Origin of the sequence: Endozoicomonas sp. Mp262, from assembly GCF_025643335.1 — a bacterium.
Classification (GTDB): Bacteria; Pseudomonadota; Gammaproteobacteria; order Pseudomonadales; family Endozoicomonadaceae; genus Endonucleibacter.
In genome coordinates, this window is the sequence record NZ_CP092489.1 from 1,875,226 (window position 1) to 1,932,896 (window position 57,671).

At 47.5% G+C, this 57,671-nt stretch carries 39 protein-coding genes and 1 pseudogene (2 of these 40 only partly in view); 14 read left to right on the forward strand and 26 right to left on the reverse strand.

Going from position 1 to position 57,671, the window contains the following annotated elements; translation table 11 throughout:
* From MJ595_RS08280 to MJ595_RS08300, 5 genes are all read right to left on the reverse strand, one after another.
* Window positions 1-36: the 5' end (the start) of a type II toxin-antitoxin system HicB family antitoxin gene (locus MJ595_RS08280; RefSeq protein ID WP_263081978.1), read on the reverse strand. The gene continues 204 nt to the left of window position 1, outside the view; 36 of the gene's 240 nt are visible here — the first part of the coding sequence; its start codon is at window positions 34-36; the stop codon falls past the left edge of the window.
* A gap of 563 nt (window positions 37-599) precedes the next feature.
* A complete protein-coding gene (locus tag MJ595_RS08285; RefSeq protein WP_263081979.1) occupies window positions 600-2,210 on the reverse strand; it encodes a hypothetical protein in 1,611 nt (536 codons plus the stop codon).
* Window positions 2,211-2,810: 600 nt separating this feature from the next.
* Window positions 2,811-4,484, reverse strand: coding sequence for a wax ester/triacylglycerol synthase family O-acyltransferase (locus tag MJ595_RS08290; RefSeq protein WP_263081980.1), 1,674 nt, complete (start codon window positions 4,482-4,484; stop codon window positions 2,811-2,813).
* Window positions 4,485-4,753: 269 nt separating this feature from the next.
* On the reverse strand, window positions 4,754-5,497 hold the full coding sequence (locus MJ595_RS08295) for an alpha/beta hydrolase (RefSeq protein WP_263081981.1): 744 nt from the start codon (window positions 5,495-5,497) through the stop codon (window positions 4,754-4,756).
* Between the two features lie 385 nt (window positions 5,498-5,882).
* Window positions 5,883-6,383: a DUF2505 domain-containing protein gene (locus MJ595_RS08300; RefSeq protein WP_263081982.1), complete on the reverse strand. Its 501-nt coding sequence runs from the start codon at window positions 6,381-6,383 to the stop codon at window positions 5,883-5,885.
* Between the two features lie 250 nt (window positions 6,384-6,633).
* Between MJ595_RS08300 and MJ595_RS08305 the strand changes: the two genes are divergently transcribed.
* Both MJ595_RS08305 and MJ595_RS08310 read left to right on the forward strand, forming a co-directional pair.
* Entirely contained in the window at window positions 6,634-6,966 is a 333-nt protein-coding gene (locus MJ595_RS08305) for a phasin family protein (RefSeq protein ID WP_263081983.1), read from the forward strand.
* 136 nt (window positions 6,967-7,102) lie between these two features.
* Window positions 7,103-7,894 (forward strand): ParA family protein, encoded by a 792-nt coding sequence (locus MJ595_RS08310; protein WP_263081984.1) that lies wholly within the window; start codon window positions 7,103-7,105, stop codon window positions 7,892-7,894.
* Window positions 7,895-7,978: 84 nt separating this feature from the next.
* On the opposite strand, the gene rpoD is transcribed toward MJ595_RS08310, so the two are convergent.
* The 4 genes from rpoD to rpsU form a co-directional block, all read right to left on the reverse strand.
* Window positions 7,979-9,796 carry an RNA polymerase sigma factor RpoD gene (gene rpoD / locus MJ595_RS08315; RefSeq protein ID WP_263081985.1) on the reverse strand — a complete coding sequence of 606 codons (1,818 nt, stop codon included), beginning with the start codon at window positions 9,794-9,796 and terminating at the stop codon, window positions 7,979-7,981.
* 261 nt (window positions 9,797-10,057) lie between these two features.
* Window positions 10,058-11,977 (reverse strand): DNA primase, encoded by a 1,920-nt coding sequence (dnaG, locus tag MJ595_RS08320; protein ID WP_263081986.1) that lies wholly within the window; start codon window positions 11,975-11,977, stop codon window positions 10,058-10,060.
* A gap of 141 nt (window positions 11,978-12,118) precedes the next feature.
* A complete protein-coding gene (locus MJ595_RS08325; RefSeq protein WP_263081987.1) occupies window positions 12,119-12,574 on the reverse strand; it encodes a GatB/YqeY domain-containing protein in 456 nt (151 codons plus the stop codon).
* Window positions 12,575-12,668: 94 nt separating this feature from the next.
* Entirely contained in the window at window positions 12,669-12,884 is a 216-nt protein-coding gene (rpsU, locus tag MJ595_RS08330) for a 30S ribosomal protein S21 (protein WP_263081988.1), read from the reverse strand.
* Window positions 12,885-13,192: 308 nt separating this feature from the next.
* On the opposite strand from rpsU, the gene tsaD reads away from it, so the two are divergent.
* From tsaD to MJ595_RS08345, 3 genes are all read left to right on the forward strand, one after another.
* Window positions 13,193-14,218 (forward strand): tRNA (adenosine(37)-N6)-threonylcarbamoyltransferase complex transferase subunit TsaD, encoded by a 1,026-nt coding sequence (gene tsaD, locus MJ595_RS08335; RefSeq protein ID WP_263081989.1) that lies wholly within the window; start codon window positions 13,193-13,195, stop codon window positions 14,216-14,218.
* 75 nt (window positions 14,219-14,293) lie between these two features.
* Complete coding sequence (gene folB, locus MJ595_RS08340) at window positions 14,294-14,650, forward strand: dihydroneopterin aldolase (RefSeq protein WP_263081990.1); 357 nt, start codon at window positions 14,294-14,296, stop codon at window positions 14,648-14,650.
* A complete protein-coding gene (locus MJ595_RS08345; protein WP_263081991.1) occupies window positions 14,647-15,045 on the forward strand; it encodes a 2-amino-4-hydroxy-6-hydroxymethyldihydropteridine diphosphokinase in 399 nt (132 codons plus the stop codon). Before folB ends, MJ595_RS08345 begins: the two co-directional genes overlap by 4 nt.
* Before the next feature lie 501 nt (window positions 15,046-15,546).
* Here MJ595_RS08345 and MJ595_RS08350 read toward each other — a convergent pair.
* Complete coding sequence (locus MJ595_RS08350; protein ID WP_263081992.1) at window positions 15,547-16,695, reverse strand: hypothetical protein; 1,149 nt, start codon at window positions 16,693-16,695, stop codon at window positions 15,547-15,549.
* An 81-nt stretch (window positions 16,696-16,776) separates the two neighbouring features.
* Here MJ595_RS08350 and MJ595_RS08355 point away from each other — a divergent pair, with 81 nt between their 5' ends.
* Window positions 16,777-17,832, forward strand: coding sequence for a PLP-dependent cysteine synthase family protein (locus MJ595_RS08355; protein ID WP_263081994.1), 1,056 nt, complete (start codon window positions 16,777-16,779; stop codon window positions 17,830-17,832).
* Between the two features lie 45 nt (window positions 17,833-17,877).
* On the opposite strand, the gene MJ595_RS08360 is transcribed toward MJ595_RS08355, so the two are convergent.
* Window positions 17,878-18,294 carry a hypothetical protein gene (locus MJ595_RS08360; RefSeq protein ID WP_263081995.1) on the reverse strand — a complete coding sequence of 139 codons (417 nt, stop codon included), beginning with the start codon at window positions 18,292-18,294 and terminating at the stop codon, window positions 17,878-17,880.
* 605 nt (window positions 18,295-18,899) lie between these two features.
* Between MJ595_RS08360 and putA the strand changes: the two genes are divergently transcribed.
* The 3 genes from putA to MJ595_RS08375 all read left to right on the forward strand — a co-directional run bounded on the left by putA (window position 18,900) and on the right by MJ595_RS08375 (window position 24,867).
* A complete protein-coding gene (gene putA / locus MJ595_RS08365; RefSeq protein WP_263081996.1) occupies window positions 18,900-22,067 on the forward strand; it encodes a bifunctional proline dehydrogenase/L-glutamate gamma-semialdehyde dehydrogenase PutA in 3,168 nt (1,055 codons plus the stop codon).
* A gap of 463 nt (window positions 22,068-22,530) precedes the next feature.
* Entirely contained in the window at window positions 22,531-24,279 is a 1,749-nt protein-coding gene (gene dauA, locus MJ595_RS08370) for a C4-dicarboxylic acid transporter DauA (protein WP_263081997.1), read from the forward strand.
* Window positions 24,280-24,426: 147 nt separating this feature from the next.
* A complete protein-coding gene (locus tag MJ595_RS08375; protein ID WP_263081998.1) occupies window positions 24,427-24,867 on the forward strand; it encodes a hypothetical protein in 441 nt (146 codons plus the stop codon).
* A gap of 41 nt (window positions 24,868-24,908) precedes the next feature.
* On the opposite strand, the gene MJ595_RS08380 is transcribed toward MJ595_RS08375, so the two are convergent.
* Window positions 24,909-25,586, reverse strand: a complete 678-nt coding sequence (locus MJ595_RS08380; RefSeq protein WP_263082000.1) for a class I SAM-dependent methyltransferase — start codon at window positions 25,584-25,586, stop codon at window positions 24,909-24,911.
* A gap of 261 nt (window positions 25,587-25,847) precedes the next feature.
* Here MJ595_RS08380 and MJ595_RS08385 point away from each other — a divergent pair, with 261 nt between their 5' ends.
* The gene (locus MJ595_RS08385) at window positions 25,848-27,212 is read left to right on the forward strand and encodes a hypothetical protein (protein WP_263082001.1); all 1,365 of its coding nucleotides are present in this window, start codon (window positions 25,848-25,850) and stop codon (window positions 27,210-27,212) included.
* A 276-nt stretch (window positions 27,213-27,488) separates the two neighbouring features.
* On the opposite strand, the gene pilB is transcribed toward MJ595_RS08385, so the two are convergent.
* A complete protein-coding gene (gene pilB / locus MJ595_RS08390; protein ID WP_263082002.1) occupies window positions 27,489-29,180 on the reverse strand; it encodes a type IV-A pilus assembly ATPase PilB in 1,692 nt (563 codons plus the stop codon).
* 231 nt (window positions 29,181-29,411) lie between these two features.
* On the opposite strand from pilB, the pseudogene MJ595_RS08395 reads away from it, so the two are divergent.
* Window positions 29,412-29,549: pseudogene (locus MJ595_RS08395) on the forward strand (prepilin-type N-terminal cleavage/methylation domain-containing protein); the annotation flags it as partial.
* A gap of 420 nt (window positions 29,550-29,969) precedes the next feature.
* On the opposite strand, the gene MJ595_RS08400 reads toward MJ595_RS08395, so the two are convergent.
* Together MJ595_RS08400 and MJ595_RS08405 are read right to left on the reverse strand one after the other, a co-directional pair.
* Window positions 29,970-31,649 carry a hypothetical protein gene (locus MJ595_RS08400; protein ID WP_263082003.1) on the reverse strand — a complete coding sequence of 560 codons (1,680 nt, stop codon included), beginning with the start codon at window positions 31,647-31,649 and terminating at the stop codon, window positions 29,970-29,972.
* Between the two features lie 232 nt (window positions 31,650-31,881).
* Window positions 31,882-33,126: a BamA/TamA family outer membrane protein gene (locus MJ595_RS08405; RefSeq protein ID WP_263082004.1), complete on the reverse strand. Its 1,245-nt coding sequence runs from the start codon at window positions 33,124-33,126 to the stop codon at window positions 31,882-31,884.
* A 258-nt stretch (window positions 33,127-33,384) separates the two neighbouring features.
* Between MJ595_RS08405 and MJ595_RS08410 the strand changes: the two genes are divergently transcribed.
* Window positions 33,385-35,133, forward strand: a complete 1,749-nt coding sequence (locus MJ595_RS08410) for a SufS family cysteine desulfurase (RefSeq protein WP_263082005.1) — start codon at window positions 33,385-33,387, stop codon at window positions 35,131-35,133.
* Window positions 35,134-35,411: 278 nt separating this feature from the next.
* Here the strand turns inward: MJ595_RS08410 and tcdA are convergent, their stop codons facing one another.
* Both tcdA and lamB read right to left on the reverse strand, forming a co-directional pair.
* Complete coding sequence (gene tcdA / locus MJ595_RS08415; protein ID WP_263082006.1) at window positions 35,412-36,191, reverse strand: tRNA cyclic N6-threonylcarbamoyladenosine(37) synthase TcdA; 780 nt, start codon at window positions 36,189-36,191, stop codon at window positions 35,412-35,414.
* A 285-nt stretch (window positions 36,192-36,476) separates the two neighbouring features.
* Window positions 36,477-37,979 (reverse strand): maltoporin LamB, encoded by a 1,503-nt coding sequence (gene lamB / locus MJ595_RS08420; RefSeq protein ID WP_263082007.1) that lies wholly within the window; start codon window positions 37,977-37,979, stop codon window positions 36,477-36,479.
* A 437-nt stretch (window positions 37,980-38,416) separates the two neighbouring features.
* On the opposite strand from lamB, the gene MJ595_RS08425 reads away from it, so the two are divergent.
* Window positions 38,417-39,424 carry a MalM family protein gene (locus tag MJ595_RS08425; protein WP_263082008.1) on the forward strand — a complete coding sequence of 336 codons (1,008 nt, stop codon included), beginning with the start codon at window positions 38,417-38,419 and terminating at the stop codon, window positions 39,422-39,424.
* Between the two features lie 80 nt (window positions 39,425-39,504).
* On the opposite strand, the gene malQ is transcribed toward MJ595_RS08425, so the two are convergent.
* The 8 genes from malQ to MJ595_RS08465 form a co-directional block, all read right to left on the reverse strand.
* Window positions 39,505-41,706 (reverse strand): 4-alpha-glucanotransferase, encoded by a 2,202-nt coding sequence (malQ, locus tag MJ595_RS08430; protein WP_263082009.1) that lies wholly within the window; start codon window positions 41,704-41,706, stop codon window positions 39,505-39,507.
* A gap of 13 nt (window positions 41,707-41,719) precedes the next feature.
* A complete protein-coding gene (ugpC, locus tag MJ595_RS08435) occupies window positions 41,720-42,856 on the reverse strand; it encodes a sn-glycerol-3-phosphate ABC transporter ATP-binding protein UgpC (RefSeq protein ID WP_263082011.1) in 1,137 nt (378 codons plus the stop codon).
* Between the two features lie 139 nt (window positions 42,857-42,995).
* Window positions 42,996-43,886: a maltose ABC transporter permease MalG gene (gene malG / locus MJ595_RS08440; RefSeq protein WP_263082012.1), complete on the reverse strand. Its 891-nt coding sequence runs from the start codon at window positions 43,884-43,886 to the stop codon at window positions 42,996-42,998.
* 12 nt (window positions 43,887-43,898) lie between these two features.
* A complete protein-coding gene (malF, locus tag MJ595_RS08445; protein ID WP_263082013.1) occupies window positions 43,899-45,476 on the reverse strand; it encodes a maltose ABC transporter permease MalF in 1,578 nt (525 codons plus the stop codon).
* Between the two features lie 137 nt (window positions 45,477-45,613).
* Complete coding sequence (malE, locus tag MJ595_RS08450) at window positions 45,614-46,825, reverse strand: maltose/maltodextrin ABC transporter substrate-binding protein MalE (RefSeq protein ID WP_263082014.1); 1,212 nt, start codon at window positions 46,823-46,825, stop codon at window positions 45,614-45,616.
* Window positions 46,826-47,281: 456 nt separating this feature from the next.
* Window positions 47,282-50,179 (reverse strand): S8 family serine peptidase, encoded by a 2,898-nt coding sequence (locus MJ595_RS08455; RefSeq protein WP_263082016.1) that lies wholly within the window; start codon window positions 50,177-50,179, stop codon window positions 47,282-47,284.
* 67 nt (window positions 50,180-50,246) lie between these two features.
* On the reverse strand, window positions 50,247-53,051 hold the full coding sequence (locus MJ595_RS08460) for a S8 family serine peptidase (protein WP_263082017.1): 2,805 nt from the start codon (window positions 53,049-53,051) through the stop codon (window positions 50,247-50,249).
* 103 nt (window positions 53,052-53,154) lie between these two features.
* The gene (locus tag MJ595_RS08465) at window positions 53,155-54,135 is read right to left on the reverse strand and encodes a LacI family transcriptional regulator (protein ID WP_263082020.1); all 981 of its coding nucleotides are present in this window, start codon (window positions 54,133-54,135) and stop codon (window positions 53,155-53,157) included.
* A 240-nt stretch (window positions 54,136-54,375) separates the two neighbouring features.
* Between MJ595_RS08465 and MJ595_RS08470 the strand changes: the two genes are divergently transcribed.
* Window positions 54,376-56,832, forward strand: coding sequence for a glycogen/starch/alpha-glucan phosphorylase (locus MJ595_RS08470; protein ID WP_263082021.1), 2,457 nt, complete (start codon window positions 54,376-54,378; stop codon window positions 56,830-56,832).
* Between the two features lie 276 nt (window positions 56,833-57,108).
* On the opposite strand, the gene MJ595_RS08475 is transcribed toward MJ595_RS08470, so the two are convergent.
* Window positions 57,109-57,671 carry the 3' portion of a Fic family protein gene (locus tag MJ595_RS08475; protein ID WP_263082022.1) on the reverse strand. Its footprint extends 520 nt past the window's final position, so only the last 563 of its 1,083 coding nucleotides appear in the window; its start codon lies off the right edge, out of view; it ends in the stop codon at window positions 57,109-57,111.

Below are 57,671 nucleotides of genomic sequence, written 5' to 3' on the forward strand. Positions count from 1 at the left end.
TGTGGCTATATAACCTCTATATCTCATCATATTCATGGTGTAATCTCCGCTTGCTCCAGAAAACGTCGAGCATCTTTAATGCGATACCTCAGCGATGCCTTATCCGGATGTGGCCTATGGAAATCTGCTCGGATGCCATTGAGCACGAAACTAACCGATGATCCACTTCCTGTGGTACGTTTAGCCCCTAATAACAGAAACAATGCCTCCACCTTGCACCACTCGATATTGCCATTTATTGGGCTTTGATTTAAACAGGAAATTCATGGGTGTCCTATGCCTTGTTTACTCTATATTGGCTCATCTGAAGCCGTTTTGGGAGCGGGGCGGACTATTCCATTAGGTCTTTCCTCTTGATAGAGGTTGATTCAAGAATCAAGACCCGACCCCGGTTTCCTACGACCCCGGTTTCCTAGGAAATTTATGGATGTCCCTATATTTCGCTCCAAAATTATTGCTCTCGACTGATCATGGCGTCCTTTCCATTGCTTCAACACAACGGAAATCGGCCGGGTTGGTTGAGAGGACATCTCAAACTGGTGTTTTTGGGACTTTAAGGTCTGGTGGTAACAGAGGGGTAGAGACCCTCGGCTACCCGATTAGGTTTCTCTTACACGATGCCTTCTGTTTTCAACAAACTTTTTGCCAATATTAAGAGATTTAGCCACACCAGGGTGAACCATATAGTGGCTATCCAATTTAACTTTTGGCATAACCTTGGCTATAGATCTTTCTCGATAAGACCAGCGGTAGAAACCATCATTTTCATTTTCAATATTCTCTTTGTAACCGATAACATTTACATCATACCAAAACTGAAGAAATGCTTCTGGAGATGATGTGAATTGTGAGCTTAAAATAGTTTTTGATTTTGTATCACCAATAAAGTTCTCATGAGCAGAAATGAATTGATGGTAGTCGAATTTAGCACCACCATTTAAGCACTGAAAGAATCCGGTGTGTTTCTCAAACTCTTCATTGGTCATATAAAAATTGGCATAATTTTTTACTTCGCCAAGCAAATATTCATAATATTCATCTGTGAACTCAGAATAGTGGAACACACCTGGCTCAAATTTATTATTTTTTCCCTTTCCATTCCTTTTAAATATTTCAATCAATATGCTGATTGAAGAGAAGATATCTCTTGGCCTATGGAATGACTTATTTAATATTTCAACAAATGGTCTATTTGAGCTTGTGTGAGGGTATGGAAAGTAATGTTCCCACCCAGAATCCTTGAGACCTCTATTTTGAGAGGAGAAATACTTATCTGACATTTTGAACAGGTCAGAGTTTTTATGCCTTTCCTTTGATGTTGACCAATTCAGAATGACAGAATTATCTTTTAGCTTACAATTTGAATTATGAATATTTAAAGAGTTAAATACATCAGGGCGTAATAACAAGTTAATCCTGAGCCTTCCTTTCGTATCCTTAATATTTGGAAAGAATTCTGAATTAAGATGCCATGCAGCTTCAGATAACCCAATCAGGCAGTTTTTATATTCATCAAATGTTATTCCATTTGGCTTCGCATCTATGCCATCAATAAAAAGAATTATGTCATTATCTAATTTTATATCTTGAATTCCTGTTTTAAGCTTCTTCTCGCAGTCTAATAGAGCGGTTTTTATTTCTGTAACAGTCGTTTTTGTTGAATTAGTACCACTTTCCTGCAAAGATGCTTTCAAAACAGTTGGTACACTTGCGTTTAGATCAGCTTTGCTCGTCAATGATGTTGCAAATTCAATTACATATTCAAGCTCAGGAACTTGTGAATTTGTATCATAATCTTTAATGGCTTTTTCTACAGGCGAGAAACGCTTAGTTAATTTATGGTGCCATTTTTTCTTCTTTTCTATAACCGTTTTTGAAATAAGATAAAGTAACGTAGCCCTCCATATTATTGAATAGTCTGTATAGGACAGTTTTCCATCTTCCTTTAGCTTTATAAATCTCTTATATTGAGTTTCATTAATTGAAACAAGATTTGCAGCAACTCCATTAGGGGCTGTATTTTGAAAGTGAAATGCAAGTGCGGTTTTTCCTGATCCTTTTTCACCTATTGTGTAATAACAATTACTTTTCAAAGCTTTATCTAGAAAACTCGTTTTCAAGTAGGAGCTGATAAAAAACTCTTTATTTTCCTTTGTGTTATAGTTGATTGCATCAATTGAAGGATCAAACAGTTCCCTGATTCTTTTCATCTAACTCTATCTTTTTCCATTTGTTAAAAATGTATGAATTTGATTGAGAAACCTAACAGTTATTAGACCTCAACCGAGTAATAACGGATATTACCCACAACGCCCAAATATTACCCAAAAACGTTTCTTATACCCGCACAGTGCGGCATATCACCCTTTTATTGCCCAACATAACTACCTGATAATGATAAAAAAACAGCTATCAGATATTGATACGATATCCGACTTTATGGAAACCGTACGTAATACCTTACGGGCTAAACGCTATAGCTATCCAACAGAGCAGCCGTACTGCTACGGGTTCAATTCTTAACCTATCTGACTGTAAAACGGTATGCTTCCGCGCTAACCCAAAACCATCCACGCTACCGCCCTGCTTAGCCATTTTGGGCATATTCAGGCGTCAGGGTCTGTATTGGTCGGTACTTAAGTCTCATAAAAAGCAGCCTATCCTATCATGGATAATAAGAGGGGTTATATTATCTGAAGGCAGGTCATAAATCCGGGAAAGGTGCATGTCAGAAGTAGCGCTATATATCTGACCAGGCACGTTTATAACAAGAATGCAGAAAGGGGCAGTAAAAAATACTGCCCCTTTTTTTAGGCCTTTTGAGTCCCTTTCTGTTTAGCAGTAATGGTTTTCACCACCTTTGTTGGCACTTTATCCTGCTCACTGTCAGGAACCGTTTTGCTGGCTTCAGTCAGGAGATTGTCTTCTTCCTTATCTGAAACGCTTGGCTCTGCATCTACAGGTTGGTCTTCAGAGGTTTCTGCTGTCTGAGCTGTTTCAACGGCTTTTTCCTGCTCGCTTTTTTTAGACTCCTTCTGGCTGACAGCGGCTTCATGCTGTTGCACTGCCGCTTTTTCAATGGCTTTTAAAATATCCTTGAAGGAGTTTTGTATGCACTGAGAATAAAAGGCGGGGTCAGGCATCATATCCCGGCAGCAAGTGGCGCTGATGGTCAGGTTGCCGTTGTAGCTAAAAATAATATGGAACAGACCTGCGCTGTCCCAGCAAAGTCCGGTGCCATAAAAACGAACTAACTTGGAACCTGCCTGGTACAGGGGAATCTGTGGCCCGGCCACATTGGTGATAACGGTATTGAAGAACGGATTGATATGGCGCAGCAGGTTGTATTTGCTAATGGTCCTTGCTGCCAGATTGGAAACCGTATTGGGCAGTAGCTGAGTCGCATCCATCAGCTCTGTGGTACCCATGGTTTCATGGTTGGTTTTTGCCCTGGCGTTGGCCGTGTGAATGGCATGCAGGCGCTCGAGAGGATCTTCGATATCCGTGTAAATCTTTGGAAACAGGAAGGAGATTTGGTTGAAGCTATTGAGGTTCTCTTTTTTGCCGCGCACCGATACAGGAACCATGGCATTCATGGAGGTTTCGGGCAGCTCTCCCTTATGGGTCAAGTAGCGCCGCAAGGCACCGGAAACAATGGCAACCACCACATCATTGACTTTAAGGCCATTGATGCACTTGGCGACCCGCTTAATTTCATTCAAGTCAAAATCAACCGCCTCAAAGACTCTGTGAGGCGATACTTTTTTGTTGAACCGGGTTTTTGGGGCATTGCCCAGTGAACAGCTCTTGCCGGTAATCGCGCGCTTCAACGTGCCCTTAATAAGAGGGAGGCTGTATTTCGCAACGACTTTACTGCGTTTCCAGGCATTGTTGTAGCTGTTAATGGAGGCCCGGGCCAGCAGCTCTACAGCCGTTGGCACCCTGTCAACAATCCAGGGCTGGGGGGTCTCGGCCATTTTCGCGCCGGGGCTTAGATCGTGCATTGCTGCCAGCAGCATGGCGCCACCTTGACCGTCAATCAGGGCGTGGTGGATTTTTACTGCCATGGCATAACAACCTTTGGGCAACCCGGAAATATTGTCCAGCCCTTCGATAATGTATATCTCCCAGGGAGGGCGGTTCATATCCAATGGGCGAGAGTGGATGCGAGCTGTTTGTATACACAGCTGTCGCCAGTCCCCCGGAGAGGGCAGGGCGATGTGCCGTACATGGAGTTCTATATCAAAGTCAGGGTCTGCAATCCAGTAGGGATAGTCTAATCCTACTGGCACCTGGACGTAGCGATTTCTTAATGAAGGCGTTTTATGTAGCCGGTTTTTGAAGTAATTGAGTATTTGCTTGAAGCGAATGGGTTGTTCGCCAGATGTGGATGGATCATAAATGGCCATGCAGCCAATATGCATGGGGGTAGTGCCTGTCTCCAGGTTGATAAATGCTGTGTCCAGCGCTGAGAGTTGCTCCATGGCTTGTACAACCTAACTTGATTTGGAATGTTTTGATTTTGTTAGCAAATGATGTCTTTTATATGTCTACTGTCGTTATTTTTATTTCGGGTTCGTTGGGCGAGCTAAAATGCCTGGTTTTTATACTTAATAGAACGTGAATTTTGGCAGATATTATGAGGATTCTTGTAAATAAGTAAAGACTATCCTTCCTTCGTGCGGACTTGCCACGGATGAGGGTAAAGAGTGTGCAAACTTTATTGAAAAAATAAAGCAAATGTTTTCTAAGTTCAGGTGCTTGCTGGCTGGAAAGGTTTCCAGTCACCATCAGGCTGTGCCAGCCTGTCACCAACGATTTTTAACACCTCAGCGCTGAAGGGCAGGCCCAGGTGGCTGGCATCCACTTTGATGTTTTCTGTGAGGGGCGTTTCTTGCTCACGGGCAATGCTGGGAGGAATAACTCCATCGTTGTCTGAGTAAATGGAGATACAGTGGACTCCTTCAACGGGTTGTACAATCTGCTCCATGAGTTCATCAATGTTTTCCTGCCGCCCTGTAATCCGGGCGATGACTTCGTACAACTTCCAAATTGAGGAGTGGCGGGGGGAGCCTCCAATGGGGCTGCCCATTGAGATGACATTGCGAATCTGTTCTGGATGGGTGCGAGCGGCTTCCCTTGCCATTAGACCGCCCAGGCTCCAGCCAATCAGGCTTACTTTTCGGGATGACGCTATATAGGTATGCTTCAACAGGTCAGTGATTTTGTGAAGCATATCACCTTCACGGGTTTGCCCGAGGTTAATGCCTTGATCCCAGGGGCGTGCATCATATCCCATGGCCACCAGGCGCTTTCTTAAAATTGCTGTAGCCCGGTCACTGGTCATAAAACCGGGAAATACCAATACGGGATGCCCATCACCATGCTGAATATTTTCCAACTCCTTTTTCCACTCATTGCCGGAACGAATATCTGACACTGCTCTGACAATATCTGCCGCAACGTGGATAACCCCGGGTTTTTTATTATTGTTCATGGCTTGTTCCGAGTAGTGATTATATCCATATTCATCAAAACGGATGATTTATACGAAGATGGCATATTTTAAATGGGTTTTTACTGTTTTTTAGTATGGCATTCTATGGTGGCCTGGCGCTACTGCGAAAAGTGTTTTTTATCCTGGTATTTTATGCTTGTTTTCAGGTGTCGATGGAGAGGGGAAGACGATATTGTATTCACCATAGAGGCACAAAGGCGCGGATATTGATAGTTTAAGAGTATAAAAACTCTTTGTTCCCTGCGCCTCTGTGGTGAAAAAAGAGTATAAAATCGGATTTTATACCCTGCTTAGTGAGCGAATTTACTCCTAAGGTGTACCTGACTCAGACTTATCAAGCTAGGTTTTTTTGACCTGGTGTGGTTCAGGCGGTCACAGACTCAAGGTGCTTGAGAATAACCTTGTACTCTTTTTGTGCCAGATCATCAATGTTTTCACCGATGAAACGGCTGAGGGTTTCACCGATCAGGGGAATGGAACTGCTGACATTGATTGATACTTCATTTTCGCAACCGTTTTCTGTAGGGCGAAGATGCATGGTGCCCTGAATTCGGGCGGGAACGCCGGAAATGTCCACTTTGAACTGGCAATGCCAGCCATCATTTTGCTTTTGCCATTGTTCTTTCTGTCTTGTGCGGTTCCACTCACCGACGAAGCGTTTGATAACTGATGGAGTGTCCTCGCTCACTGGAACTTCACGACGGGTGTCGACCAGAAGTTCAGTGTTTTCCAGCTTGACAGATTTGGCTTTAAAATTTCTGGCGCCTAAGGCGCTGTATTTTTGCTCCATAAACCCGGGGTTGGCAAAAAGGGCAAAAACCTCTTCAAGATTATGGTTGTAGCTGTGGGTTTGATTGATGTTCATTGAGAAATCCTGGCGGGTTTAATAATGATTGTTGTATACAGTGTTGTTGGTAAAACTGCTTGCTGGTGCTGCCAACAAGTTCTGGCAGAGATGCATGCTTCGTGAAAACTACGTATTTATAGGGTGGATGTAAACTATACCACTGCCGATTTGCGAATAATGACTTAAATCAATTTTTGGTGGATATCGGTTTGATAGACTGCAATTGTTAAAAAATAGACTGGCTATTGGTAGCCAATGGGGGAATTCTATGTACGATAAAATCTGGTTGGCTGGCCTGGGCGCCTATGGTCGTTCTGAAAAGCTCGGCAAAGAAGGTGTAAAGCTCTTCGATGAGCTGGTGGATGAAGGTTCTGAAGTTCGTGATCGTGCCTCTGAAAAACTGGAAGACATCAAGCATAAAGCTAAGGAAAAAATACAGAGCAATATTGGAAAGATCAAGGAAATGCTGGCCATTGCCCCTGATGACTCCGATATTAAGGCACTGTCTTTACAGGTAGAAGAGCTGAGTGCGGCAGTGAATGCCCTGGCAATGAAGCCAGCCGCTCCAACCACTAAAAAAGTGGCGGGAACCCGCAAATAGCCAAAGAAGCAAAGCTTAGAAATCTTTGTTACTAGAAGCCCGGCTTGTTGCCGGGCTCTGTCATTTATAGCAGCTGCATCGTAAACTATCTTCTTCGAAAAATAATGTTATGGAATGCTTTAATTGACGCAGGGGGATGGCGATGAGGCGAGTGATTTTTAATTTAAAGGGTGGCGTGGGTAAGACCAGTATTACCTGCAATCTGGCAGCAATGAGTGCCAGTCAGGGATTAAGGACGCTCGTTGTTGATCTTGATCCTCAAGGTAATAGCAGTGAGTACTTGCTGGGTAAACCTGCCGCTGATTATCAGGATAATCTGGCGGTTTTCTTTGAGCAGATGCTCAGCTTTTCAGTATTTTCCCGTCGGGCGGAGGAGTTTATTCATTCCACTCCCTTTGAGAACCTGGATGTCATGCCTTCCAGTCCGGAGTTGATGTATCTTGAGCATAAGCTTGAAGCCAAGCATAAAATTTACAAGCTTAAGTCCACCTTGAGTCGTCTGGAAGATCAGTATGATCGCATTTATATAGATACAGCCCCCGCATTGAATTTTTATACCCATTCTGCATTGATAGCAGCAGAGCGCTGTCTTATACCTTTTGACTGTGATGCTTTTTCACGTCAAGCGTTGTATACAGTGTTAGGGGAGATTCAGGAGATTCAGGAAGACCATAATGCAGGGTTGCGGGTAGAGGGTATAGTGGTTAACCAGTTTGATGCCCGTGCCAGATTGCCGGGTGCGCTTGTTGATGCTCTGGTGGATGAGGGGTTGCCGGTGATAAAAACAGCGCTTTCCTCTTCAATTATTATGAAAGAATCCCATGAAGAGAAAACACCACTGGTTTATCTGGCTCCGAATCATGCCCTGACAAACAGATATAAAAAGCTACACGATTCGCTGGAAGGAGTTGGGGAAGCGGTAGTGTAGTTCTATTTTAATGGAAGCGACTGCTGTCAGATAGAAAAGGGAGAATGAGTGAGATGACAGAGGTCATCTCACTGGGGGAGGGGGTTACTCGTCAAGGAAGCTGCGCAGGTGATCCGAGCGTGTCGGGTGGCGAAGCTTGCGTAATGCCTTGGCTTCGATCTGTCGTATACGCTCACGGGTAACATCAAACTGTTTGCCAACCTCTTCAAGGGTGTGGTCAGTGTTCATGTCAATACCAAAGCGCATACGCAGCACTTTTGCTTCCCGAGCGGTGAGCCCGGACAATACCTGGCGGGTTGACTCCTTGAGTCCGGAACCCGTTGCCCTGTCAACAGGAGACTGCATGGTGGCATCCTCAATAAAGTCACCCAGGTGAGAATCTTCATCATCACCAATCGGTGTTTCCATAGAGATAGGCTCTTTGGAGATTTTGAGAACTTTACGGATTTTGTCTTCTGGCATTTCCATGCGTTGTGCCAGCTCTTCAGGGGTGGCTTCCCGGCCCATCTCCTGAAGCATTTGCCGTGATACCCGGTTCAGTTTATTGATGGTCTCAATCATATGAACCGGAATACGGATAGTTCGGGCCTGGTCTGCAATGGAGCGGGTAATGGCCTGTCTGATCCACCAGGTAGCATAAGTGGAGAACTTGTAGCCACGGCGGTATTCAAACTTGTCCACGGCTTTCATCAGGCCGATGTTGCCTTCCTGAATCAAGTCGAGGAATTGCAGACCCCGGTTGGTATACTTTTTGGCAATGGAAATAACCAGACGAAGGTTGGCCTCAACCATCTCTTTTTTAGCACGGCGGGCACGGGCCTCACCCAAAGACATCTTGCGGTTGATATCCTTGATTTGAGAAAGGGTAAGAAAACACTCCTTCTCCATGTTAGCCAGTTTCTTTTGCGCCCGAATGATCTCTACCCGGTAGGTTTCAATATTGTTGGCGTAATTGGCGCTGCCAGAGGCAATGGTGTCGATCCATTCCAGATTGGTTTCATTGCCGGGAAAGCTTTTCAGGAAAACCTTTCGTGGCATTTTGGCTCGACGGACGCACAGCTGCATGATGGCGCGTTCGTTTTTACGGATGTTCTCCAGGGCGTTGCGGATGCGGAAGACCAGCAGGTCAAATACCCTTGGTATCAGTTTGAATGATACAAAAACTTCGGCCAGTTCGGTATTGGCTGCCTTGGCTTCCGGGCTGCCAAAACCATGCTTGCTGATGATGGCAGAGCTTTTCTCAAGCTGGACTCTTAAGGCGTCAAAGCGCTCACGGGCTTCTTCCGGATCAAGCCCGCCCACCTCTTCATCGTCTTCATCATCATCAGAGTCATCAAAGTCTTCCGGGTTTAACTCGGGCGTCGCAGCTGGCGCGATGTGGCCATCGTCATCAGGGTCGATATAGCCGCTGATAAGGTCGTTAAGACGTCCTTCTTCTTCGATAATCCGGTCGTATTCATCGATGACAATTTGAACAGATCCGGGGAACTGGGCCAGGGAGGACATGATCTCTCTCCAGCCTTCTTCAATGCGCTTGGCGATCTGGATTTCGCCTTCACGGGTCAGCAGTTCAACTGTACCCATTTCCCGCATATACATCCGCACAGGATCGGTTGTACGACCTGCTTCCTGCTCAACAGCGGCGAGTGCTGCGGCAGCTTCTTCAGCGGCAGCCTCATCGGTGTCGGCTTCAGACATGAGCAGGGTATCGGCATCTGGCGCGGTCTCATAGACGCTGATGCCCATATCATTGATCATGCGGATAATATCTTCCACCTGATCAGGATCGGAAATATCTTCCGGCAGATGGTCATTAACCTCCGCGTAAGTCAGGTATCCCTGTTCCTTACCACGGGTGATAAGTTCTTTCAATCGGGATTGTTGTTGCGAATTTGCTGACATATCAACCCTTTAACAACAGCGAAGTGAGGTGCCGGACGAAAAAAACGTAAGCAGGCAATTATAGCTCATAAGCCGAACCGAGCGCCAGAAAGCAGGTGTTGCTCGATCATTAGCGGAGCGAGGTAGCGGAATGCACTCCATGACGCGGGTTCCCCTTCCTTGGTATTTTCAGACCGGGATTTTAGTGTGCAAGTTAAGCCAGTTTGACTTTCCACCGGGCATGGTGAAGTTCAAGTATACCTAATAATTTCTTTTGTGCAGTCATTTTTTTTCCCTATTTTCCTTGTTTTTGCCCAATAATTTCTGTTTTTTTGCGAACCATTCAAGTAATTCTTTGCGTTGTTCCGCACTCATTTGCGAGGGCTTGGTATTGGAGAGCTGACTTTGAAATGAAAACAGCTGGTCTTTATGCTGGTTTTTATGTGTTTGTGTTTTGATATGGGCCAGGGTTTCATGAAACTCCTTCTCGTTAGCCTTGCTGCCCAGGTCAAATGTGGCCAGTTCCTGGAGACGCTTTCCTGTCTCCGTATTGTACTCCCGGGCTATGAGCGCAATGGCTGACAGGCTTGGTGTCTGTTTCAGTGTATTTATCAGTTTGACCAACAGCAGGCTATCAGGTGAGTGATGTTCTTTGAGATTGTCTACGTTGTCAATGCTTTCTGCAAGCTGGGTATTGCACAATAATTGTCGTATGGCGTAGCCGGGGCTACTGATTTTGCTGGCAGGCTTTTCCTGACGTGGCCTGTTGGCGTGGCCAAAGTATTGGTCTCTGGTCAAATACCGGTTTTGCTGGTCAGGGCCAGGTGAATAGGTTCGTGTTTCACTGGTGAACTGGGGTGAGGGTGCTGCTATTTCTTCTTGTGGTGACTGGGGCCGACTGTTTTCAGACAGGTGAGAAGAAAGTTTGTCAGTCTCCAGTCCTGTAAGCCCGGATAGCTTTTTCAGTATAAGCTGTTTGAATATGCCCTCTGGCAGCTGGTTAATGTAGGGTTGGGCAAGCTTGGCCAGCCTTGCGGCACCATCCATCGTGTTCAGGTTAAGCCCTTCCTCAAGCTCTTTAAACAGGAAGGTGTCCAGGCTGAGTGCCTGGGAGCGGATGCGATTCTGGAAGTTTTCAGGGCCTTCCTGTCTGATTATGCTATCAGGATCTTCACCCTGTGGCAGGAACAGGAAGCGCGCCTGTCGCCCGTCCTCCATTTGCGGCAGTGTAGACTCAAGGGCTCGCCAGGCAGCCCGTCGTCCTGCGTCATCGCCATCAAAGCAGAAAATAACTTCGGGTACCACTTTGAATAGCCGCTGCATGTGCTCGGGGGTTGTTGCGGTTCCCAGGGTAGCCACACTGTTGGAGATGCCCTGTTGGGCCAGTGCCACCACATCCATATAACCTTCTACCACGAGAATATTGCTTAATGACCGGTTGGCCTGCCGGGCTTCATACAGGCCATAGAGCTCTTTGCCCTTTTGGAAGATGGGGGATTCGGGAGAGTTCAGGTATTTAGGTTTTTCATTACCCAGTACCCGGCCACCAAAGGCGATATAACGACCGCGGCTGTCACGAATGGGGAAGATAATGCGATCCCGGAAACGGTCATAAATTCGGCGGGTATCCTCATTTTCAACTAACAGACCTACCTGGATAAGCTGTTTTTCCCGTTCTGGCGTGCTGCCCAGGTGCTTTTGCAGGTTATCCCAGCCCGGAGGTGCGAAGCCTATCTTGAACTGCTCAATACACTGGCTGTTGAGGCCCCTTCGCTCCAGATAGCTGTCGGCCTTTGCTGACTGGCCATGGTGCCGTAACTGATCCTGGAAAAAGCTAACCGCTTGCTCTGTCAGTTGATACAGGTTCGAGTAATCAGGCTGTGTGGATTGGCTTCTGCTTTGCTCCCTGGGTACTTCAAGCCCAAGTTGGCCGGCAAGGTCATCAACGGCGGCCGGGAAGTCCAGGTGATCATATTCCATAACAAAGCCAAGGGCGTTGCCACTGGCACCGCAACCAAAGCAGTAATAAAACTGTTTGTCCGGGCTAACGGTAAATGAAGGTGTTTTTTCTTTGTGGAAAGGGCAGCAGGCAGAGTAATTCCGGCCGGTTTTTTTGAGTTTAATCCGGCTATCAATAATGTCGACAATATCCAGTCGAGCAAGAAGGTCATCAATAAAGTGCTGTGGAATGCGTCCAGCCATAGTTCAGGCGAAGCGGTCAGGTTCTTGTGGTTGATTAATCCCGCATAATATCACTGACTTACCGTTGAGTCAGTAAAATATGCTGGGTATGTGCGGCTTTATCATTGTGGGTGCTGCGTTGAGGAGAGTAACGCTGTCACATCAGCTGCCAGAGAGTGTTGATTTTACAATCTTGCTGATAAGGGACATATCTGCTCGACCCTGGGCCTGAGGCTTGACTATGGCCATAACCTTTCCCATATCACGCATGCTTTGCGCACCGCTGTCTGAAATGGCGTTTTTAACCATTTCGGTCAGAGCCTGCTCGGAGAGCTGTTCGGGCAGGAATTCCGCCAGAATCTCAAGTTCCAGCTTTTCCTGATCTGCGAGATCAGTGCGCCCTGCGGATTCGAACTGTGCCATGGCATCGCGTCGTTGCTTTGCCATTTTATCCAGTACGGCCAGGGCGCGCTTGTCGTCGAGTGCTTTCTCGTCAACTTCAACGCGTTTTAGTTCTGCCAGTGCCAGCCTCACAGTACCTAGTCGAGCCTTGTCGCGATTACGCATGGATTCCTTCATGGCATCCGTCAGTTGGTCTTTGACCTTGCACTCGCTCATGCTCATTTCCTTATTTGGACTGTGATTACACGAATAAGGCTGAATGAAACAGTCAGCCTGGCATTATCTGTACAGTACTACGCGCTGCTGCTGATTAATACAGGCGTTCGCGACGACGCTGTTCGCGCTGCAGTTTTTTAAGATGGCGCTTGACGGCAGCGGCAGCTTTACGCTTGCGAACAGAAGTAGGCTTTTCGTAGTGCTCACGGCGACGCACTTCGGCCAGTACTCCAGCTTTCTCGCAGGAGCGCTTAAAGCGACGCAGCGCTATGTCAAACGGTTCATTCTCTTTAACTTTAACAGCAGGCATGCAGAGCTCACCTTCCTATAATAAATATGGTTAATTCAGTTGATATCGAACTTCGCAAGCCGAACTTGTCAAAAGCCTTGCTGTCTTTAAGCTGGCATGTAGGCTTTTTAACGACCTGCAAAAGACAAGATTAGCCGCGTATTTTCAAGGGCGCGAATTTTAAAGCTTATTGGCAGTAAATGCAAAATATCAACCCTTTCTGTATGATTATTTGCTTTTTATTCTAGCTCCCTCCTCGCCTGCCTGGTTTTTTCGGTGCACACGATAATCAGGCAGGGCTTCAGGTCGCTTACAATAGGTCGTTTGATATGATTGTTCTCGGGATAGAAACATCCTGTGATGAAACTGGAATTGCTCTTTATGACAGCAACCACGGGCTATTGTCCGATGCGCTTTACAGTCAGATAAAGATGCATACGGATTATGGTGGTGTTGTCCCCGAGCTAGCATCACGAGATCATATCCGTCGGGTTATTCCCTTGATAAACCAGGCGCTGGAAAAAGCGGGTATTACCAAAAAAGAGATCGGTGCCGTGGCCTTCACCAAGGGGCCGGGCCTGATTGGTGCATTGATGGTAGGAGCCTGTACTGGCCGTGCCATGGCCTGGGCCTGGGGGGTGCCAGCGATTGGTGTTCATCATATGGAAGGTCATTTGCTGGCACCGATGCTGGAGGATCAGCCGCCTTCCTTCCCTTTTCTGGCGTTACTGGTTTCTGGTGGACATACCCAGCTGGTTCGGGTTGATGGTATCGGCCAGTATCACTTGCTGGGGGAGTCTGTTGATGATGCCGCTGGTGAGGCCTTTGACAAGGCTGCCGCCATGTTGGGACTGGACTATCCGGGTGGGCCTGCCATTGCCCAGCTGGCGGCAGAGGGAACCTCGGGACGTTTTCGTTTTCCCCGGCCCATGACCGATCGCCCGGGACTGGATTTCAGCTTTAGCGGTTTAAAAACCTTCACCTTAAATACGGTAGCTCAGTGCCAGAAAGAAGGCTGCTTTGAAGATCAGGATCGTGCTGATATTGCCCGGGCATTTGAAGAGGCGGTGGTGGATACACTGACCTTGAAATGTCGCAGGGCGCTTCGGCAAACAGGTCTCAAGCAACTGGTGATTGCCGGGGGGGTCAGTGCCAACCGCTCTCTCAGGGCAGCACTGGAAAAAATGGTGCAGGGGGAAGGTGCCTGTCTGCGTTATGCCCGCCCTGAATTCTGCACGGATAATGGCGCCATGATTGCCTATGCCGGTTGCCAGCGATTGATGGCCGGGCAGCAGGAATCTCTGGAAGTGGCGCCGGTTCCCCGCTGGCCCATGGAAAATTTGGAACCGGTGTAATCCTGTATCTAACGCCTGCCGCAAAGGCTGGCAGGCACCAACGTGATTGAAATAAAGATAGGGCTTGGACTGATCATGGATAAAGTACGCGTTGAAAACCTTGAAACTGAGGCAGTCATTGGGGTTTATGAGTTTGAACATGAAGCGCCTCAGCCGCTGATTATCGACTTTGAGATGGAAACAGACTTTACCAGGGCCTTCCTCAGTGATGATCTGAAAGACGCCCTGGATTACGATACCATTAGCCAGGGTGTCCGTGCCTTTTGTCAGCAGTCGCGCTATGCACTGCTGGAAGCGCTGGCAGGCGGCATTGTCAGGCTGCTATTTGAGAATAAAGCTATCAGCAAGGTATCTGTTCGTATCCGCAAGCCTCAGGCGCTCAAGGGCGCAATGGCCAGTGTCTGGTGTGAACGGTCCAGGGAGCAAATGTGACCTTCTGTTTTATTGGAATCGGATCAAACGAGAACCCTGAGTATCACTGCCAGAAGATGGTTGAGGCGCTCAGGCAGCGCTTTGGCCGGATCTGGGTCAGTAGTCTGAAGAAAACGGCCGCCCATGGCGTTAAGGCAGCGGACTATGTTAATGGTGTTGTTTGTTTTGAGGCCAATGTAGACCCTTATGCCTTAAAAGTCTGGTGTCGTGAGCTGGAAAGTCAGCTGGGGCGTGTTAGGGGTGGAACAGAGTGCACGGCAGATCTGGATATCCTTTTCCTGGTTGACACCCTTCCCTTTGAAACAGCATTGCCCACAGTGGATTGTTATTATCAGGGTTTATTTCAGCAAGTTGTTAGAATGGTCTGGCAGAGCCAGGTTGAGCATTCGGGCTAAACCGCGCCTGGTTAGAGGGTTATAGTTTGACAGGCTCGTGACGGGCGCGCTTTAGTCATTGCTTTACTCAATAAACCAGCCGAGGGCATCCTGTGCCCACACTGGTTTTGGTTTAGAGCCTGTTGGATACCAGACACAAAGCTGAAGATATTGCGGCTATTAATCTTTGTCTTAATATCAGCTTGAGCTTGAATCTGAATCGCTTTGAAATAAACGGCGTGCCATAATGCCTGCTACAATGCCTGATCCAACTGCTAAGAGACCAGTCAAAACTAAATCTGGGCTTTCAGCACGGTTTCCCCTTGCTGGTTCTTGATTTGGCCTCCGGTAGGGAGTAAAGGCTGCACGATGATGTCTCTCTCTTATTGGTCCTGGACGTCCAGGTACCGCTTCATCCCTATTATGTTCGTTTGATGGCGGATAGCAGCATATTTTGTATCGCTATTCTATAAGGGTTCCGCCTATCTGTTTATTTCAGTACTGGAAAATTGACGTAACGGCTTAATTTTTTTGATTTATCAAACAGTTAACTTTTTTGATACGCAGAGAGCGTAGTTGTTTGCCAATCTCTTTCCCTTGATAGCCTTGTGCCACTATAGGCTTTGCATCAATAGAACAGCACTGTTTTAATAACTGTGCCACTATTTTTTTATTAGTAGCATCCAACTCTTTTCCTTTAGTTTTAGCCAGGTAATAGCTGCCGCTAAGGGCGTCGATAAACCTTTCGGGTCGACGGAAAGCATCGGTTTTTTCAAAGAGTGCTATCAGTTGCTCTGAATTGATACGGGTTTGTATATCAATGAACTCGGAAAGATGGGTATTCACTAATAGGGCGCGTTCAGTGAATTGTAGTGGAAAGCGCATGGTTTTGAAAAATGCTTGCAGCCGTTCACAGGAGTGGGCGCTATTTGACGGAGGGAAAAGACAGCTAAAACGCACACGTTCACTTTCATTAGCTGTTGTGGCCATCTGAAGAGCAGAAAAGGCAGAAGCGTTTTCTTCAAGAATATTATGCCACTCTGGCATTACTGCTTTGAGAGCACCACAAGCCATCAGTGTAGTAAAATAAACGGCTGGAGACTTCTCTTTTAGTGCGCGTACAGTTTCTTGCCAGACTCTTTCCGGGACAAGGTAGTTGGCTTCGCCACTGGCCACCATTTTTTTCATTAACTGCATGGTTTCCGGAGCGATAGAAAACCCCTGGGCATGGAACCTTGCAGCAAAACGGGCCACTCGCAGAATCCTCAGGGGGTCTTCTTCGAAGGCGGTTGAAACATGCCGGAGTATGCGGTTATTAAGATCACTCTGTCCATTATAGGGATCAATGATAGAACCCTGCTCGTCTTCTGCCATGGCGTTAATGGTGAGATCCCTGCGAATTAAATCATCTTCCAGGGTTACATCAGGGCTGGTATGAAAGACAAAACCGGTATAGCCGTGCCCTGATTTTCTCTCTGTTCTGGCTAAGGCATATTCTTCCTGGGTTTCCGGGTGTAAAAAAACAGGAAAATCTTTGCCCACTGGCCGATAGCCTTTAGCGGTTAACTCTTCAGGGGTGGCACCTACCACAACCCAGTCCCTGTCTTTGACTGTTAATCCCAGCAGTTTATCTCTTACTGCACCACCAACCAGATAAATTTTCATATTCATTCAAAGAGTTTCATTGATATTCTATTAGCCATCTTAACCCGGATAACGCATAAACTGTGCCGAATCTTATGGAGAAGAATAATGAAGGACTGTCGTCAATGGGTCAACGAAGCAATCAGTAAGATTGAAGCGGATTTTCAGCGCAGTGCTGATACGCACTTGATAAAAATGGATATTGCTGCGTTGGACGGCGTGGATATTTACCTGAAGGACGAAAGCACGCACCCTACAGGTAGCCTGAAACACCGGCTGGCACGCTCTTTGTTTCTTTATGCCCTGTGTAATGGCTGGATTAAGGAAGGTACTCCCATTATCGAATCATCCTCTGGCAGCACCGCTATTTCAGAGGCGTATTTTGCCAGACTGCTGGGGCTGCCTTTTATTGCGGTGATTCCAGACAGTACCGCCAGTAAAAAAATTCGCCAGATTGAATTTTACGGAGGCCGCTGTCACAGGGTAAGTAACGCCTGTGAAATCTATGCAGAATCCCATCGTCTGGCCAAAGAGCTGGGTGGTCATTATATGGATCAGTTTACCTACGCAGAAAGAGCCACTGACTGGCGAGGCAATAACAATATTGCCAAGTCCATTTTCGACCAGTTACGGTATGAACCCCATCCCGTTCCTGATTGGGTTGTGATGAGCTCGGGGACGGGGGGCACCTCTGCCACCATTGGTCGTTATATTCGTTATAGGCAGCTGCCAACAAAGTTGTGTGTGGTTGATCCGGATAATTCCGTTTTTTATGACTATTTCAAAACAGGAGACCCGGGGCTTACCTTAAAAAAAGGGTCACGAATAGAAGGTATTGGCCGCCCCAGGGTTGAGCCTTCGTTTGTTCCCGGGGTTGTGGATGAAATGCGTCGCATTCCTGATGCCGCAGCCATTGCAACCATTCACTGGTTGGAAGGTGTCATTGGGCGTAAAGTGGGTCCCAGTACCGGAACCAATCTGTACGGTGCACTTCAAATTGCTGTAGAAATGAAAAAAGCGGGGCGGAAGGGAGCTGTGGTAACTCTGCTTTGTGATAGTGGTCAGCGCTATCTGGATACTTGTTACGATGCTGACTGGATTCAGTGTGAAATAGGGGAGCTTGAGCCGTGGCTGAGGAAACTCAATACCTTTGTGTTTGACTGATGATCAATGGGTGGATTAGGTTCTGTAGAAATAGGCCTCAGTAGTTCATGAGCTGCATTCCTGCTTGATATAGCCTTGCTTTTTTCCTATGACTTGAGTCCACATGGAGGTGTCCATGTCCAGAGTCATTCCCCCTACTTTTTGTTTGTGATGGGTAGTGGCCTTACGCAGCAAATGGCAAATTTTATCAATTTTTTTATTGCTGATAGGCTGACCATCATGGATGACCTTAAAAATTTCGCCAATTGATTTTGATCTTAGGGTTGATTCACCATGCCTCTTGTTCAAATCAAGGGCGTTACCCGGGTCGTTGACTCGTTTATCGGAAAGAGGTCCCAATACAAGGTTAGGACGCCAGCAAAGTATAGACTCATCGCTGTTAAGTCCCATGGCCGACTTTATTTTTTTATAACTTTCTTCTGTTAAGTCCCACTCGAGAATGGCTTTTTCAAATTCAATCATGGCAGCCCTGGGCCATTTATGGTGGACGGCCCGGGCTTTGTTAAGAACCCCTCCTGACAAGTTTTTTTTCAGGCTGTTATGCTCCTGTATCAGTTTTTCGTCTTTCCAGGTTGGCGCAACAGTTTTGATTCGTTTACCAAAGGCCAGTGGTGCCTGAAGTGGCCGTTTTTTTTGAGGGTTTACTGGATGCAGAGATATTTTCTTTATTATTACTATAAAAGCCAGTTTGTGGCTGTATACCTGTAAGATTCATAAATTATCTCCCCCTTTTCCAGTTTGAGCCTCGCTTTTTAGTATCTTTCACCTGTTTCGACTACGGATCATAATAAAGTCAGCGGGATAAAAGAATTGGACATTAGTCTAAAAAAAGAGTGGGTAGCTGGGTACATGCGCTCTGCCTAGCACTGGAAAGGTAGTAGAGGACTATTAACTGGCAGTGTTTAAGGTTTTCCCGGTAATGTTGGTGGATACGACTTGCCCATATGGAAAAGTCGTTATAGCCTTCCCCTCGTAATAACAAAACTCAACCACTGTTATCAATAAATCGCATAATTTCCCGGTGGCCGCATATACGCTGCAAGATGCCGGGATAACAGGGATACCCTATGTTCAAGGCCGTAAATGCATTTGAGCCGACATTTATACAACAGGCTCCGGAAACCCTGTGGGAACTGATCTCACCCCATTATAGTGTGGAAGAGTCCCGGTGGTTACAGGAGTTGTTGGAGCAGGCTGACCCCTCTTCCCAAGAGAAAGTTTCCATTACTCGAAGGGCAACCCGGCTGGTAGAGCAGGTAAGGACCCGTAGTGAGGCGGTACACGTGATTGATGCCCTGCTACAGCAATACAGCCTTAATACCCGCGAAGGCATATTGCTCATGTGCCTGGCTGAGGCATTGATGCGTATTCCGGATGCAGAAACTGCGGATGCCCTGATTCGTGACAAAATCAGTGTGGCCGACTGGGAATCTCATCTCAGCAAGAGTGATTCCCTATTGGTGAATGCATCAACCTGGGGGTTGTTGTTAACGGGCAAGGTAGTGAGACTTGATAGCAAGGAAGATGGCTCACCTTCAGGCGTGATTCACCGGTTAGTGAATAAAATGGGCGAACCAGTGATTCGTCAGGCTGTTCACCAGGCCATGAAAATAATGGGCAAACATTTTGTCCTGGGGAGAACCATTAAGGAAGCCTTGAAAAATGGCCGTAAACCCCGGGAGAAAGGCTATAGCTATTCTTTTGATATGCTGGGGGAAGCGGCGCTAACCAAAGAGGATGCCATTAAGTACCATGATGCGTACCGGGCCGCTATTGAATCCGTGGGTTCCGGGCAGGCAGGCACAGCAAATAGGTCTGCGGCAACCATTTCCATTAAATTGTCTGCACTACACCCCCGTTATGAAGTGGCCCAGGAGCAGCGGGTATTAACCGAGCTGTGTGACTCCGTACTGAAATTGATCCGTCTTTCCAGAACACTGGGTGTTGGCATTACCATTGATGCGGAAGAGCAGGATCGCCTTGAGCTATCACTAAAGTTATTTGAGAAACTCTACAACCATCCTGACTGCCAGGGCTGGGGAGGTCTGGGGCTAGTGGTTCAGGCCTATGGAAAAAGGGCCTTGCCGGTACTGTGCTGGCTGGTGGCTTTGTCCGCACAACAGGGGGACAGTATTCCTGTGCGCCTGGTTAAAGGCGCCTATTGGGATAGTGAAATTAAACTATGCCAGCAAGGCGGCTTAGATGGCTACCCGGTTTATACCCGCAAAGAATCCACTGATGTTGCTTACCTGGTCTGTGCACGCTTTTTGCTCAGTGCGCCAGTGAAGGGCAAGCTTTTGCCCCAGTTTGCCAGTCATAACGCTCAAACTGTTGCCAGTATTCTGACCATGTCCGGGCATGGGGATTATGAATTCCAGCGTTTGCACGGGATGGGAGACGCTTTGTATAACACGGTGCTGGAACAGGAAAATATATCTGTCCGTATCTACGCACCGGTAGGAAGTCATAAAGACCTGCTGCCTTACCTGGTGCGGCGGCTTTTGGAAAATGGAGCTAACTCATCGTTTGTTCACAGGCTGGTGGATGCCAGGACACCCATAGCTGATCTTGTGCAACACCCGGCGGATATCTTGAGGCGTCATGTTGTTTTGGCCAATGACCGGATTCCTCTGCCTGAATTTATTTATGGTGATGATAGAAGTAATTCAAGGGGGATTAATATTGATATCAGTTCCCAGTGGTGTGCTTTTAAAGAGAGTGTTCAACCGTTTTTAAGCCGCCAGTGGCGAAAAGGCCCGGTTATCAATGGCAAGCTGATGGAGACCAGTGAGCGCATTGATGTAAGTTGTCCCTATCTTAATCATGAAGTGGTTGGACAGGTTTACTGGGCTACTGAGCAGGTGGGTGAAGAGGCTCTCACGGCTGCCTTTAATGCGTTTCCTGAATGGAATGGCTTGCCTGTTGATCAGCGTGCAGAATGCCTGGAAAAACTGGCAGAGCTATTGGAAGAGAATAAAGCCGAACTGGTGGCGCTATGCCACCGGGAAGCGGGTAAAACCATTCAGGACAGCATTGACGAAATTCGGGAGGCCGTTGATTTTTGTCGTTATTATGCCTGTGAGGCGAGAAAAAACTTTGGATCATTATCTGTTTTGCCAGGGCCGACAGGGGAATCCAATGAATTGTATTTAACGGGGCGGGGAGTCTTTCTCTGTATCAGTCCCTGGAATTTTCCATTGGCTATTTTTCTGGGGCAGGTTGTTGCAGCCCTGGCCGCTGGTAATACAGTGCTTGCCAAGCCCGCTGAACAAACCAGCCTTATTGCCGGAAAAACCGTTGAATACATGCTGGCCGCCGGATTCCCTGGAAATGTTATTCAGCTATTACCGGGCAGTGGCGCAGCAATAGGTGAGCAGTTGTTGCGGGATAACAGAATTGCAGGTGTTGCATTTACCGGTTCTACGGAAACAGCGCGCACCATTAATATGGCTCTGGCCAAGCGTCAGGGGGCTATAGTGCCCTTAGTGGCGGAGACCGGCGGGCAAAATGCCATGATTGTGGATTCTTCAGCCCTTCCGGAACAGGTGGTTCAGGATGTTGTGCATTCTGCCTTTGGCAGTGCAGGGCAGCGCTGTTCTGCATTAAGGGTTCTCTATATTCAGGAGGATGTGGCAGATAGGGTGATTGCTTTATTGAGTGGGGCAATGGCAGAGCTTTGTGTGGGTGATCCCACGCTTCATGAGACAGACCTGGGGCCGGTTATTGATGATAATGCCCGAACCATGCTTAATCGCCATATCACCCGGATGAAAGCGGAAGCAAAGGTTTTGGCTGAGGTTGAGTTGCCTGCCTCTGCATCCGTTGGCCACTTTGTTGCCCCTATCGCTTTTGAAATCAAGCATCTCAATCAGCTTGAAAAAGAGCATTTTGGCCCTGTACTGCATGTTATCCGTTATAAAGCATCCGAACTGGATGATGTGATCAAACAAATTAATGGTTCCGGCTTTGGCCTGACCCTGGGTATCCACTCTCGAAATGAAGTGACAGCGACTTATATCGAACGGCAGGTGCGCACCGGCAATACCTACATTAATCGTAACCAGATCGGTGCTGTTGTGGGTGTTCAGCCTTTTGGCGGAATGGGATTATCTGGTACCGGTCCCAAGGCGGGGGGGCCTCATTACCTGTTACGCTTTGCCACAGAGAGAACGCGAACCATTAATACCACTGCTGTCGGTGGGAACGCCACTTTGCTTTCACTGGGTGCTGGATAACCCTAGCTGTATCCAGCCAGTCCGGAGACAAGTCTGATGCCTTTTTGGAGGCTCGGGGCCGGGCTGGCCGTTTGTAGAGAATACAGGAAAAGAATTTTCTGGTTAAATTAACTGCTTTTATCTTATTGGTCTATCTTTAGATTGGGTTTTATTTTTTATTGCAGTGTTTTTGGCTGCTTTTTGTCGGTTTTATGCAATATAAAACTTATTTGTAATTCGTTACTATTCAGCACTCCCGATGCACTCCAAATAAGTCAGGAATCTTGGCATAGGAGTCATGGTTGGTGGCTGTATGAATAGCTATATAGCACCTTTCTTTTATCAATAAACGTCAATTGACGTTATTTTTTTGTGGGAGGGATTATGTGATCTTTTACCCGGCTCCCTCAGGCTGATGTCGATACATGCAGCTTTTCCGGGAAGAAGTCTATCAACAGGCCTTCTTATCTGATCAAATTACTTTTTGGCAAGTTTAATGTTTTCTGCTTTTCATACCATTGTTAAAACCAACAAGTCGCTGGCCAGTATTCAGGGTGACTTATTAGCCGGATTGACTGTTGGCGTTATAGCCCTGCCACTTTCTATGGCACTGGCTATCGCTGTTGGTGTACCTCCGCAGCATGGTCTTTATACGGCAATTGTTGCTGGTATCCTCATCGCTTTGGCGGGTGGCTCCCGGGTTAATATTTCAGGCCCTACTGCAGCATTTGTTGTGGTACTGCTACCTATTGTCCAGCAATATGGCCTTGGCGGGCTTTTGGTTAGCGGCTTTATGGCAGGTGTTATTCTGGTGTTAATGGGACTCGCCCGTTTTGGACGCTTCATTGAAGTGGTTCCCTATCCTGTGGTTGTGGGGTTTACTTCGGGGATTGGTGTGGTCATTGCCACATTACAGATAAAGGATTTTCTGGGGCTGGATATCCAAAGCCTGGATGGACATTATTTGAATAAACTGTTTCAGATTTTCCAGTCACTGCCAACCTTTGACTGGCAAGAGGCTCTGATTGGTTTTATGACGCTGGGTATTTTGGCGATCTGGCCAAAATTACGTTACCGAATTCCAGGCCACCTGGTTGCTCTTTTAGTGGGTTCTTTCTCTGCATGGCTGTTGGGATATGCCAACAGTGATTTTTCTGTAGCAACCATTGGTAGTCGTTTCCATTATGAAATTGATGGCATTTCAGGGCTGGGGGTTCCTCCTGTATTACCTGGCCTTGACTGGCCCTGGAATTTACCCGGTGCAGATGGGCAGCCCATTGGATTCAGTTTTGAACTCATCAATACCCTGTTTGCCTCAGCCATTGTGATTGCGGTACTGGGGGCGCTGGAATCCTTGTTATGCGCTGTTGTTGCTGATGGTATGTCCGGGTTTAAACACGATCCCAATGATGAATTAATTGGCCAGGGTATTGGCAATATGATAGCTCCCCTGTTCGGTGGGATTCCTGCTACAGCCGCTATTGCCAGAACGGCAGCGAATATCAGGGCGGGTGGTATTTCTCCGTTGTCTTCTATCATACATGGCTTGTTTATTCTGGCATCCATTCTCTGCCTTTCACCTTTATTATCCTATATTCCCATGGCATCAATGGCCGCATTATTATTGATGGTGGCCTGGAATATGAGTGAAGCCCGGCACTTTATTAGAACAATAAAGGTGGCTCCAAAAGACGATGTGATAACACTATTAGCCTGTTTCCTGCTCACGGTTATTTTTGATATGACAGTGGCCGTTGCCGTGGGAATGGGGTTGGCAGGGATCTTTTTTATTAGAAAGAGCATCACTCGTACGGAAAATTTAAAGGTTGAGACAGGTCACAGTCCTGATACTCCAGCAGAAATGGCTATCTATGATATCAATGGCCCCCTGTTTTTTGGTTCCACCCAGAAAGCGATGAAAAATATTACCTCCGTAACACCTGAGGTACGGGTTGTTATTCTGGATATGTCAGAAGTTACCATGATGGATATGAGTGCTATTGTTTCTATGGAGTCTATTGTTGAAAACCTGTCCACCAATAAGGTGGGACTGGTTATCAGTAATCTTCAGCCTCCGATGATTTCAAAGCTACGCCGGGCTGGTATTGATGCTGAGGCAGGGGCGATTTATTTTTCCAGCACGATGGATGATGCGCTGGCCATGGCAAATAACCACTTGTTGGATACTGATAGTTTGAAAATAGCGGATAAGGCTTTCTTGCTATCCCTCTAGGTTGAACATAGTTGTGGCGTAGTCCGCATACCAGGTGGGCTTTTTTCTGGGGGCTGGCATTTTTTCCAAAGACTCGCAAAAGTTGGAATGACTTATTGGTATTATTACCATAATGTTACATTTGGTATCTAACTGGGGGGAGGGGAAATGGCTCAGGAAGTATTGAATAAAAGCAGTGATAGCCGCTCAGAGGTCGGTGCCATTGTCCAGGAATTAAACAGTAATGACCAGGAACTGGAGGGGAGTGACTATGAAGGCTGGCGAAAGGGCATCAATGGTTTGTCCTTAAACCTGAAGCAATTAAGAAAGCTGAATGATATACAGCTGGCAAAGACAGGAGCTTCGCTGACTATCGACCAGGTGGCAATGCTTGTGGCGGTATACACGGGACAGGCCAATACCACTAAAGCTTTAAAAAAACTCTGTTCAACATCACTGGAAAACAGCAAAAAGAAATATCTTGTGAGGGCTCTGGTGCTTTCCGGCTTGCTGGATAAGTCCGGCATGTTGGGAGAGTATAGCCTTGGGCTGGTTGCTGATGGTTTAATGAAAACTGCCCTGAAAAAACAGCTGGAGTCTACGGATTAAATTTTAGAGGAGGGCTGGTGGGAAACCTGCCCTTCCAGTTTTCAGTGATTTGCTTTCGGACTGCTATCAACCCTTCCCGAAAAAAGTGCTACACAGCCTTCTACCCGTAAGTGATATTTATCAAAATTATCCTCAAGCACTTGCGATAGAGATTCCAGGCTGTCCTCTTGGTTACAAAAGATACCTTTCCTGTTATAGAAAGCCATCAATTTTCTGGCAAGAACGTTTTTTTCTATGCCTTCCGATAAAATAGTGGAGCCCATAATCCAGCAGCCTGGTTTTGCAAGTCTCTTCAGGTGCTTGAATACCACAGCCTTGGTTTCTATGGTGCCGGGAAGGCAGTGCAGGAGGTAGTTCATTGTGATCAAGTCAAAAGGCACTATGTCCTTGGTTATGGGCTCCAATATATTCTGTTGGTATACCTCAATGTCCTGACGACCTAATCGTTTTCTGGCGTACTCCAGTGTGTTTGGGTTTAAGTCCATCAGAGCTAGCCGTTCAGGTTTTTCCCGTGAGTGCTTTAACAAAAAACCTGTACCCACGCCCACATCAAGCTGATTATCAGAGGATATCCTGTGTTCGATTAAATTTTTGCTGGGGCATTTCCAGATCAGGGTGTTCGAAATATGGTGAACAATAAGATCATAAAAGTGTAAGACTTCTTTGGTGTAAACAGCTTGGCCTGCTTTTACCTGTTCTGCCGTAATATTATTATTCATTATCTACTCCTAAAGTACGCTTTGCCCAGACCTATTAACTAACTGGGTGATATTTAGAAGGATTGCAAACCATAATGATTCAGGTCAATTAAGTTGTAACTTAAAAAAAAATTTTTTTGCCGGTGATTCCCAATATATAAAGGTTTACTGATAGCAAGCACAATTTTTACACTTTCTTGGCAAAAGTCACCCTATTGTCCAGTTTTATCGAAAGGTTTATATTTTTTCGCAATTTATTGTGTTAGCGGATAACGTGCAAATATGAAGTTGAAAAAAAGAACCCTTGCGGCTGCAGTGATGATAGCTGTAAGTGGTTTGGCCAATGCCAGTGCCGTCAAGCTGGATCAACTTAAAGTTCGTGATAGTCTTTACCCTGAAAATTTTAAAGAAGAGCTGCAGGCAAACCTGAACTTCTACATTGATGGAGTGGGGGTCGATAAGGATGCCGTCGTACCCTATGACCCTATCTGGTTGAATCATGGAAAATTCCAGCATGGCAATTATACCAATACCACCGAGATTGGCCTTTATCTGAATATTCTGGTTGAAGTGGAAAAAGCGGGTAACCCCAAAGCGCTGGTCCGCATTGCTGAAGTGCTTAAACAGCTTGAACAGGCACCAAAATTCAAAGGGATGTTTTACTGGCCGTATAATATTTCTCATGGTCGGCTATCTCCTAATAAAGACAAAATTGTTCCTTCAGTTGACAATAGCAACCTGGATTTGGCGTTAACTGGTGTTGCTGGAGCTTATATCGACTCCAAAGACCCCAAAAAACAGGATATAGTCAAGCGCATTGATGCATTATTAGCAGGGCAAAAAAAAGGTTGGTCAGAGTTGTATGATCCCCATAAAGGCTGGCTGAAGGCTGGCTGGCAGAAAGGAAAGCTTATGGCTCACTACGTTGGCCGAAAATCCAACGAAACCCGTCTTGGCCCCCTCTGGGCATCGCTGATTACCCGAGATATGGGCAAGGATGCAGTCCCTGCTTCCGCCTTTGAAACTCTGGAACTCTATACCACTTCTTATTCTGTAAAAGGAACAACCTATAAACCTATTTTAAGTTGGGATGGTGCCTATTTTCAGGCAATGCTTCCAGCCATCTGGTTGAATGAAAAGAGCCTGGTTCCTGATTACCGTATGTTTGAGGATCTGACCAAGCTGCAGATGATCTATGCAAAGAAATATAATATACCTATGGTATCGTCTTCTTCGACAGTGACAAATAGTTACACACCCTTCGGTATTCCTTTCCTTTCTGAAAGCAATGCCAGATTTAAGAATAATGTCCACAGTGGAACTACGGGGACTCCCCATGCCACAGCTTTGTCTTATATGGTCAATAAAGAAGCTTCACTTACAGCTTTAAAGGATTTGAAGAAAGCGTATCCGAAAATTGAGAGTACTGCTGGCTGGTTCGATGCAGTGGACTCCAAGGGAAGGATGGCAACAAAATTGTTGTCCCTGGATCAGGGTATGTTTGTGGGTTCTTTCCTGGCAGAAAGTATTAATAAGGATGTCCAGAGATACATGGAAGCAAAACATTACTGGAAAGAGGTGCAGGTTATGTATCAGTCCTTTATTCCGACTGAGGAAATAAAGTCGAAGTCAAAGGTTAAGCTTTAAAACGCTATAGTTCCTCAAATCGAAATTAGCTCAAGCTGGTCTTTTATCCTCTGGCGAAGCTGTTTCTAAAGCGCGCCCTGTGCTGGTTTTCGAACAGGGCGCGACTTAGGTTAGTTAATACGCCCTTTAATATCTTCGGCAAAGTCCTCGTACCTGCGCAGGGCTGAGACCTTTACGTCAACATGCTGTCCATAGCAAACCTTAGTCTTATTGTGATGCTTTGTGGCCAGTACCGATAGTTCATCATCTTCAAATGACTGTCAAACGGTTTATCCCCTATTCTGCTGTCACCCTGTTAACCTCAGCCAGGCTGGTGACCCCTTGCATGACTTTTAAAAGACCAGACTCCCGCAGGTTGTTAAATCCTGCTTTTTTCGCGATCCCGGCAATTTCCAGGGAGTTGCCCTCTTCCATCACGACCTTTTGAAGTTCCGGGGTCATTTTCACCACTTCGTAAATGCCAACCCGGCCTTTATAGCCCTGGTTACAGTGATCACACCCAGCAGGACCATAGACTTTTAGTCCCCGGAGTTGCTCATCTGTAAAACCCTCTTTTTTTAATGCCTCTTTGGGGATGTCCTGCCACTCTTTGCAATGGTTGCAGAGTCTTCGAGCCAGACGCTGGGCGATGATCAGGCTCACTGAGGTAGCGATATTAAAGGAGGGGACACCCATATTCTGGAGGCGGGTCAGTGTTTCCGGTGCGCTGTTGGTGTGCAGGGTGGACATGACCATATGGCCGGTTTGTGCAGCCTTGATGGCGATATTGGCGGTTTCCAGGTCACGTATTTCCCCAACCATAATAATATCCGGGTCCTGACGAAGGAAAGCGCGAAGGGCCTGGGCGAAATCCATACCCTGCTTGGGATTTACATTGACCTGATTGATGCCTTCCAGGTTGATTTCAACGGGATCTTCGGCGGTAGAGATATTGCGCTCGGGAGTGTTAAGGATATTCAGGCCGGTATAAAGAGAGACGGTTTTACCGGAGCCGGTTGGGCCTGTCACCAGGATCATGCCCTGGGGTTGCTCCAGTGCTTCGATATACATGGCTTTTTGGTCTTCTTCATAACCCAGCATATCAATACCCATCTTGGCACTGGAGGGGTCCAGTATCCGTAACACAATTTTTTCACCCCACAGGGTTGGGCAGGTATTGACCCGAAAATCAATGGCTCTGTTTTTTGAAAGCTTCAGTTTTATCCGGCCGTCTTGAGGAACCCGTCGTTCAGAGATGTCCATTTGTGACATGATTTTCAGGCGGGAGGATATTTTTTGCGAGAGCTCTATGGGAGGACGAGTCACTTCATGGAGGACACCATCGGTGCGGAACCTGACCCGATATGCCTTTTCATAAGGCTCAAAATGCAGGTCCGATGAGCCCCCTTTTATGGCAGATAACAGCATTTTATTAACAAACTTGACAATAGGGGCATCAGCTTCGTCTTCGTCCTCGACTTCCTCGTTTGTCTCACCGTCAAGGTTTTCCAGACTGGTACAGCCATCGTCTTCATTGGAAAGGGCGTTATCCGGGTTATCCAGTATTTTATCGATAAAGATTTCAAGTTTGCCCTCTTCGGCAATTACCGGCTGTATCACAAGTCCGGTATTAAACCTGAATTCATCCAGGGCTTTTTCTTCAGTGGGATCTGTGACGGCTACAAATAAGCGGTTTCCCCGATTCATTAGCGGGATTATCTGGTTCCTTCGTACAAGTTTTAGTGGAACGGTATCTATGGGCATGTTATCCACATCCATTGAGTTGATATCGATAACGGGCAGGCCAAATTCCCTTCCTGTTGCTTCAGCAAGCTCCCGGGCAGGAATCAGGTTTTCCGAGAACAGGTAATAGGGTAACGAGGTTTTATTAGAGTGTGTTGCGGTGATGGCTGAACGCATTTTCTTTTCTGTGATCAGCTTTTCTGCAACAAGTCTGGCGGCAAGTCCTGTTAGAGGTTTATCTGACATAGAGGTTGAAAGGTTTTGTTATTGTTGGTATTAGATTACTATAAGTGTCTTTACTTATGGAATCTTAATATTTTGATGTAAAGGTGCGCCCCATAGGAAGTGGGGGGTGTTTGCAGTAATGGTAGATTCCGGATTGCAGGAACGAAATATTTGTTGCTATCCAGATGTAGTAGAGGGGGAAGAGGCTCAATAGTAGCAGCTAAACGGATTTCACTGGACGAGGACGATAAAATGGATTTGCACAGGGCAAATAACCTTGAGTGTAAAGCTGAAAAGAGCAAGGGTTTCACTCTGATTGAACTGATGATCGTGGTGGCGATTATTGGTATTTTGGCGGCTGTGGCCATTCCCCAGTACCAAAGCTATACCCGGGAAGCACTGGCCGCTTCGGCAATCAGTGAGGCCAAAGCTTTTCAGTCTCAGATAGGTGTGTGTGCCCAGATGAAGAAAATGGGTGACTGCAAACCTGGCGGTGGTAATGTGCCGGATTTTCCTGCTAATAGTAAGGTCTCAGCTCCCGCTTCCTGGAATGATACATCAGTGGTAGCTACTTTGGAAGTGACACCTGGTGGGCCCTTTGGTACACAGAAGTTAACCATTACATCGAAAGATGCCACGGGTACTACCTGGACCATTGCCTGCACTGATGATAACACCCGGGGAGACAAGAATAACCTCTGTGAGACCAATGCTGTGAAGGATCATCCTCACTACTCATAATGGTTTGATACCGGTATAAAAAAAGGAGAGGCAGCTCTCCTTTTTTATTGCTTCTTCCCTCCCTGTTCCTCACCTTGATAGATGCCCTATCAACCGGTTAATTTCCGGGTGCTTCATAAAGGTCAGCATTGCTTGGGCAATCTTTTCCGGGCAATTGATTGTCTGGCTAAGTTCTATGCTTGATACTACCGCCAGCTCAGAAAAGCTTGAGTAGTTTTTTAGTAATAGCTTCAACCGTTGATCGCCAATATGTGGCAATCCAATGGCTTTCAGCTGTTCACTGAAAGGCCTCCGGTTAGCTGTTTCCAGGGCTTTTAGCAGATGGCTGGCTTCAATAGTTCCCAGTCCTGAAAATAGCAGTTTTTGGTGATTCAGGGTGAAAAGGTCTGGCAGTGACACCAGTGCATTATTCTCGATCATCTTTCTAAGAATCGGTTCTGTAAGCCTGGGAAGCCGGAGCCCGTTTTTACCGGTTAACCATTGCAGTCTGGCAAGGAATTGCTGTTGGCAATGAGGTCCAGCGCTCAGGCAGGTAAAGGGCGTGTACTTTTTTTCATGGGGTGGGTGGGGTATATGGCGGTCCTGGGGTCTGATCAGAACCTGATTAAAAGTGGGGGTTGCCTGTCCTTGAAGTTGAATGCTTATCTGATCACCAATGGCTATATCCCTTTTATAAAGGGTTTGAAGGCTGCCCAGTGAAACGGAATCTACCGTCCTACCCTCGATGATCCTGGGTTTAACTCTGGCTATTGGCGTTATCCGCCCGGTTCGGCCAATAGTAAACTCAATATGAGTCACTTCGGTAACTATGCTTTTTGCTGGAAATTTCCAGGCCAGGGCCCAGTGGGGATATTCACTGGTTTCTCCCCATTTATTTCTTGCCTTGATGCTATCCAGCTTAAGCACAATGCCGTCCATTAAAAATGGTGATGAAGAGGCTTTTGCTAGCTGCTCCCTTTGAGTAATAACATCTTTCAGGGATTTGATTTCCAAGGTGTAGAGTGCGGGCCACTTAAAACCAAGAGAGGCCAACACCTTGATATTTTCGAGGTCGGTGGGGTAAGGGGAATTGACCCAGCGCCAGGGAAAGAAGTCCAGTTTGGCAAGGGCTGCCGGGGACCATTCAGAACGGCTCATATGACCAGCCACATAATGACGGGCTGATACATAACCATCCAGAAGGCTATTTAAACGATCCAGCCTGGCAAATAACTCACCGTGGAGAATCATGGATGCCTGCGTTTTTATAGTGTCAGGAATAGCAGGAACCCTTTTGATTTGGCGGGTAATGTCCAGGCCGCATTTGCCATTTCCCCGGGTTGTTGCCGAGATCAGCTGACCCTGATCATAGGCCAGCTCAATGGCGATGCCGTCCACTTTTGGTTGCAAGAGTATTTTTGACTGACCAGCTTTATCAAGAAACTCACTGACTTCCTGTTGCCCCCGGCCTTTATTTAAACTGCCCATGGGGAATTGATGGCAGCTTGTCTTTCCATTGATGGATGGCTGAAATGGTCTGGTTTTAGCCAGGGATGGAAAGCAAAACTGCAGATGGCTTAGATCATGCCGAAGCTGGTCGTACTCTGCGTCAGAAATCTCGGCATGATGCTGGTTAAAGTAAAGGTTATCGTGATACTTGATCTGTGCTTCCAGCAACGATAGCCGGTTTTTCGCCTTATTTATCGACCAGTCGGGGCAGCCAGCAGCATTGGCTACCAGGGGTAGAAGCCATAGGGCAAGAATTCTCATAGGTACCTTCGTTTGAGGGGTCACCGATAAGAAAACAGACTCCTGCGGCACGCTATGGTTCCCTGGCGTGAATACCCATACAGCTATGGAATAAGTTGAAAAATCCGTATGCATTCCCGGCGGAGAGAGGGAGTCGCGAAACTTAGTTCAGCGTGAAAAACCGGGTGCTGTGGTGAATCAAAACATCTTTTGCGACAACCTCGGGACGCCGGGAATGATATATAGCTGCCAATTAGAACGGTTGATTAACAAACACCCTGAACTGGGTGTTCTCTTTGCTGGAGGCTATTTCAGTCCTGACGGTGACGCCTTCCACTTTAAAGCGAATCCCTCCACCAATACTGTATTTCATATCATTATGAAGTTCTTCCAGGCTGAAGGTATTGGCAACCCGTCCGGCATCAATGAATAAGGTCCACTGCCACCAGGGGATATCATAGAGTCCTTCTATCACAGGCAAGTCATCTAGGGGTTGCCAGTGAGGCATCACCCGATACTCCAGACTGTAAGATACTGCGGAACGGCCATAAAAGCGGTCGGTGGTGTACCCCCTGAGCTTGTTCCATCCCCCCAGGGACACGCCTGCAAAGGAAGGAGGCCTGCGGTATGTGTCTGAACCATCAATGGTGGTTGCATCATTCCAGCTGGGGGTATCTGCCAGCCAGGCATTAAAAGCAATCACCTGTTGTCGCATATAGTCATTGCCCCCCAGGTTGAAGAACTTGCTAAACTCCGCTTCCCAGGTTGTCCATTCAGCCCGGTGGCTGTCTCCCCAGTCATGGGACAGGGTGAAAGACAGCTGGCTGCCCCGGGTGGGAAGCTGGCTGGAATTCCTGTTATCGTAGTCAAGGATTAGCCGCATACCCATGGTTTTTTCATCCCCTTGAGGCGTCGCCTCCCTGCCCAATGCCTGGCGTTCATAGAAGGGTTGAAACTCCAGGGAGGTAATTCCGGACTGGAATGGATTCCAGACCCGCCCGGTTTGATGGTCGCCGGTATCGGATCGTCTTAAACTGCCAATGGCGCCTTCCCGACCCTGGCCGATGGGCAGGATATATTTTACATGGGCATAATACCGGCTTTCCCGGCCACTGGTTCTCACGTGATTATCACCACTGGAACTATTGGTACCAGGCTGGTGGTCTGCAAAGGCAGGATTGCCCGGGACATAGTAGCTGGTTTCCGAGAAAGAGCTTTCCATGGCACTGATATCTATCAGCCACTGGTCCAGACCGGGCAACATCATGTTATTCAGGCTTAAATAGCTAAGCCATGAGCCGTTGCTGGAATAAATACCGGTGCCGAAGAGCGACATTTGCGGTTGGCCAACATGACGAATAAGGCCAGCGCCGCCAATGGCTGTACCCCAGTCATCAGAACTGAAAAGAATGGGGACGCCGGCATATTTTTCCTGGAGCTGTGTGGATTTCCCGGCATAGGCAGTGCCGTTAAGAGCAACGATTCCTAAAACGAGCATTATTATTGAGCGCATAGTCCCTTGTTAATTTCCTGTTGAGGGTGGGTTAGGGGCTGTTGACGTTTGATCGTGAGCACACGAGCAAACGTCAACAGCCCCTAAATGCTTCCATTATCAGGCTGAATATTTATATAGAAATACGGTGTTGTCGTAATTTACCGTTGTAATAGGGAGGTCTGTAAATTTAATGGGGAGGTTTTCAATTCTTTTTTCCATTTGAGCGCTAAAATGGCACTATTTTTTAACCGTTGAATAGATATGACCAGTATGGATTCAAGAGAGTTTGGCAGCCAAACGCTGGAATTACAGCGTCCTGAATTTGAATCTCTGCGTGAACTATTTCCAGCCCTTGACCAGGAAGCCCACGGCAGGTCTTTGATATACCTTGATAATGCGGCAACGACCCAAAAGCCACGCTCTGTTATTGAAGTGATTGATAGCTATTATCGAAAGAAAAATGCCAATGTTCACCGGGCGGCACACTTTCTCAGTGCCCAGGCCACCCATGCTTTTGAGGGAGCCAGGGATCGGGTTCGGGCATTTATCAATGCCGGTTATTCTGAAGAAATTATCTGGACCCGGGGAGCCACAGAGGCCATTAATCTCGTAGCCCAGAGCTGGGGGCGACAGTTCCTTAGGGAAGGCGATGAGATATTACTGAGTGTTATGGAGCACCATGCCAACATTGTGCCCTGGCAACTGGTGGCAAAAGAGACCGGTGCCTGCATCAAGGTTATTGGCTTGACGCCAGCCGGTGAGCTGGATCTGGCCAGCTTCCGAAAGCAGTTATCGGCTAAAACGCGTCTGGTGTCCATTGCTCATATATCAAATGCTATAGGCACAGTGAATCCGGTGGCACTGATTACCAGGGAGGCTCATGCAGCGGGTGTCTTGGTAATGCTTGATGGCTCCCAGGCCATTGCCCACCAGACCATTGACGTGCAAAAGATAGGTTGCGATTTTTATGTGTTTTCCGGGCATAAGGCCTTTGGGCCAACAGGAACCGGGGTATTGTATGGCCGTAAAGAATTACTGGAGTCAATGCCTCCCTGGCAGGCGGGTGGTGAGATGATCCGGCATGTGAGCTTTCAGGAGACCACCTTTAATCAGCTACCATTTAAATTTGAGGCGGGTACTCCGCATATTGCTGGGGCTGTAGGGTTGGGTGCTGCGATGTCCTTTTTGCAAGGCCTTGATAATAAGTCTGTAGTCGTTTATGAACGGCAGCTTAGAAACCGGCTTGAGGCTGGCCTGTCAGAAATAAAAGGGGTCAAAATCATAGGTCAGGCCGTGGAGAAAGCACCGGTTACGTCCTTTATTTCTGACAAAATTCATAATCAGGATCTCAGCCTGATGCTGGATCAACATGGTATAGCCGTTAGAGCTGGGCACCACTGTGCCATGCCTTTGATGGAGTCTCTGAATTTAAAAGGCACTGTGCGGGCATCCTTGTCTCTTTACAATAATGAAGGTGATGTTGATACCTTTTTGTCTGCTATGGAATCCATTCACCACGGGGCGGTATACAGCTTTTTTGTTGAGAAGTCCGAGGCTAAAGAACTTCCCGAACTGTTTGCTGTTATGCCCTATGGCCGTAGTATTGAAAAGGAGGCGGTCAATCATGAGTTGATGTCAGCTAAAAGCTGGCAAGAGCGCTACCGTCACATTATGTTGCTGGGAAAGAAACTACCCCAGCTTCCTGATAACTGGAAGACAGAGTCTGCCTTGCTTCATGGCTGCGAAAGTCAGGTCTGGCTTCACCATTATTATGATGAGGAAAACCAGACGCTTCACTTTATTGCCGATTCCGATGCCAGAATTATTCGTGGTCTGATTACTCTGGTGCTGGTGGCCTGTAATGGTAAAACGCCTGCTGATATCAGTGCCGCTTATATTGAACAATGGTTTTTGGAACTAGGCCTTATCAGTCATTTGAGTCCATCAAGGGGAAATGGACTAAAAGCCATTATTGCTGAAATTGAATCGGTGGCCCGGCGTTATTACTAGGGGCTGTTGACGTTTGATCGTGAGCTCAGTGGCTCGTAAAGCGGTTTTCCGCAATACCCAATGGGGCACACCGGGCGGACTGGTGCAGGCATAGTTATTCTACGTCAAGCCAGTCCAACGCCGTCGGAAAGCCGCTTTACGAGCCACCCGAAGGGCCAAAACCAGCGATTCCGTGCCGTCGTTGCAGTAGTTTGAAAGACATGAGTCTTCCTGCGCTACTGCGTCTAGCCACGAAACCGCTGGTTTTGGCTGAGCACACGAGCAAACGTCAACAGCCCCTAACCGGTGATTTTTTTAATAATTCTGGCAACAGCCACAAACCCAAAGGTGGCTGTAACCACTGTGGCAGCGCCAAAGCCGCTGGAACAGTCCATTTTCATCGAGCCACCCGCTTCAGGCTTTTGCTGGCAGACGCTGCCATCGGGTTGGGGATAGACAGCCTGTTCTGTAGAGAAGACACAGTCTACCCCGAATTTTCTTTTGGTGTTTTTGGTGAATCCGTGGCGATCCCTCAGTTGGTTCCTGACTTTTCTGGTTAAGGGGTCGTGCCAGGTTTTGGTGAGGTCGGTCACCTGAATCTGTGTAGGGTCTATCTGGCCACCTGCACCACCGGTGGTAATGATCTTGATCTTATTACGTTTGCAATGGGCGATAAGAGCCGCTTTTACCCGGAAGTTGTCAATGGCATCCAGTACATAGTCGAACGCTGGAGTAATGAGTTCAGCCAGATTATCGGGGGTAATAAAATCCTCAATTATTTCACAGTGACAGTCAGGATTAATGGCTTTGATTCGTTTAGCCATCACCTCCACTTTTGACTGACCAATGGTTTCCCTTGTGGCGTGAAGCTGGCGATTGGTGTTGGTGACACAAATATCATCCAGGTCAATGAGGGTTATTCTGCCAACAGCGGTACGAGCCAGCGCCTCAGCTGCCCAGGAGCCGACTCCGCCAATGCCAATGACGCATATATGAGCCTTACGCAGTTTTTCTACAGCATCATAGCCATACAGGCGACGGGCACCGCCAAAGCGGTTATCAAAGCTCTCCGGAGACATGGGTTCTCTTTCTTCAGGTTGTGGGAGGAGTGAGATTATAAGGGGAAATCAGCAAAGGTCTAATGGAAAGCTGTGCTTGTTTTTTTATGTGTAGTGAAGGTGGAAAAGCCTGTCTTTCGTACAAGGCATTTTTTCACCACAGAGGCACAGAGAACACAGAGTTTTCATTCTCTCTAAACATAAACCTCTGCGCCTCTGTGGTGAAAAAAAAGAGTAAATAACTTAATTTTTATTTGCAGGGCAGGTTTTGTGACAGGCTCCTTGAAGCAAGAGGCGGGAATCACCTTACCACCAGACTTCCATCTGGGCACCATAGGTCCAGCCGCTTGAGCTTTTTCCGAAGGTGTCCATGGTCTCCTGTCCCGGTGCGGCAAGTCCCATAGAATTACAGATAGTCTGTTTCTGTTGATTGCTATCAGCCAAGGCGGGGTTTATTTTGTCCTCGGAAGGCGCTTTCCAGTCAGCATAAGTGGCAAAGATGCGGATTACTGGTCTTACAAAAGCACCGAATTTGGGATGAAACTGCTGGGCTATTGTTACTTTAAATAACTGGCTATCAAAAACAGAATAGTGTTTGGTATTTGGGTTTGGGGTAGTACCAGAGGGTTTCTGGTATGTGCTGACAGCATTGTTAACCTGATCAAAACCAAATTCGAGGGCAGTACTGGTTAGTTCATTCCATTTCCATATTGGCCTGATACCAGCGGTAATCCAGGTCAATTTATCTTTTGGGTCATAACCGAAATTATCTTTGATATAGCGGGTATATTTATCGCTGTACTTCATCTGTGTCCATGCAGCCACATACATAAGATCAAGACGGTCAGTGATTGAAATGGTGCCGTGATCGAGGACTCGATGAAGCGTGCTGCCGTTGTACCATTTTGAAGTCTGCAAGTCTCTTCCCGTTGAACCCACACCAGGCCCAGTCATGGCATCAGTGGCATATTGCAAAACAACCTTATTGTAGCCATTGAGAAAATCGCCCAGTGAAAGTTCCAGTGTTCCCATCCAGCCATCTTTATTGAAATCACATTTATCCCATGGCTTACCGGTTGTGGGTACTTTCAGCTCTTTGGGAGCATCTCCCCTGCCGTAGTCGATGCCCACTTCAAGGGACAGGTTTTCCGTGAGCATGATATTGTTAAGGCGGATATCAATAATATCGGTTTTTATCTTTGTGTCTTTCCAGTCTTTGTCAGCTGTATCGTATTGATAGGCTACCTCCGGCTCATGTCTTAACCAGGCCAGGTGCAGTTTGCCAAAGCCCATATCCATATCTTCCAGGCCCACACCGGGTCCGGAAACATCCCAGTAATACCAGTCATTTATATGAACGTCATGGCGTTGGTAATACCGTTTGCCCGCCCACAGCTGGGAGCCGGGTAAGGCAGGAATCACATTGCGAGCCTGGACATTGATTTCCCTGAGTGCTATTTCGTTTTTGTCTTTTGAAAGATTTTCCCAGTCACCTTTCTGATAGGTTTTGTAGGCAATATTGGTATCAAGCCGGAAAGAAACATCATCCTCATTAAACAATTCTGCACCCAGCTTAAGCTCCATATAGGTATCGGTTTCATTACCGAGCCGGTACTTGGCAGGGGCTCCCGGAGCCTGGAAGGGCATCTGGGTTCCACCGGGTCCCGAGCTGCCAATACCTGATCGGGCATAGCCTCGAAAGTCAATATCAATACCTTCTATTGCAAAGGTATTAAAAGAGGAGGATAAAACTAAAATGGTTCCTGCGCTTTGTAAGATGCTTACCAGGGACTTGCAATAACGGATCATAATATCGGGCCCTGTGGAGTGACTAGGGGCAAAGGTTGGCAAGTACATTATTTAGAATGGATACCTCTCCTCGCTGGGAACGAGAGATTCCTGACTTGCTCATTAAACGAAGTACTTACTAAAGCGCGCCCATCACAGCGCTATCAAATTACGGATCTCTAACTGGGCGCGATTTAGTGTTGTACAAAATCTAGTTCAGGCAGTTGTATTCGGCAAAAAAAAATCGCGGTTGATGTCAATAGAAACTGAGAAGTCTTACGTCCAGGGTTCTCTAATCTGGTATAGTCTCAAGTTATTGTTATCAGCCCCTAAACGAGTCTCAAAAAATAATCACCTAAGTACTCTAAGCGGGCTTGTTTTTCCAATTAAGGTTGTCAGTTGTGATTAAGCAGTATCTTTTACCTGTGGTCGTAATAGGGTTGTTAGGTGGCTGTTCCATGATGGAAACCTCCACTGTTGATGCCCCTCCTGTCTCTGCTTCCAGAGAATCCCGGTCGTTTAATTCTTTTTCAGAGCTTATTTGTCAGGCTATGCCCCTTGTACCGGGAAAGCATAGTTTTAAGGTGGGTGTAGGCCAGGGAAATGACACCATTTCTCTCGCCAGTGGTCAGTCTCCTGTACTCACCTATGGGTTGCCTGAAACAGGTTTCCATGAAATTACAGTGGCCAGTGCGGTGCTTCATGATGGTAAAGGGAAAGAGCAGATTTTTTATCCCCAGGTGAGCCTGTTAGACCGGGAAGGCAATGTGGTAAGAACCATTGGGGCTGAACAGGTTCAGTACCAAAAGCCGGGCTTTATGGCTGATGAGGGCGTTATTACTTCTTTTGTGCTGGATAATCGGGTTCAAAATCCTGCAACTTGCATGGTGGTGTATACCACCGATGAAGCAAGAAAAGGAAAAACGAAGCTGGTTAACGAAGCAAAAGAGTATGCCAAAGTAAGAGGGACTGTCGCTCTACCTGTTCCAGACACCTATGCCGGGCATGGCAATAAAGGTAATTTGACCATTACGCTGAAAAGCAGTCAGGCCTATACGATGACACCGGTTGTTGCCCCGAGTGTTAGTGTGGTTAAAACTCCTGCGGTATTGCCAGAGAGTGACCCTTTCAATAAAAAAGTTCGCGCCCATTATCTGAATGAGGTGGGTGACAGCCTGAAGCAAGGTGAAATAACCAAAGCATTGGATAAACGGAGTGAGTTGAAAGAGATTGCCAGGGCAACAGAAGGATACTTTGCCAGTCAGTACCAGCTTGGAATGGGACAGGTCACTAAACCCGCTCCGGTGAAAAGTAGTGAAGGGTTTGCCGAAAAGGCCTTACACCACTATCAGGAAAAAATAGCAGGCTACCTGAAAGCGGGGCAGGCGTCTTCTGCATTGAAAGTGGTAGATGATGTCCGGGCGATGCAAGAAGCAGTGGATCAATTATTTGATCGGAAATCTTAATCAATAGAGAGGGAATAGAGGCTCATACGATTCCCTATTCCCTATTTATTTTAAACACTGCCGTGGCAGTGGCGTTTTGCTCAGGCTTGCCGGGTGAGTGATATATTTTTCAAAAATTCACGATTACCCTGATCTGATAATAATTCAGAGAAGTCTTTAGTTAGCCGACGTCGCCAGTTCGGGTATTCAGTGCTTGTTCCCGGAACATTTACTGGCGTGTCTAGTTTAAGAACATCCTCTAGCTGAATGACCACAATTCTGGAGGCGGTCTTGGCCAGGTAGTAGTGAATCTTCTCCATCAGTTCCTGAGAGAAGCCCATGCTATTGATATCATCGGGATTAACGCCCCAGGGCAGTTCACCTGCTTCTGCAAGGGTTTTAAGCAGGGCGACTTTCTGCCTATGCCGGGCAACCTTCTCTGCCTGGGTTCGCTCCGCATCATAAATACCAAGCTCTTGCCGGAGATCAAGATCATTACAGTTCCACCAGGCCTTCAGGGTTGGAATATCGTGATTTGAAATACAGGTCAGGGCCCTGGATTTATACCCTGTTGGAGCAATAAAGCGATCTCCGGCACAGGAAAACAGAACCACCTCATTGGAGTAGCACAGTGCAGGAGGCAGTTTAGCCTCAATTTGCTCAGGCACAGTGCCCAGGTCTTCCCCAAAAATCAGGCATTGGTGTCGATGGCTTTCCAGCTTGATAATGCCCAGCAGGTCATCCAGCGGATAGTTGACATAAATACCGTAGTCTGCAGTTTTTCCGGTGGGGCACCACCATAGCCGTAATAATCCCATTACATGATCAATTCGAAGGGCACCGCAATGATTCATGTTGGCTCGAACCATTTCGATAAACGGCAGGTAACGATGGCTTTGCAGGGCTACAGGATTGAATGGAGGTAATCCCCAGTTCTGTCCCTGGGGGGCAACGCCGTCCGGTGGTGCTCCGACACTGGCATCCAGGCAATAGAACTCACGGCCACTCCACACATCCGAGCCACCCCGATCCACTCCCACAGCAAGATCCCTGTAAATACCAACAGCCATACCGGCTTCTTCTGAAGCTTGCTGGGCCTGCTCCAGCTGCCTTTCTGCCAGCCACTGAAGCCAGCTGAAGTACAAGACACGATCTTTGTAATTACGGGCAAAGGCCTTGACTTCTTTGCTTTCAGGGTCCTGGTACTCTTCAGGCCAGCAAGGCCATCCCCAGCTGTTGATATCCCGGGCTTTGAAATGTTCAAACAGGGCTTCATAAATGGCATGGCGCTCAAGTCCGTTGCCACGGTGTTTGCGGAACTGATCAAAGGCTTTGCCCTGAAAGGTCTTGGCCTTGCGGTGGTGCTCATTAAAATGGGTGAAGAGATGTTCTAACATCTCGTATTTCAGCGATGCCACCAGGGCATAGTCAACATATTCTGCTGATCGGGCTTCATTAAGACGCTGCTGAAAGGACTGGGAGTCAAACAGTTGTTGTGCTTTTTCGCAGTTGTTAAAGTCCTCCACTGCCATCACATCGATATACAGCGGGTTAATAAAGTTCCGGCTGGATGGACTGTAAGGGCTGCAATGTTCCGGGTTAGCAGGATAGAGGGAATGAATAGGGTTCAGTCCCACAATCCCGGCACCCTGTTCAGCCAGCTGGGTGATCAGTTTCTTCAGGTCACTGAAATCCCCCATTCCCCAGTTATCGTTACTGCGAACCGTATATAGCTGAAGGCTGGAACCCCATATTTTTTGGCCTTGACTCAAGGGTTCTGGTTCGTAGCAGGTTTCGGGAGCCACAACCAATAGGCAGTGTGCTTCCAGATTGCGGTTTTTTAGATAAAGCCTGTGGTAACCCAAAGGCAAATCCTCTGGTAATAGCAGCTTCAGCTTTACCCTATCCTTTTTCTTGAGGGTTTTTCTATCCAGTTCTTCGAGCTTGTGGGCTTTTACTTCGATACTTACACGCTTGCCGCTTTCCAGTTCAATCCGCCCTTTGAAAGTGTTGTCCTGGCGATTGGCTGGTATATACATGGGTACAGAAAAACCGTCGCCTTTGTGAACAACGCAGACAGGAGGAAGCAGTGAGGACCACTGGTTCTTCTCTCGCTTTTCTATAGCCGCTTCAATGTGCTGCTCATCCTGGACATCAATACCCATTGCCTCCAGCATGGGTATCTTATAGGTTTCGGGAATCTGGACGGTGTTACCAGCCCAATCCTGGTAGCTTTCGGAGATTCCGCAGAGTTCGGCCAGCCGGTTAATTTTATCTTGGGAAATACTGTTTAGATCAGGCATCTCAGGGAACTCCTTATTGATCAATTTCAGGTGCGCGGGTTCTGGAAAATGCCAGGCCTTCAGCATTAAATAAATGACACTGCTCTGCGGGGAGTTTAATTTGTATTGTGCTGCCCTCTTCCCTGCGACGGGAATCATCCACACGAACAATAAAGTGCTCTTGAATGGCGTCGTGTTTCATATAAATAAATGATTCTGAGCCAAGCCTTTCCAGGGCCTGAACCTTGCCAGTGATGATGTTTTCATCCTTAGCCTCGATGCTGGCGTGTTCCGGGCGAACTCCCAGAGTCACTGATTTGCCAGGTTGAGCGGCGGAGGTGTTGACGAATGTTTTAATCAATTCGCCGGTGGTCAGTTTCACGAGGGTTTCCAGCTGGCCGGTTTTCTCAATCACACCATCAAAGAAATTCATTTTTGGCGAGCCGATAAAACCGGCAACAAAAAGATTACGGGGATGGTGGTAAAGCTCCAGCGGTTTCCCTACCTGTTCCAGGTTAGTATCTGCGCCCTGGGCCAGGGGACTGAGAACAACGATTTTGTCTGCCAGGGTCATGGCCTCAACCTGGTCGTGGGTGACATAGATTGAGGTGGTTTTCAGGCGTTTGTGTAAGCGTGATAGCTCCTGGCGCATCTGCACACGAAGGGAGACATCAAGGTTGGATAATGGCTCATCAAACAGAAAGACCCTGGGTTCCTGAACAATGGAGCGGCCAATGGCCACCCGCTGACGCTGACCACCAGACATGGCTTTGGGTTTACGATCCAGCAGTGGCTCCAGTTGCAGGATTTTTGCTGCTTCGTTAACCCGGCTGGTCATCAGGGACTTGTCTGCTTTTGCCAGTTTCAGGCCAAAGGCCATATTTTCTGCAACACTCATATGGGGGTACAGGGCATAGGATTGGAATACCATGCCAACACGACGCTCATTGGGTGGCATGTCGTTCACCCGATTGTTGTCTATGGACATATCACCGGAGGTAATATCCTCCAGACCACAAACCATTCGAAGCAGTGTAGACTTTCCGCAGCCAGAAGGGCCAACAAAGGCGATAAATTCCCCATCGGCTATTTCAAGGTTTATGTCTTTCAAAACCCAGCTTTTACCCTGGTCGTAGCTTTTGGAAATATTTACAAGTTTGACTTCTGCCATTTTAAATACCTTGTTGAGAGCACTGATCACTTGGTAAAGGATAATCAGTGCCCTTTGGGCTGGATTGAAAATAACCCCGCCGGATAAGCTTTTCAGAGTGCCACTGTCGTGCAGCACTGGTAGAACATGTAGGGAATAATCAGCCCTTGACGCCACCTGCCGTCAGGCCACCGACAATCCATCGCTGACAAAGCAGGAAGATGATACTAATGGGTAAGCCTGACAGTACGGCGGCAGCGGCAAAGTCACCCCACAGGTAGTTCTGGGGATTAAGGTATTGCCGTGACCCTACGGCCAGTGTCAGGTTATCCATGCTTTGTAGCAGTACAGAGGCAACCGGATATTCAGCAACGCTGGAAATAAACGCCAGGATAAACACCACCGCTAGAATAGGGACAGACAGGGGTAGTAGCACATGGCGGAAAGCCTGCCAGGGTGTGGCTCCATCAATGGCGGCAGCTTCTTCCAGAGAGTTATCAATGGTTTCGAAATAGCCTTTGATCAGCCAGATGTGAAGAGCCAGCCCCCCGAGATAAGCGACAGTGACCGAACCCAGGCTATCCAGGCCCAGCCAGGGAACATAGTTACCGATTTTGTCAAACAGGGTGTAGATGGCAACCAGTGCCAGAACAGCCGGGAACATTTGCAGGATCATCATGGCGGTCAGCATGTGCTCCTTGAATTTAAACCGCAGCCGGGCAAAGGCGTAAGCGCCGGTTGTTGACAGCACCAGAATCAGGGAAGAAGAAATAAAGGCAACCTTGATAGAGTTCCATAACCAGGTCATCACCGGGAAGGGGGGCTGGCTAATAGAGCCATCAGCACTTTCCCAGGGAATGCCGAAGGCCAGGTACCAGTGCTCTAGCGTCGGGTTGCTGGGGATAAGATCACCGGTAGCAAAGTTCCCTGTTCTGAAAGAAACAGAAATGATCATCATAAAAGGGAACAAAATCAGTGCCAGAAATAGCCACATGCAGATGCGGGCTGTCCAAACACGGTATTTAAGGTTGCGGGGTTGAACCATCGCCATGACTTATCCTCCTTATTCTGCCTGGAATTTGCGAGTGGCTTTCAGGTTGACCCAGGCAATGGCTCCAACCATCAGGAAGATAACCGTTGCAATAGCAGAGGCCAGGCCATAATCCTGTCCATAGGAGCCAAAGGCAATACGGAAGGTGTAGCTAACCAGAATATCCGTTGAGCCTGCCGGGGTGGTTGCATTCAGCATGTCGGGACCGCCGCCAGTCAGCAGTGCCATCAGAACCAGGTTATTGAAATTGAAGGCAAAGCTGGCAATCAATAACGGAATCAACGGCTTGATAATCATCGGAATGGTGATTTTGAACAGGTTCTGGATCGGGGTAGCGCCATCGATGGCAGAGGCCTCATACAAGTCATCAGGAATGGCTTTCAGCAAACCGATGCATAGAATCATCATGTAGGGATAGCCCAGCCAGGTGTTAACAATCAGCACCATGGATTTTGCCAATAGCTCATTGCTGAACCACTCAGGTTTGATGCCAAACAGCAGGTCCAGAAGCATATTGATTTCACCGAAGTTCTGGTTAAACAGGCCGCGGAAAATCAGAATGGAAATGAATGAAGGAACCGCATAGGGAAGAATCAGAAGTAGACGATAGATGCCGTTGCCTTTAAGGGGTTCCCATTGCACCAGACAAGCCATAACCAGGCCAATGGCTAGAGTAAAGACCACAGACAGGGCAGAGAAAATAACAGTCCAGGAAAAAATTTTCAGGAATGGACCTTGAATACCAGGATCAGTAAATACCCGGGTAAAATTGTCCCAGCCGGTATAAATAGTAAAACCCGGACCTATTTGTTCACCGGATTCGCTGACATAGTACCCCGTGGAAAAATCAGGCTTGATAACTGCGCCTGAGCGGTTATCAATAAGATTGCCATTCTCTCCCGGTTTGTAGACTTGACTGATTGCCCCAAACTTACGCAGGCTGGTCATGGCCAGACCCGTTCCGTCAGGAAGTTCTATTCGGATCTTTTTCAGTGCAGAGCGTCGTTTGATAACCTCACGCATTGATAGCGGATCAGCAGCCGGGGGGATGGTTACCATTCTGGCAGCCATGGCTGTCGGCTCTGAGATATCAGCAAAAGGTTTGGTAATATAAAAGTAGTTTTTCTCTTTATTCTGGGGGACCAATAACAGCTGGTACTGTTCCTGGGCCTCTTTCTCTTTATTGCGGTATAACTTAAAGGTAAAGGCATCCCCTCCGGTGCTGTAGGTTTTTGCAAGATGAATGGCCTGTACCCGCTCCAGTGGCAACAGATTGCTTGAGCCATAATTGGTAAAGGCGACATTTACTGTGTAAATCAAGGGGAAGACAATAAATGCTGCAACACCCAGCAAGCTTGGGAAAACGTAGCGATAGTTATAGCCTTTCTTACTAACGAATACCCAGGTTCCTGATGCCATAAGCACCAGAACCAGTAGGGCAAAGGCAATTTCACCCTGGGCATACATCAGGGTAACGCCGTACATCAGCACCAGGTCGATAGCTGCAACCAGCAATAATACGAGCCACTTGCTAGGCTGACCGGCTTTAGAGTGGCCGATTGCCTCCATAATGGAGCCTCCCAAAGACATAGAAAACCCTCCCTCTGGGGGGAGGGTTTTGAGAATTTTAGATGATGCTATGAATATAGCTGCGATTTGATTTGAAGGGTCAGGTTTGTCATCAATCAAGTTGTTGGCAAACCTGAACCTTTTAATTGCTCAAGGTGCTATGCGGCAGGCGCAGCTTTTTTCTGATCGTGGTTACCAGCAATGCGTTCAGCTGCACCATTAAGAGCAGTCTTGTAATCCTGCCGTCCACTGGTGATATTGCGTAGCGCGGACTCCATGGCAGACCAGAATTTACCCATTTCTGGAATATTCGGCATGATCAGACCGTTTTTAACGTTTTCATAGGTGGCGGCAATGCGGGGATCTTTCTTGAGTTGATCCATGAATTTCTTATTGGCTACGGCTCCCAGCGGAACATCATTATTCATGGTTTTCAAGCCCTCTTCATCTAACAGATAGCTTTCCAGGAATTCCTTAGACAGGGCTTTGTTCGGGCTTGCGTTGTTAATGGCAGCACCCCAGACGCCCACAAAGGCCTTTGCTGGCTTGCCATCAATAGTGGGAAGAGGAGCTACGCCGTAGTTGATTTTGCTTTTATCCAGGTTTGCCCAAGCCCAGGGGCCAGTGACCATCATGGCAACCTGTTGATTGTTAAAGTTGGATTCCATGACGCCGTAGTCAACGCCTCTTGGCATAACATTTTTTTCAATCAGCTTGGTCAGCATCTCTGCACCAGCCATTGCGCCTTTATTATTAACACCGGTGTCGTTGGTATTGTAACCCGTGCTGGTTTGCTTGAAGACATAACCACCATTAGCGGCCAGCATTGGCATGGTGAAATAGGGCTGAACCTGATCCCACATAATGGTTTTCTTATCTTTTTTCTTGAGCTCCTTATTCAGGGCGAACATGGACTCAAAGGATTTTGGCGGCTGAGGAATAATGTCCTTGTTATAAATCAGACTGACGGCTTCCATGGAAATGGGATAACCGTAAGTTTTGCCATTATAGCTCATGGCCTGCCAGCCAATATCATCAATGCCCTGTTTGAAGTTTGCGGTGGGAGTAACCGGAGCCAGCAAACCACTTTTAGCCCATTCACCATAGCGGTCATGTGCCCAGAACAGGATATCAGGGCCGCTGCCGGAGGCTGATGCCTGCTGGAAACGGTCAGTGAGGTTTTCAGGAATCTCCACCTTTACCTTGATACCGGTTTCTTCGGTGAACTGCTTCCCTATTTCGCGAATACCTGTGTAAGCCTTATCGCCACCGACCCAGATTACCAATTCGTCATCCTGGAATGCAAAGGCACTGCTGGCGCTGGCTGCCAGAGTCGCTATGGCCAGTGTTGAAGCAATTTTCTTGATCATGTGTCAATAACTCCAGGTGTCTCTGTTGGTGCGTTCAGGGCATGTTTTCCAGTGCTTCCAGGCAGTTAATATCGGTACAGATGCTTACTTCAATTCCTGGCATCTTGCCGGGAATGCAGCGGTTGTTTTTAGGTGACCGCTGTGTGGATATTAAGCCTTCGCTACACTGGTTTTTTGTAATGAACAGCCCGTTTAAAAATACTGATAGGTGTTTCTCACAGGCAGGTCTTGTGGTTTACAAGGGGCACTTGTGAATGGTCAGTGCTTTTAAAACTTCAGGTCGCTGAATAAAGGGGTTTTGATACGTACATGCCGATCAAAAACTTCGGTGGCTGAGTATGGGAGTAATGATATGTTTAGGTTGTGATTTAAATCAATATGTAAGCGTTTCCAGCATGTTATTAGAAGATCAATAGATAACTCTTTCTGATCTTTTTTGATCTACTTTTTCGTGGGCTAGAATTTTGTTCCTGTACTGAATAGTAATAGCGAATCATCGTTGCCAGGAATGTTGCCATAGTCTTCTACCCTTAGAATATTTAAACGTACATAGTCCAGATATTCCGGTTTCCAGCTTAATGCCAGTTCATATTCAAGGTGTCGCCCCTTGGGGGCCAAATCAATAGCAATGTCACTGAATGCCAGATTATAGCCTTCGTAGCCTGTGGGAAGGGTCAGTGTTGCAGAGCCGTTAGTAAGGCGTAGGGGCTGGGTTACAAAAAATCCATATTGCCATTGTTGTCCAAAGCTTCCCATGAGGCCAGCACTGAAGCTGGTACTGAACAGTTGGCTGCTACTTTTTAACAGGCCTCCCTGCTGTTCTCCATCAGTTCTTGAGTAAAAGTAGCTTAATAATAAATGGGTATTGGTGTTTAATTTGTAGTCGATATTAATGCCGGTAATCAAAGTGTCACTACCGCTATTGAAACTCCAGGCTCCTGAGCCACTGGTGCCAAGCCAGGAGCTGGCCTCTTCCAGGGTTCCCAGTTGCAGATTGGCTGAAACTTCTTTGCCAGGCCAGTAATTAAACGTCGGCGTTGTTAACTGCATGATAAAGCTGGTGGTGTCTAATTCATTGTCGGGTTGCGAGTCCTGGGCACTTCCCTGAAACAAGCCAGCTTGGATATGGTAGCCATCCGGTAATCCCAGAGTGTATTTGATGCCCCTGGATTCCTCATTAAAGTGGCTGTAGGGACTGTTAAAGGCGTTGCTCACTGACAATTGACCTAACCCAGATTCGGCAGAGTTTGGCATGCCAAAATCCAATTCCGGGCTAAACGCAGTGGTTAATTCAATGTGACTTCTTCCTTGGGTAAAGCCCAGGCGGTAGCTGTTTTTGTGAGAGCTGCCTGACAGGGGGGCGCTTTGAAATCGTGTGGTTAGGGTTAACTGACTGTTATTGATGGTGAGTTTTGATGAGTCTGTGCCAAGGCTGCGATGCAGATATTCCAGGGTATTGATGGAATGATCAGGCTCCGTATTTTCCTGATTTTTTATAAGAGCCGTACCGGTGTAGTTAAAGCCGGCATTATCATAGGAGTCAGTGGCAATAAAGTTAACAGAGGCTAAGGCACCATTGATGGCGTTCCCCATGGCTGGTGAAGGGGTTAGCCGGGTTTTCCTGAGGTCATGGCGGTCACCAGCTATGGTGGTGACCTGGGCGACACCAATGAGCTCAGTTGCCCGATCCAGATTTAAAAGACCACGGCCGTAGATGGGATCTGGTCCTGGTTCACCCAGGTCTGTAGCCGTAGTAAAGAGTCGGTTGACAATAGCCTTACTATGGCACTGGGCGGCATTGTAGGCGGAGTTGGCACTATTACAGACGGTGGCAAGGGCATCGGTTTCAGGCAGTCTAATGGTGGGATAGTGTTTTTTCAGAAGTGCCAGACTGCCACTAATGAAGGGGGTTGCCATTGATGTGCCGGTTTGGTGGGCATGCTGGTCATCAGGATAGGTGGATAAAATGTTTGTACCAGGGGCAGCCATACAGAAATTCTGGGCGTCACCACAGGCATGGGATGAATCTGCCAGGGATAGATCAGGAGCGATATTAACGACAGCTATCCATTGCCCTTCAAGGTCTTCTGCAAGGTCTGTGTCGTTATAAATAAGGGGGGCCATTGACTGAATCCCTGCCTGGCTTGTTTCAACAATATTGTTATTGCTGCCATATATATGGTTTCCTGCAGCAACGGCGACGATAAGCCCCTGTTCAAAAGCCTGTTTCGCATCCAGGAACTCCTGACTATCTTCAGTACCCAGCATAAGGTAATTAGGGCTTTTCAGTCTTGAATCACTGTAATTATCAGTGAAGCCAACAACATCCGATGCAACCGTGGCTCGCAGGGCCTCTTCTTCACCCGTAAGAGGGTTGATATCAATGAAAGGTGCCTCAAGGCTTACATTGGCTATATCGGCATTATGGTCAGTGGACCAGCGTAATAGCTCTGACATGCTGGGGAACTGGCCGGGCTGGCAGCTATCAGAAAGATTGGCACATCCCGGAAGAATAGTGGCATCGTGGGCTATCCCGTGGGTACCAAAACCATCTTTTTCTGCGGCTACAATGCCGGCTACATGGGTACCATGGCCGTTGTTATCATCGGGCCCGTGGTGTATGGCGCAATCACCCTCACAGGTATTGATCATATTGCCGTCCAAACTAAGGTGGTCAGCGTCTACCCCTGTATCCAGAATGGAGATGGTCACGCCACCTCCGGCAAACTGGGCAGTATTGGCTGATGAGTTGGAAGCAAGCCCGGCGGTAATGCTTCCTTGATAGACCTGGGCATAGGCATGATCGAGTTTGATCATATCAAAAGCACTGGCATTGACCAGGTATTCACTGGTGCGATAGTGACTGGGGTCTGCTGGATTTGATGAAGGGGGTGTGACCGGGGCAGGGTCAGGCTCCCCGGTATTGTCCAGGCTGCCATCGGAGGGATCATCCAGTTCCGATGAGTTTCCCCCACCACCGCCCAGTGTGGCTGCCGCCGTAAGGGAACCACCGACAACCATTGTCCATAGTCCCACTGTCGGGCTGGTAAGGACAGGGCTTAAAATGCCGCCAATAAAAGAAAAGGGCTGTTTAAAAGGTAAACTTTCTTTGTTGGCTGTATGCTCTATAGCCGTATTTATATTGAAGGCCAGTTCAGGTATTTCTATTTCTGCCATGGCTGTCTGGCAAATGGAAATATCCACAAGCTCCGCTATTTGCTCATTACAAACTTCAGGCGCTACTTCAGGATATTCTTTTTCTGGTAATAAGTATGGTGTGTATGTGCTTGCATAAATTGGATGCACTATGCTTATGGCTGTGAATAACAACCATCGGTTTTTGCAGAAAGCCATTTGCCGATATCCCTGGTCTTTTACTTGAAATCGGCAAAGGCGCTGTAAAATTTACGATAAACAGGCGTTAAAATTTTGCTCCGAGACTCAGAATAAGCAGGGTGTCATCATTACCCTTAATGTTGCCATAATCCTCAACCCGTATGAGGTTTAGCTTTCCGGATACAGGGAACGGATCAGACTCCCAGCCAAGGGCGAATTCATACTCCATATGTCGGCCATCAGGTGTCAGGTGGATTTCAGTTGTGCTATAGGAAAGGTTATTGCCCTGGTAACCTGTTGGTAGCTCAAGTTGACCACTGCCACTATGTACCCGCAGGGGTTGGGTGACGAAAAAGCCATAGTGCCACTTATTATTGTTATTGACCTTTGCTAATAAGCCAGCGCTGAAGCTATCTCCCAAAAGGTGGTCTGAGTAGTCCAGAAGCCCCTGCTGCTGCCGGGCCTTTGTTTTTGTTTGATAATAGCTGAAGAGAGCGTCCAGGTTGTTGTTGATCCGGTAATCCAGGCTAATGCCAACCATAAATGACTGACTGCCCTGATCGGAATTCCATATACCGGAACCATAAGAACCAAGGAGGGACTCTTCCTCCTGCAGGCTACCAAACAACAGTTTTCCTTTAAGCCTGTCGCTGAGAGAGCCGCTGAAGGTTACATCAAAACGGGTGGTTTGGAGGCTGTCCTGTTGTTCATTAAAATAGTCCGACACCGTAGCCTTCTGAAAACGGGTTGTGAGAGTGTAATTGTCAGAAAGCCGCTGTTGATAACTGACACCGTGAGCCTGGTGGCTGAACTGGCTAAGCGGACCACTGAAAGCCTGGCTGGCAACGGGGAGGTTATGATGGTCTTTCAGGCCATAACTTATATTGAGCCGGGCTGAAGGTGTTAAGGTATAGCTAAGCTTATAGCTGCCTGAGGCCAGATCATCATGGTGGTTATTACTGCTATAGCCCAGTGTTAGCCCAGGGCTGAGAGTGGTGGTTGAGAGTGAGTCAGAATACAGGCTGCGATTCAGGTATTGCAGTGTATCAACTCTCTTGTGGGGTGGACTGGCGTCATTGCTGAGGGCACTGCCACTGTAAAGGAAGCCTGCTTTGTCGTAAGAGTCCACAGCAATCAATCTAATACCTGAAAGCTGTCTGGTGATATCGCCATTGATAGCCGGTGATCCATGGAAGTCACTGGTAGAAAGCGTATATGTGGCACCTGAACGGGTTTGTAGCTGAGCTTCGCCTATCAGACTGGTGGCTCCCTCAAGATTGAGTAACCCTTGTCCATAGACAGCGTCTATGCCAGGATCGCCTATATCTGTAGCCGTCGTAAATAGTCTGTTGACAACCGCTTTGCTATGGCACTGTTTGCTATTGTAATGGGCGCTTCCAGAATCACAGAATGAAGCATATTTATGACTGGAAGGTAACTCCAGTCCCGGGAAAGCGCCCGCTACCAAGGCTACCGCTCCGGTAATTTGAGGGGCTGCCATGGAGGTGCCGGAATACTCGGTGTATTGATTTCCTGGAACGGTTGAAGTGATGTTGGTGCCTGGTGCTGCCAGACAAAATTCCGCAGCATCACCGCAGGCATGGGATGAAGAAGACAGACTGCCATCAAGCCGGGTGTTGACGGCAGCAATCCATTGGTATGCAAGATCGTTGGCAATATCGTCCTTAGCATAAATCAGGGGGGCTACAGCCATCACTGAAGGCTGGCTGGTTTCCTGAGACCAGATGTTATAGTTTCCGGCCGCCAGCACAGTAACAAGACCTTTCTCCAGTGCCTGCCTTGCCTGCTGGTATTCACTGCCGGATAAACGATTATAGCTGCCAAACAGGTAGCGTTTCAGGTTTGGGTCATTGTAATTAGTTATACCTCCAGTGACGTCTGATGCCACCTTGGTTCTGTAACCCTGGGTATAGGCATAGCTCATATTCGCTACTGTAGCGCCATTACTTGCTGCCCACTGCATTAATCCCGCATCGCTGACATAGCTGTCGGAGCACCCGCCACCAAGATAGGCACAACCGGGTAACAGGGTGGAATTATAGGCAACACCATGTATACCAAGGCCATTTTTTCGGCCTGCCGCTATACCTGCCACATGACTGCCATGTCCATCCGGGTCCGATGAGCCATAGTGGGTTTGGCATGAGGAAGTTGTCAGACAGTCTTTTTTTATATTGGCGCTGAGATCCACATGGTTACTATCCACACCGGTATCCAGTATGGCGATAGTGATGCCTTCTCCGCCTTGAGTGGCACCATTAGCAGCAGTATTGCTGGTAATATTCCCATTACTGCTATCCCTTCCGATCAGGCTGGCTATATTGGCATAGGCTTCTTTTGCATTGATAACGTTCAGGTCGCTGCGTTTGGAATATTCAACCGTTTCATAGTGAGCCGCTTCTGTTGGATGTACATTGTCATTATTGATGGGGCTTGACTCTGACACGGCTCCGTTGCTACTGCCCGAGCCACTACCGCCACCACCACCGCCTCCTCCTGCTGCCGCGGCAGCAATGCCAGCACCAGCGCCGCTAAGAAGTACCCAGGGGTTGATGCCAGCCCCGGAAAATACCCCGGATAAAAAAGAGAAGCCGAACCTGTGGAAAGACTCATTTTCAACCAAGCAGTCAGCGGTTCCAGAGGGAAGGGGGGGGGTGAGGCACCGCTGTGCCTTTACTGTGTTGTCTACAAAATGGGTTGTTATCGGTTGCTGCAGTACGATGGGAATATCTGGTTTGTGAATGGTGGCGGTTGCTTCAGGGGTAAAGAAATGGGTGGACAGGGTCAGTGTGAATAGACTTTTTAAAGTGGTTGATGTGCAGTCCTTTGTGGTTAGAAAGTGACTGCAGCCAGAGTAGTGCTTTATCATCTGACATCCTTTTCAGCATTTTATTTTTAAAACTCTCGCTATCTATAAAAAAACAAATACATAAAATATTCAACCATTCCCTGTTTTTAACCCGGATACTTGCCTATGCTGTTTGACCTTTCCGCAAGGAAATATCAACTAACTGACCTGTCACAGCTTCCTTATTTATGGCTTTGATAATCAGGCTCGCTGCTTTATCGGCTAATTGTGGCAGGTTTTGGGCGATGGTTGTCAGGGCAAGATGCTGTCTTTCCACAACGCCATCATAGCCAGTAATTTTTAACTGTCCCGGTACATTGATAGACAGGTCTGTGGCTGCGCAGTGGAGTCCGGTGGCCACTTCATCGGAGAAGGAGACGATACCATCAATAGCCATAGTGCCATCAAAAAGCCGGAGTCCAAGGCGGTAAGCATCAAGTACCGGAATGCCGGTTTTATTGTCCAGCGCATGAATCCCGGGGGCAGGAAGACCACGGGTGGCAATGGCGTATTGCATACCGTTAAGTCTTAATCGGGAAAGATCATGATCAAGATGCTGGCATACATAATGTATGTGTTTGCAACCTTGCTGTATTAAGTATTCCGCTGCCCGATAACCGCCCTGGTGATCATTGGATGCCACCCAAAAACCATTGTTTCTTGGATCACCTATGGTGACCAGCGGTAAGTTGTTAGACTCTAGTCGTTTAATTCGGTTGTCGGATTTTTGAAGACCCACCGCTATATACCCTTTACACGGGGGTAGCTGACTTTTTTCTGAGGCGATGGTGATTCTTTTGGCCCGGTATCCCTGATTATGTAGAGCAAACTTCAGCGCTTCATAAACCTTCATGGCAAAAGGGGTATAGGTTTCTGAATCTGTCCCAAGAATAACACCGATATCAAAGAGGCTTTCGCCATGGAGTTGGCGGGCATTGATGCTGGGTCGATAATGGAGTTTTTTACAGGCGGTAAGTACTTTTTGTCGAGCGGTTTCAGAAACATTTTTTTTGCCATTCAAAACCCGGCTCACAGTGGCAATGGAAAGCCCTGCTTCATGGGCTACTTGATAGATAGTTGAACTGCCTTGATCCGCTCTGGCCATTGAATATATAGCACCTGCCTGATGAAAGCAGCCATAGTACCACAATGAACAAAAGTACCTAAAAATAACCGTCAGATGATGTGTATCAACGTGTAATCGTTTCCAGTGCAATCCGTCTATTCACAATGAGGCAGGAGATACAATAATAGTCATTAAGGCTGCTTTGATACCGGAATATCGCCGCCTACAATAATAACGGTCTCAGTGCAGCAACTGGCGGGTCAAAAGAGAGTTAGCGATATGATTAAACGCAAGGCTGATTTCAGTATAGGAAAAGAGTTTAGTGCTGATCAGATTGAGGAAGGTATCCACCGTCATCTGGAGCAGTCTCTTGGCGTGGCCTATGATGAAGCGGGCCCGGCTGAGTATTGGGAAGCCCTGAGTCTCGTAACCCGGGATATTACCCTGGAAAAAACCCGGGAAGGGCGAAAGAAGGAGCAGGAAAGCAAAGCCCGGCGTGTGTACTACCTTTCCCTTGAATTTCTGGTGGGCCGTTTACTGGGTAACAACTTGCATAATCTTGGGATATACAGGCAGGCAGAAGAAGCCCTTGCCAGAAAAGGGATAAACCTCACCGATGTTTTAGAGCAGGAAGCGGACCCTGGACTGGGTAATGGTGGCCTGGGTCGTTTAGCGGCATGTTTCCTGGATTCCCTGACAACACTTAACCTGCCTGCCTTTGGTTACGGTATTAATTACCGCTTTGGGTTATTTAAACAAAGTTTTGTGGGTGGCAGGCAGGTAGAAAGCCCTGATATCTGGCGGGAAGATGGCTGTCCTTCAGGTATCGAGCGGCCCATGCGCAAGCAAACCGTAAAACTCTATGGTGGTGTTCGCGAGCAGGCCGGTAAAGTAGTCTGGGAAGATACTGTTGAGATAGAGGGCATTCCTTGGGATGTTCCTGTCACTGGCTATAATACCGGAACGGTTAATACCTTAAGGCTTTGGGAAGGAAGGGCCCGTGGTGGCTTTGACCTGACCAGTTTTGATGCAGGCCGTTACCAGGATTCCCGTTCCCGTGAGGTGGAAGCAGAGAATATCAGCCAGGTGCTCTACCCCAATGATAACCACTATCAGGGAAAGGCGCTGCGCCTGATTCAGCAGTACTTTTTTGTGGCCTGTTCCCTTGCGGACCTGATTGCCCGCTATAAGAAGGAAAATAACGGTTGGGAACACTTCGCCGAAAAAGTGGCTATTCAGTTAAACGATACCCATCCGGCAATCGCTGTACCTGAATTGATGCGTCTGCTGATTGATGAAGAAGATTTTGTGTTCAGCAAGGCACTGGAACTCTGTCGTAAAGTCTTTAGTTACACTAACCACACGCTACTGCCAGAAGCCCTGGAAAAATGGCCTGTGGGCTTAATAGCCCAGGTTTTACCACGGCATATGCAGCTTATCCATCTGATTAACTATCACTTCCTGAATGATGAGGTGGAGGCTGAGTGGCCTGGTGATAACCAGGTTAAGCGTCGCCTTTCCATCATTGAGGAGCCGGAACATCCCGGCGATGACCAGATGGTTCGAATGGCTTATCTCTCTGTGGTGGGTAGTCATAAGGTGAACGGTGTTGCAGCCCTGCATTCCCGATTGGTTCAGGAGCAGCTATTCCCCGAGTTTCATAAACTCTGGCCCAATAAAATTGTCAACGTCACCAATGGTGTTACACCAAGGCGCTGGCTGGCGTACTGTAATCCGGAACTGGCATCTCTCATTGATGAAACCGTGGAGGGTGACTGGCGTAGTGAACTGCATCGACTGGAACAGATGCGCAGCCATGCCGACGACCCGGCCTTTCAGAAGCGTTTTGCCGCGATTAAGAGGAATAACAAGGTTCAGTTAGCCGCAGTCATCAAAGAACTGTGCGGAGTGGAGGTCAGCCCTGATGCCATTTTTGACGTTCAGATAAAGCGCTTGCATGAATACAAGCGACAGCAGATGAATTTATTGCACATCATGGCGCTGTATCGAAGACTGCTTGAGAACCCTGATCTTGATGTTCCTCAACGTGTCTTTATTTTTGGTGCAAAGGCGGCTCCAGGCTATAAGGTAGCCAAGACCATTATTCATGCCATTAATAGTTTGGCGGAGCGTGTCAATCATGATCGCCGTATCCGTGGCAAGTTAAAGGTAGTGTTTTTACCCAACTACCGGGTGAGCCTGGCAGAAAAAATTATCCCGGCTGCCGATGTGTCTGAACAGATATCCACTGCCGGTTTTGAGGCATCCGGCACCGGCAATATGAAGATGGCCCTTAACGGGGCCTTGACCATTGGCACTTTGGATGGTGCCAATGTGGAAATCGCCGAAGAGGTGGGTGACGAGAATATCTTCATCTTTGGGCTCACCGTTGAGGAAGTCAGTGAACTGCGTCGTCGGGGCTATAATCCAAGAGATATCTATCATCGCTCTGAAGAGTTAAGGGCAGTGATTGACTGGCTGGCCTCTGATGACCTGTGTCCCGACGAACATGCCGCCTTTAAGCCACTGGTGGAGGCATTGCTGGATCGTGGTGACTACTTCCTGACGCTGGCGGACTTTACGGCTTACAGTGAAGCTCACCAGCGAATAGTGGAGGCCTGGAAAGAACCGTCCCGCTGGTGGAAAATGGCCATTATAAATTCAGCCTCTATGGGTAAGTTCTCGTCAGACCGCTCCATAATGGATTATGCCCGGACTATCTGGAATATGGCCTGATATCTAATTATCCGATTCTTTTTTTAAACACGGAGACACAGAGGTGCAGAGTTTTTATATCTTTAAATTATAAATCTCTGTATCTTTGTACCTCCGTGGTTAATAAAAAAACTTTCTCCATGGTATCGAGCATACGGAAGTACATAAGGTAAGTGATCTGCTCGATCACTGTCAGGGGGGCATAAGAACTCTTCCCAGAGTTTATCGATTTTGCTTTTCAGCTCGCCTGTGATCATGGCTGTATATTGTCTCAAGGTAAAATAAAAAAGGCTGGAGTTATCGACCCAGTGCGAAGAATAACGTTGCCAGGGGTTCATTGATATAGTAGTTATTGCGACCCATTTTCTGTTTTCTCAGAAAACCTTTCTTACACAATAAGTCCAGGTATTTGGTGGCGGTCTGTCGGCTAACCCCTAGGTCACGCTCGATAAACTCAATTTTGGTATAGGGATGGCAGAACAGGTTATTCAGTAAGTCCTGACTGTAGATTTTTGGCAGCTCATCACGAATGCGATGTTTAACGGACTGCATTTGGTCACGAATCTGCTCAATGAGCCGGGTGGTTTCCCGGGACGTTTCCTCTATCGCGGATAACATATAGAGTAACCAGCCTTCCCAGTCCTGGTGATTTCTTACCGCTTGAAGCCGCTGATAGTATTGCGATTTATTTCGAATAATGTAGCGGCTCAGATAGAGAACAGGAATATCCAATAGCTGCTGGGCGACCAGGTAGAGAATATTAATGATTCGCCCGGTGCGGCCATTGCCATCATAAAAAGGGTGGATACTCTCAAACTGGAAGTGGATTACCGCCATTTTTACCAGGGGGTCGTTGTCGG

Bases quoted from the DNA above. Each gene is read 5' to 3' on its own strand.
- MJ595_RS08285 (WP_263081979.1), bottom strand. From the start codon at position 2,210: ATGAAAAGAATCAGGGAACTGTTTGATCCTTCAATTGATGCAATCAAC.
- MJ595_RS08290 (WP_263081980.1), bottom strand. From the start codon at position 4,484: ATGGAGCAACTCTCAGCGCTGGACACAGCATTTATCAACCTGGAGACA.
- MJ595_RS08295 (WP_263081981.1), bottom strand. From the start codon at position 5,497: ATGAACAATAATAAAAAACCCGGGGTTATCCACGTTGCGGCAGATATT.
- MJ595_RS08300 (WP_263081982.1), bottom strand. From the start codon at position 6,383: ATGAACATCAATCAAACCCACAGCTACAACCATAATCTTGAAGAGGTT.
- MJ595_RS08305 (WP_263081983.1), top strand. From the start codon at position 6,634: ATGTACGATAAAATCTGGTTGGCTGGCCTGGGCGCCTATGGTCGTTCT.
- MJ595_RS08310 (WP_263081984.1), top strand. From the start codon at position 7,103: ATGGCGATGAGGCGAGTGATTTTTAATTTAAAGGGTGGCGTGGGTAAG.
- rpoD (WP_263081985.1), bottom strand. From the start codon at position 9,796: ATGTCAGCAAATTCGCAACAACAATCCCGATTGAAAGAACTTATCACC.
- dnaG (WP_263081986.1), bottom strand. From the start codon at position 11,977: ATGGCTGGACGCATTCCACAGCACTTTATTGATGACCTTCTTGCTCGA.
- MJ595_RS08325 (WP_263081987.1), bottom strand. From the start codon at position 12,574: ATGAGCGAGTGCAAGGTCAAAGACCAACTGACGGATGCCATGAAGGAA.
- rpsU (WP_263081988.1), bottom strand. From the start codon at position 12,884: ATGCCTGCTGTTAAAGTTAAAGAGAATGAACCGTTTGACATAGCGCTG.
- tsaD (WP_263081989.1), top strand. From the start codon at position 13,193: ATGATTGTTCTCGGGATAGAAACATCCTGTGATGAAACTGGAATTGCT.
- folB (WP_263081990.1), top strand. From the start codon at position 14,294: ATGGATAAAGTACGCGTTGAAAACCTTGAAACTGAGGCAGTCATTGGG.
- MJ595_RS08350 (WP_263081992.1), bottom strand. From the start codon at position 16,695: ATGAATATGAAAATTTATCTGGTTGGTGGTGCAGTAAGAGATAAACTG.
- MJ595_RS08355 (WP_263081994.1), top strand. From the start codon at position 16,777: ATGAAGGACTGTCGTCAATGGGTCAACGAAGCAATCAGTAAGATTGAA.
- MJ595_RS08360 (WP_263081995.1), bottom strand. From the start codon at position 18,294: ATGATTGAATTTGAAAAAGCCATTCTCGAGTGGGACTTAACAGAAGAA.
- putA (WP_263081996.1), top strand. From the start codon at position 18,900: ATGTTCAAGGCCGTAAATGCATTTGAGCCGACATTTATACAACAGGCT.
- MJ595_RS08375 (WP_263081998.1), top strand. From the start codon at position 24,427: ATGGCTCAGGAAGTATTGAATAAAAGCAGTGATAGCCGCTCAGAGGTC.
- MJ595_RS08380 (WP_263082000.1), bottom strand. From the start codon at position 25,586: ATGAATAATAATATTACGGCAGAACAGGTAAAAGCAGGCCAAGCTGTT.
- MJ595_RS08385 (WP_263082001.1), top strand. From the start codon at position 25,848: ATGAAGTTGAAAAAAAGAACCCTTGCGGCTGCAGTGATGATAGCTGTA.
- pilB (WP_263082002.1), bottom strand. From the start codon at position 29,180: ATGTCAGATAAACCTCTAACAGGACTTGCCGCCAGACTTGTTGCAGAA.
- MJ595_RS08400 (WP_263082003.1), bottom strand. From the start codon at position 31,649: ATGAGAATTCTTGCCCTATGGCTTCTACCCCTGGTAGCCAATGCTGCT.
- MJ595_RS08405 (WP_263082004.1), bottom strand. From the start codon at position 33,126: ATGCTCGTTTTAGGAATCGTTGCTCTTAACGGCACTGCCTATGCCGGG.
- MJ595_RS08410 (WP_263082005.1), top strand. From the start codon at position 33,385: ATGACCAGTATGGATTCAAGAGAGTTTGGCAGCCAAACGCTGGAATTA.
- tcdA (WP_263082006.1), bottom strand. From the start codon at position 36,191: ATGTCTCCGGAGAGCTTTGATAACCGCTTTGGCGGTGCCCGTCGCCTG.
- lamB (WP_263082007.1), bottom strand. From the start codon at position 37,979: ATGATCCGTTATTGCAAGTCCCTGGTAAGCATCTTACAAAGCGCAGGA.
- MJ595_RS08425 (WP_263082008.1), top strand. From the start codon at position 38,417: ATGATGGAAACCTCCACTGTTGATGCCCCTCCTGTCTCTGCTTCCAGA.
- malQ (WP_263082009.1), bottom strand. From the start codon at position 41,706: ATGCCTGATCTAAACAGTATTTCCCAAGATAAAATTAACCGGCTGGCC.
- ugpC (WP_263082011.1), bottom strand. From the start codon at position 42,856: ATGGCAGAAGTCAAACTTGTAAATATTTCCAAAAGCTACGACCAGGGT.
- malG (WP_263082012.1), bottom strand. From the start codon at position 43,886: ATGGCGATGGTTCAACCCCGCAACCTTAAATACCGTGTTTGGACAGCC.
- malF (WP_263082013.1), bottom strand. From the start codon at position 45,476: ATGTCTTTGGGAGGCTCCATTATGGAGGCAATCGGCCACTCTAAAGCC.
- malE (WP_263082014.1), bottom strand. From the start codon at position 46,825: ATGATCAAGAAAATTGCTTCAACACTGGCCATAGCGACTCTGGCAGCC.
- MJ595_RS08455 (WP_263082016.1), bottom strand. From the start codon at position 50,179: ATGGCTTTCTGCAAAAACCGATGGTTGTTATTCACAGCCATAAGCATA.
- MJ595_RS08460 (WP_263082017.1), bottom strand. From the start codon at position 53,051: ATGATAAAGCACTACTCTGGCTGCAGTCACTTTCTAACCACAAAGGAC.
- MJ595_RS08465 (WP_263082020.1), bottom strand. From the start codon at position 54,135: ATGGCCAGAGCGGATCAAGGCAGTTCAACTATCTATCAAGTAGCCCAT.
- MJ595_RS08470 (WP_263082021.1), top strand. From the start codon at position 54,376: ATGATTAAACGCAAGGCTGATTTCAGTATAGGAAAAGAGTTTAGTGCT.